The organism is Streptomyces sp. GbtcB6 (assembly GCF_019091475.1).
Classification (GTDB): domain Bacteria; phylum Actinomycetota; class Actinomycetes; order Streptomycetales; family Streptomycetaceae; genus Streptomyces; species Streptomyces hyaluromycini.
The window spans coordinates 594,795-646,272 of sequence record NZ_JAGXJL010000001.1 but is presented as its reverse complement, the minus strand read 5'-3'; the positions used below and the strand labels follow the sequence as shown (position 1 = coordinate 646,272).

At 70.2% G+C, this 51,478-nt stretch carries 49 protein-coding genes and 5 pseudogenes (1 of these 54 running past the window's edge); 27 read left to right on the top strand and 27 right to left on the bottom strand.

Annotation, left to right across the window (positions count from 1 at the left end; translation table 11 throughout):
* Positions 1-281: pseudogene (locus KVT45_RS02970) on the top strand (hypothetical protein); the annotation flags it as partial.
* A gap of 113 nt (positions 282-394) precedes the next feature.
* Positions 395-1,398 (top strand): annotated as a pseudogene (locus tag KVT45_RS02965) (IS5 family transposase).
* A 228-nt stretch (positions 1,399-1,626) separates the two neighbouring features.
* Here KVT45_RS02965 and KVT45_RS02960 read toward each other — a convergent pair.
* Both KVT45_RS02960 and pyrE read right to left on the bottom strand, forming a co-directional pair.
* Positions 1,627-2,238, bottom strand: a pseudogene (locus KVT45_RS02960) (transposase).
* 44 nt (positions 2,239-2,282) lie between these two features.
* Positions 2,283-2,813 (bottom strand): orotate phosphoribosyltransferase, encoded by a 531-nt coding sequence (gene pyrE, locus KVT45_RS02955; RefSeq protein WP_217544841.1) that lies wholly within the window; start codon positions 2,811-2,813, stop codon positions 2,283-2,285.
* Positions 2,814-2,988: 175 nt separating this feature from the next.
* On the opposite strand from pyrE, the gene KVT45_RS02950 reads away from it, so the two are divergent.
* Positions 2,989-3,702: a hypothetical protein gene (locus KVT45_RS02950; protein WP_217544840.1), complete on the top strand. Its 714-nt coding sequence runs from the start codon at positions 2,989-2,991 to the stop codon at positions 3,700-3,702.
* Between the two features lie 239 nt (positions 3,703-3,941).
* Positions 3,942-4,127: pseudogene (locus tag KVT45_RS02945) on the top strand (transposase); the annotation flags it as partial.
* On the opposite strand, the gene ligA reads toward KVT45_RS02945, so the two are convergent.
* The gene (gene ligA / locus KVT45_RS02940; RefSeq protein WP_217544839.1) at positions 4,123-6,240 is read right to left on the bottom strand and encodes an NAD-dependent DNA ligase LigA; all 2,118 of its coding nucleotides are present in this window, start codon (positions 6,238-6,240) and stop codon (positions 4,123-4,125) included. The pseudogene KVT45_RS02945 and the gene ligA overlap by 5 nt on opposite strands.
* A 400-nt stretch (positions 6,241-6,640) precedes the next feature.
* Here ligA and KVT45_RS02935 point away from each other — a divergent pair, with 400 nt between their 5' ends.
* Positions 6,641-6,967 carry a hypothetical protein gene (locus tag KVT45_RS02935; protein WP_217544838.1) on the top strand — a complete coding sequence of 109 codons (327 nt, stop codon included), beginning with the start codon at positions 6,641-6,643 and terminating at the stop codon, positions 6,965-6,967.
* A 517-nt stretch (positions 6,968-7,484) separates the two neighbouring features.
* Here KVT45_RS02935 and KVT45_RS02930 read toward each other — a convergent pair.
* On the bottom strand, positions 7,485-8,267 hold the full coding sequence (locus KVT45_RS02930) for a phosphotransferase (RefSeq protein WP_217544837.1): 783 nt from the start codon (positions 8,265-8,267) through the stop codon (positions 7,485-7,487).
* Between the two features lie 492 nt (positions 8,268-8,759).
* On the opposite strand from KVT45_RS02930, the gene KVT45_RS02925 reads away from it, so the two are divergent.
* Positions 8,760-9,704 (top strand): aldo/keto reductase, encoded by a 945-nt coding sequence (locus KVT45_RS02925; protein WP_217544836.1) that lies wholly within the window; start codon positions 8,760-8,762, stop codon positions 9,702-9,704.
* Between the two features lie 7 nt (positions 9,705-9,711).
* Here the strand turns inward: KVT45_RS02925 and KVT45_RS02920 are convergent, their stop codons facing one another.
* Together KVT45_RS02920 and KVT45_RS02915 are read right to left on the bottom strand one after the other, a co-directional pair.
* Entirely contained in the window at positions 9,712-10,440 is a 729-nt protein-coding gene (locus KVT45_RS02920) for a gamma-glutamyl-gamma-aminobutyrate hydrolase family protein (protein WP_217544835.1), read from the bottom strand.
* Between the two features lie 42 nt (positions 10,441-10,482).
* Positions 10,483-11,277, bottom strand: coding sequence for an IclR family transcriptional regulator (locus KVT45_RS02915; protein WP_217544834.1), 795 nt, complete (start codon positions 11,275-11,277; stop codon positions 10,483-10,485).
* Positions 11,278-11,454: 177 nt separating this feature from the next.
* Between KVT45_RS02915 and KVT45_RS02910 the strand changes: the two genes are divergently transcribed.
* Genes KVT45_RS02910 through KVT45_RS02890 form a run of 5 tightly spaced genes read left to right on the top strand, consistent with a single transcriptional unit; the run spans position 11,455 to position 15,342 of the window.
* Positions 11,455-12,717: an aromatic ring-hydroxylating dioxygenase subunit alpha gene (locus KVT45_RS02910; protein WP_217544833.1), complete on the top strand. Its 1,263-nt coding sequence runs from the start codon at positions 11,455-11,457 to the stop codon at positions 12,715-12,717.
* A gap of 15 nt (positions 12,718-12,732) precedes the next feature.
* On the top strand, positions 12,733-13,263 hold the full coding sequence (locus KVT45_RS02905) for a 3-phenylpropionate/cinnamic acid dioxygenase subunit beta (RefSeq protein WP_254646150.1): 531 nt from the start codon (positions 12,733-12,735) through the stop codon (positions 13,261-13,263).
* A 17-nt stretch (positions 13,264-13,280) separates the two neighbouring features.
* On the top strand, positions 13,281-14,132 hold the full coding sequence (locus KVT45_RS02900; protein WP_217544831.1) for a VOC family protein: 852 nt from the start codon (positions 13,281-13,283) through the stop codon (positions 14,130-14,132).
* On the top strand, positions 14,132-14,467 hold the full coding sequence (locus tag KVT45_RS02895; protein WP_217544830.1) for a non-heme iron oxygenase ferredoxin subunit: 336 nt from the start codon (positions 14,132-14,134) through the stop codon (positions 14,465-14,467). The genes KVT45_RS02900 and KVT45_RS02895 overlap by 1 nt, the downstream gene beginning before the upstream one ends.
* On the top strand, positions 14,464-15,342 hold the full coding sequence (locus KVT45_RS02890; protein ID WP_217544829.1) for a FadR/GntR family transcriptional regulator: 879 nt from the start codon (positions 14,464-14,466) through the stop codon (positions 15,340-15,342). Before KVT45_RS02895 ends, KVT45_RS02890 begins: the two co-directional genes overlap by 4 nt.
* A 34-nt stretch (positions 15,343-15,376) precedes the next feature.
* On the opposite strand, the gene KVT45_RS02885 is transcribed toward KVT45_RS02890, so the two are convergent.
* The gene (locus KVT45_RS02885) at positions 15,377-16,792 is read right to left on the bottom strand and encodes a glutamine synthetase family protein (RefSeq protein WP_217544828.1); all 1,416 of its coding nucleotides are present in this window, start codon (positions 16,790-16,792) and stop codon (positions 15,377-15,379) included.
* Between the two features lie 23 nt (positions 16,793-16,815).
* Complete coding sequence (locus KVT45_RS02880) at positions 16,816-17,919, bottom strand: alpha/beta fold hydrolase (RefSeq protein ID WP_217544827.1); 1,104 nt, start codon at positions 17,917-17,919, stop codon at positions 16,816-16,818.
* Between the two features lie 59 nt (positions 17,920-17,978).
* On the opposite strand from KVT45_RS02880, the gene KVT45_RS02875 reads away from it, so the two are divergent.
* Together KVT45_RS02875 and KVT45_RS02870 are read left to right on the top strand one after the other, a co-directional pair.
* The gene (locus KVT45_RS02875; RefSeq protein ID WP_217544826.1) at positions 17,979-20,681 is read left to right on the top strand and encodes an amino acid permease; all 2,703 of its coding nucleotides are present in this window, start codon (positions 17,979-17,981) and stop codon (positions 20,679-20,681) included.
* On the top strand, positions 20,678-22,120 hold the full coding sequence (locus KVT45_RS02870; protein ID WP_217544825.1) for an amidase: 1,443 nt from the start codon (positions 20,678-20,680) through the stop codon (positions 22,118-22,120). The genes KVT45_RS02875 and KVT45_RS02870 overlap by 4 nt, the downstream gene beginning before the upstream one ends.
* Before the next feature lie 44 nt (positions 22,121-22,164).
* Here the strand turns inward: KVT45_RS02870 and KVT45_RS02865 are convergent.
* Together KVT45_RS02865 and KVT45_RS02860 are read right to left on the bottom strand one after the other, a co-directional pair.
* A pseudogene (locus KVT45_RS02865) lies at positions 22,165-22,436 on the bottom strand (hypothetical protein); the annotation flags it as partial.
* Positions 22,437-22,532: 96 nt separating this feature from the next.
* The gene (locus KVT45_RS02860; RefSeq protein ID WP_217544824.1) at positions 22,533-23,033 is read right to left on the bottom strand and encodes a GNAT family N-acetyltransferase; all 501 of its coding nucleotides are present in this window, start codon (positions 23,031-23,033) and stop codon (positions 22,533-22,535) included.
* A 25-nt stretch (positions 23,034-23,058) separates the two neighbouring features.
* On the opposite strand from KVT45_RS02860, the gene KVT45_RS56080 reads away from it, so the two are divergent.
* Together KVT45_RS56080 and KVT45_RS02850 are read left to right on the top strand one after the other, a co-directional pair.
* Positions 23,059-23,274: a phosphoenolpyruvate hydrolase family protein gene (locus KVT45_RS56080; protein ID WP_254646149.1), complete on the top strand. Its 216-nt coding sequence runs from the start codon at positions 23,059-23,061 to the stop codon at positions 23,272-23,274.
* Positions 23,271-23,576: a cupin domain-containing protein gene (locus tag KVT45_RS02850; protein WP_217544823.1), complete on the top strand. Its 306-nt coding sequence runs from the start codon at positions 23,271-23,273 to the stop codon at positions 23,574-23,576. The genes KVT45_RS56080 and KVT45_RS02850 overlap by 4 nt, the downstream gene beginning before the upstream one ends.
* Here the strand turns inward: KVT45_RS02850 and KVT45_RS02845 are convergent.
* The gene (locus tag KVT45_RS02845; RefSeq protein WP_217544822.1) at positions 23,522-24,184 is read right to left on the bottom strand and encodes a TetR/AcrR family transcriptional regulator; all 663 of its coding nucleotides are present in this window, start codon (positions 24,182-24,184) and stop codon (positions 23,522-23,524) included. The genes KVT45_RS02850 and KVT45_RS02845 overlap by 55 nt on opposite strands.
* A gap of 57 nt (positions 24,185-24,241) precedes the next feature.
* Between KVT45_RS02845 and KVT45_RS02840 the strand changes: the two genes are divergently transcribed.
* The 3 genes from KVT45_RS02840 to KVT45_RS02830 all read left to right on the top strand — a co-directional run bounded on the left by KVT45_RS02840 (position 24,242) and on the right by KVT45_RS02830 (position 26,445).
* Positions 24,242-24,919: a class II aldolase/adducin family protein gene (locus KVT45_RS02840; protein ID WP_217544821.1), complete on the top strand. Its 678-nt coding sequence runs from the start codon at positions 24,242-24,244 to the stop codon at positions 24,917-24,919.
* Positions 24,916-25,845 (top strand): carbohydrate kinase family protein, encoded by a 930-nt coding sequence (locus KVT45_RS02835; RefSeq protein WP_217544820.1) that lies wholly within the window; start codon positions 24,916-24,918, stop codon positions 25,843-25,845. The genes KVT45_RS02840 and KVT45_RS02835 overlap by 4 nt, the downstream gene beginning before the upstream one ends.
* 204 nt (positions 25,846-26,049) lie before the next feature.
* Complete coding sequence (locus tag KVT45_RS02830) at positions 26,050-26,445, top strand: luciferase family protein (RefSeq protein ID WP_217544819.1); 396 nt, start codon at positions 26,050-26,052, stop codon at positions 26,443-26,445.
* A 30-nt stretch (positions 26,446-26,475) separates the two neighbouring features.
* Here KVT45_RS02830 and KVT45_RS02825 read toward each other — a convergent pair whose 3' ends face one another.
* Positions 26,476-27,255, bottom strand: coding sequence for a DeoR/GlpR family DNA-binding transcription regulator (locus tag KVT45_RS02825; RefSeq protein WP_217544818.1), 780 nt, complete (start codon positions 27,253-27,255; stop codon positions 26,476-26,478).
* Positions 27,256-27,389: 134 nt separating this feature from the next.
* Here KVT45_RS02825 and KVT45_RS02820 point away from each other — a divergent pair, with 134 nt between their 5' ends.
* Together KVT45_RS02820 and KVT45_RS02815 are read left to right on the top strand one after the other, a co-directional pair.
* A complete protein-coding gene (locus KVT45_RS02820; RefSeq protein ID WP_217544817.1) occupies positions 27,390-28,283 on the top strand; it encodes an SIS domain-containing protein in 894 nt (297 codons plus the stop codon).
* Positions 28,284-28,285: 2 nt separating this feature from the next.
* Entirely contained in the window at positions 28,286-29,152 is an 867-nt protein-coding gene (locus KVT45_RS02815) for a class II fructose-bisphosphate aldolase (protein WP_217544816.1), read from the top strand.
* On the opposite strand, the gene KVT45_RS02810 is transcribed toward KVT45_RS02815, so the two are convergent.
* Entirely contained in the window at positions 29,139-30,269 is a 1,131-nt protein-coding gene (locus tag KVT45_RS02810; protein ID WP_217544815.1) for a methyltransferase, read from the bottom strand. The genes KVT45_RS02815 and KVT45_RS02810 overlap by 14 nt on opposite strands.
* A 67-nt stretch (positions 30,270-30,336) precedes the next feature.
* On the opposite strand from KVT45_RS02810, the gene KVT45_RS02805 reads away from it, so the two are divergent.
* The gene (locus KVT45_RS02805; protein WP_217544814.1) at positions 30,337-30,987 is read left to right on the top strand and encodes an alpha-ketoglutarate-dependent dioxygenase AlkB; all 651 of its coding nucleotides are present in this window, start codon (positions 30,337-30,339) and stop codon (positions 30,985-30,987) included.
* A gap of 129 nt (positions 30,988-31,116) precedes the next feature.
* Complete coding sequence (locus tag KVT45_RS02800) at positions 31,117-32,352, top strand: ROK family protein (protein WP_217544813.1); 1,236 nt, start codon at positions 31,117-31,119, stop codon at positions 32,350-32,352.
* Between the two features lie 34 nt (positions 32,353-32,386).
* Here the strand turns inward: KVT45_RS02800 and ilvY are convergent, their stop codons facing one another.
* Positions 32,387-33,241, bottom strand: coding sequence for an HTH-type transcriptional activator IlvY (gene ilvY / locus KVT45_RS02795; RefSeq protein ID WP_217544882.1), 855 nt, complete (start codon positions 33,239-33,241; stop codon positions 32,387-32,389).
* A gap of 88 nt (positions 33,242-33,329) precedes the next feature.
* Here ilvY and KVT45_RS02790 point away from each other — a divergent pair, with 88 nt between their 5' ends.
* Positions 33,330-34,802 (top strand): ketol-acid reductoisomerase, encoded by a 1,473-nt coding sequence (locus KVT45_RS02790; RefSeq protein WP_217544812.1) that lies wholly within the window; start codon positions 33,330-33,332, stop codon positions 34,800-34,802.
* Positions 34,803-34,807: 5 nt separating this feature from the next.
* Here KVT45_RS02790 and KVT45_RS02785 read toward each other — a convergent pair whose 3' ends face one another.
* The 4 genes from KVT45_RS02785 to KVT45_RS02770 are packed head-to-tail and all read right to left on the bottom strand — an operon-like array spanning position 34,808 to position 37,289.
* Positions 34,808-35,716, bottom strand: coding sequence for a phosphotriesterase (locus KVT45_RS02785; RefSeq protein ID WP_217544811.1), 909 nt, complete (start codon positions 35,714-35,716; stop codon positions 34,808-34,810).
* 8 nt (positions 35,717-35,724) lie between these two features.
* The gene (locus tag KVT45_RS02780; RefSeq protein WP_217544810.1) at positions 35,725-36,309 is read right to left on the bottom strand and encodes a DUF4865 family protein; all 585 of its coding nucleotides are present in this window, start codon (positions 36,307-36,309) and stop codon (positions 35,725-35,727) included.
* 15 nt (positions 36,310-36,324) lie between these two features.
* On the bottom strand, positions 36,325-36,714 hold the full coding sequence (locus KVT45_RS02775) for a cupin domain-containing protein (protein WP_217544809.1): 390 nt from the start codon (positions 36,712-36,714) through the stop codon (positions 36,325-36,327).
* 5 nt (positions 36,715-36,719) lie between these two features.
* Positions 36,720-37,289, bottom strand: coding sequence for a TetR/AcrR family transcriptional regulator (locus KVT45_RS02770; protein WP_217544808.1), 570 nt, complete (start codon positions 37,287-37,289; stop codon positions 36,720-36,722).
* A gap of 160 nt (positions 37,290-37,449) precedes the next feature.
* Between KVT45_RS02770 and KVT45_RS02765 the strand changes: the two genes are divergently transcribed.
* Positions 37,450-37,740: an SHOCT domain-containing protein gene (locus KVT45_RS02765; protein ID WP_217544807.1), complete on the top strand. Its 291-nt coding sequence runs from the start codon at positions 37,450-37,452 to the stop codon at positions 37,738-37,740.
* 47 nt (positions 37,741-37,787) lie between these two features.
* Here the strand turns inward: KVT45_RS02765 and KVT45_RS02760 are convergent, their stop codons facing one another.
* Both KVT45_RS02760 and KVT45_RS02755 read right to left on the bottom strand, forming a co-directional pair.
* Positions 37,788-38,384 carry an ATP-binding protein gene (locus tag KVT45_RS02760; RefSeq protein ID WP_217544806.1) on the bottom strand — a complete coding sequence of 199 codons (597 nt, stop codon included), beginning with the start codon at positions 38,382-38,384 and terminating at the stop codon, positions 37,788-37,790.
* 214 nt (positions 38,385-38,598) lie between these two features.
* Positions 38,599-38,922 (bottom strand): hypothetical protein, encoded by a 324-nt coding sequence (locus KVT45_RS02755; RefSeq protein WP_217544805.1) that lies wholly within the window; start codon positions 38,920-38,922, stop codon positions 38,599-38,601.
* Between the two features lie 369 nt (positions 38,923-39,291).
* Between KVT45_RS02755 and KVT45_RS02750 the strand changes: the two genes are divergently transcribed.
* A complete protein-coding gene (locus KVT45_RS02750) occupies positions 39,292-40,416 on the top strand; it encodes a PLP-dependent cysteine synthase family protein (RefSeq protein ID WP_217544804.1) in 1,125 nt (374 codons plus the stop codon).
* Positions 40,417-40,420: 4 nt separating this feature from the next.
* On the opposite strand, the gene KVT45_RS02745 is transcribed toward KVT45_RS02750, so the two are convergent.
* Positions 40,421-40,891: an SRPBCC family protein gene (locus tag KVT45_RS02745; protein WP_217544803.1), complete on the bottom strand. Its 471-nt coding sequence runs from the start codon at positions 40,889-40,891 to the stop codon at positions 40,421-40,423.
* 88 nt (positions 40,892-40,979) lie between these two features.
* Positions 40,980-41,798, bottom strand: a complete 819-nt coding sequence (locus KVT45_RS02740) for a DeoR/GlpR family DNA-binding transcription regulator (RefSeq protein ID WP_217544802.1) — start codon at positions 41,796-41,798, stop codon at positions 40,980-40,982.
* 293 nt (positions 41,799-42,091) lie between these two features.
* On the opposite strand from KVT45_RS02740, the gene KVT45_RS02735 reads away from it, so the two are divergent.
* Positions 42,092-44,404 (top strand): hypothetical protein, encoded by a 2,313-nt coding sequence (locus KVT45_RS02735; RefSeq protein ID WP_217544801.1) that lies wholly within the window; start codon positions 42,092-42,094, stop codon positions 44,402-44,404.
* Here the strand turns inward: KVT45_RS02735 and KVT45_RS02730 are convergent, their stop codons facing one another.
* The 4 genes from KVT45_RS02730 to KVT45_RS02715 form a co-directional block, all read right to left on the bottom strand.
* A complete protein-coding gene (locus KVT45_RS02730) occupies positions 44,405-46,843 on the bottom strand; it encodes a right-handed parallel beta-helix repeat-containing protein (RefSeq protein WP_217544800.1) in 2,439 nt (812 codons plus the stop codon).
* 174 nt (positions 46,844-47,017) lie between these two features.
* Positions 47,018-47,623 (bottom strand): hypothetical protein, encoded by a 606-nt coding sequence (locus tag KVT45_RS02725; protein WP_217544799.1) that lies wholly within the window; start codon positions 47,621-47,623, stop codon positions 47,018-47,020.
* Between the two features lie 527 nt (positions 47,624-48,150).
* Entirely contained in the window at positions 48,151-48,975 is an 825-nt protein-coding gene (locus KVT45_RS02720) for an MOSC domain-containing protein (RefSeq protein ID WP_217544798.1), read from the bottom strand.
* A gap of 42 nt (positions 48,976-49,017) precedes the next feature.
* Positions 49,018-49,476 carry a DUF6643 family protein gene (locus KVT45_RS02715; protein ID WP_217544797.1) on the bottom strand — a complete coding sequence of 153 codons (459 nt, stop codon included), beginning with the start codon at positions 49,474-49,476 and terminating at the stop codon, positions 49,018-49,020.
* Positions 49,477-49,755: 279 nt separating this feature from the next.
* Between KVT45_RS02715 and KVT45_RS02710 the strand changes: the two genes are divergently transcribed.
* Positions 49,756-51,126 (top strand): TerD family protein, encoded by a 1,371-nt coding sequence (locus tag KVT45_RS02710; RefSeq protein ID WP_217544881.1) that lies wholly within the window; start codon positions 49,756-49,758, stop codon positions 51,124-51,126.
* Positions 51,127-51,138: 12 nt separating this feature from the next.
* Here KVT45_RS02710 and KVT45_RS02705 read toward each other — a convergent pair whose 3' ends face one another.
* On the bottom strand, positions 51,139-51,478 hold the final stretch of the coding sequence (locus tag KVT45_RS02705) for a glycosyltransferase (protein ID WP_217544796.1). It continues 854 nt past the right edge of the window; only the last 340 of its 1,194 coding nucleotides appear in the window; its start codon lies off the right edge, out of view; its stop codon occupies positions 51,139-51,141.

The following is a 51,478-nucleotide window of genomic DNA, read 5'->3' as shown; positions in this document are numbered from 1 at the left end:
CGCACACGAACATCGACCTGGCCTACGGAACCCCCAGCGCCTACGTCGCCGAACTGCACAGCTCGAACGAGCAGGCCCTACTAGTGCGCATCGAACGAGCGATCCAGGACGGGGAACTAGCCGCGGGCACCAACGCAGCGGTCCTGACCGGGCTCATCCAATCCGTCTGGCACGGATTGTCAGTGCGGTCCAACGTCGACACGGCTCGCGAGGACCTGCTCGCGACGGCACAACTTGCTCACCAGCTGATCTGCCAACAACTCACGTCACCAACGTCCTGACCCGCAACACCTAGATGATCGATTCCAAGGGGGCTGATGAGTACCGGTGGTCAAAGTTCAGTGGCAATCGAACGAGATTCGCTGTCACAGGACAGACTGGTAGATCGACTTGTATGACGAGGGCGCAACTGAGTGACAACGAATGGGAGTTCGTTGAGCCGTACTTGCCGATCGGCCAGTACGGGCCGTACCCCGAGCGGCTGCGGCAGCAGTTTGAGGGTGTGATCTGGAGGTTCAGGGTCGGCGGGCAGTGGCGTGAGATGCCGCGGGAGTTCGGTGCCTGGTCGACCGTTTCGAACCGCTTCCGGCAGTGGCGTGACGCGGGCGTCTTCGAGGCTCTGCTGGAGGGCCTGGTCGCGGAAGCTGCGAAGCGGGGCGAGGTGGACTTGTCCTTGGTCAGCGTCGACTCCACCACCGCGCGCGCTCACCACGACGCTGCCGGGATGCACCTGGGCCAGGACGTGCTCGCCGCTCTGGAGGAGGCAGCCGCTGAGGAGAAAAAGAGCAGGTCAAAGGGGGCGACCCTGAAGGACAGAACGGACTGGACGCCGAAGTGGATCCCGAGCGGGAAGAGCGGCGGCGCATCCGACGCCGGCAAAAACCCCGGCTGAAGGCCGCCCTCCTCGGACGCTCGCGTGGCGGGCAGACCAGCAAGGTCCACCTCACCGCCGACCGCAAGTGCCGCCCGCTGGCGTTCGTCCTGACCGCTGGGCAGGAAGCCGACAGCCCGCAGTTCGTCCCGGTGCTGAAGAAGATCCGGGTCCGGGGCCCCGCTGGCCGCCCCCGTACCCGCCCGCACGCAGTCGCCGGGGACAAGGCCTACTCATCCTGCGGAAACCGCGCCCACCTGCGCAAACGCCGCATCAAGGCGGTCATCCCAGGGAAGAAGGACCAGGCCGCCAACCGGAAGAAGAAGGGAAGCAAGGGCGGCCGACCCATCAGTCACGACACCGACCTCTACAAGGAGAGGAACACCGTCGAGCGCCTGATCAACAAACTCAAGGACTGGCGAGGCATCGCCACCCGGTACGACGAGACTCCGGACAGCTATCTCGCCGGCCTCCAACTGCGCGCCTCGATGATCTGGATCAAAGACCTCACCAGGGCCACCCCTTGATCACGACTCAATACGCACCCTAGTCCCCCTGAGATCACTGATAGGTGGTCATTAACTACGCCAGGTGGCCTCCTGTGCAAGTCGATACTCGGGATCAACTGTGCTGCTGTTGTGGAGAGTTGATCGCGGCCGTCCGCACCGTTCGGCCGGCGGCCGGCCGCGGCGACGATCGGGCCCAGCACGAGGGACTCGATGAGGGGGACGGGGCACTGGAGCATGTCTGGGCGATCATGAACGGAGCCAGATGACCAGGGCTGCGGCGGTGACGGTGCCGAGGAAGATGTATGCGCGTTTTCATAGCGCGTCGCAACGGCTCTGTATGCCTTGGGTTCATTGATGGCGCGTTCGACCGTGTTGCGCTTTTTGCAGCGTTCTCTGCCGAAGCCGGGTGGCCTGCCACCGTGTGAACCCCGGCGCAGGCGGGCGGCCTTGTGGTCCTTCTTCTCCGGGATGACGTGGCGGATGCCGCGTCGGCGCAGGTAGGCGCGCGAATAGTGCGGTTGCTGTGCGCCTTGTTCGCGCTGAGGCTGTCTGGACGCCGACGCGGGCGGCCGAGCCCGGCCCGGGGTACACGGATCTTGTCCATGACCGGCTCGAACTGGGTGCAGTCTGCACGCTGCCCGGGGGTGACGGTGTCGGCAGCGCCCTGGACCTGCTGGAGCAGCCGCTCCCAGGTGCCGTCGGCCGACCAGAGCCGATGGCGTTCATGCACGGTCCTCCACGGGCCGAACCGTTCACCTGACGGTGGTCCCGCCACCGCCCGCACCGGTTGTTTCTCACCGGCAGCAGCGGCTCCAGCTGCGCCCACTGTCCGTCTGAAAGATCTCCCCGCCCCGTCATGCTCCGGACAACGCTGCAGGCCGGCGGCCGGACACGGCCTGGCGTCAGGACGCGGCAGCAGCCCGCAGGTCTTCGGCCGTCAGCAATGACAACAGGGTGATGCCTTCTGCCTTGAGGGCCTCGGCACCGCCTTGCTCCCGGTCGATCACGCACAGCGCCTCATCCACCTGCGCTCCCAGGTTGCGCAGGTCTGCGGTCGACAGCACGATCTGCCCACCGCTGGTGACCACGTCCTCGATGACCAGCACCTTCCGGCCCGCAACCTCCGCACCCTCGGCCAGCCGGCACGTGCCGTACGGCTTGGCCTGCTTGCGCACGAACGCGCAAGGAAGGCCCGTGTGTCGGCCGAGTGCGGTCACTACCGGGATGCCGCCCATCTCAAGGCCGGCCAGCACTTGCGTGCCGGACGGCACCAGAGGGGCCATCCGGCGGGCGATCTCATCCAGCAGGACGGGATCCGCCTCGAACCGGTACTTGTCGAAGTACTCCGTGGCAGTACGTCCCGACCGGAGCGTGAACTGGCCGGTCAGATGAGAGGCGGCATGGATTCGGAGAGCAAGATCAGAATGAGTCACAGGCACTCACTCTCCCAGTCATTCCTCCTGACCAGCACACCGGCTCCCCCCCCACGACTCCACCGCAAGATCGGCCGGACACGGCCTGGCTTCGCCCGCCCGTTGCAGGGGGTGTCAGTGGGCGGTGCGATGCTGACGCCGACAACTTCGCTCACGGTGATCAAAGGGAGGGCCGATGCCTGGTGAACGATCAGGGCCTGACTTGTCCTCGGTCGGCTTCGACTCTGCGTGGTGTGCCACCGACCTGGGTGAATACCGACCCTGCCGCTACACCTACGAGTACTACCCGTACGAGAGTCTGCCCCCTCTCGACTCCACCCAGTTCACGGGCGTCTTTCAATGGCTCGGTGGTACCGGTGAACCTGTTCCCGAACAGGTCACGGTGCTCAATCGCTTGGCAGAGGACCTGTCGGCCAGAGGCTTGACGCTGCCGCAGGACTTCGCCACCTTCCAGGCCGACTCGAAGCTGCACTACTCGCTGGACGAGGTCTCGGTGACCTGCTGCTGGACCGATATCTCAGAGCCCCTGCCCAGTCCGGTCGAGCCTGGTGCCTTCCTCGTGCGATTCCTGCGGGATCAACAGGACTGCGTCATCTGGTACCTCTACCTCCGCTCTTCCGGTGAGACGTTCGTCGTGCACTCCTATCTCGACTACGAATACGAGTACGAGGCGCGGCGCGATGGCGAAGAGACTGAGACCAAGCTCGACGATCCGGACGAGCAGAGAGCCGCAATCCTCTGGTGTGCACCTTCGTTCGAGGAGTTCGCCCATCGGTTCTGGATGGAGAACCGTCTCTGGCATGCCCTCAATGGAAATGACCTGTCCGGACTCGAGCCTCAGGCGCGTGACTACTTGCGCCACTACGGGCCGCCCGGGATACCCGCATGACCATGCACTGAACGAGATCATGTGCGGATGGCGGAGCAGGTACGGGTACGCGTCAACGCACAAAGTCCTGGAAAACCTCCCGCGATCCCGACGACGCGGCCTAGAAGGCCCTCGTCGAGCACCTCTACGCGCGGGGTCAGGCATCAAGACGGTGGAGGACCTGTGTGAACTCGTCGTTCTCGATCAGGCCGACCAGGACCCCGATCATGCTGCTGATGCCGGCGTCGCGGACGATGAGTCAGCCCCGGCATCGGCCCAGGTGGCTGTTCGCCGACCGCGGATACGACTTCGACAAGCACCGGCGGCTCCTTCGTAGCCGAGGGATCACCCCGAAGATCACTCGCCGCGGCGCTCCGCATGGCTCCGGCCTGGACAAGACCCGTCGGGTAGTAGAGCGCACCTTCGCTTGGCTCCACCAGTTCAGGCACCGCATTCTGAGACGATCAGTTGGTTGAGGTAGTCGGCGACCAGGGCAGCGAACTCGTCCGGAGCGGCGAGGCGGATGCCGAGGGTTTCGGCCTTGGCGCGCTTGGAGCCGGCGCCGTCGCCTGCGACGACGAGGGTGGTCTTCTTGGAGACGCTGGAGGAGGAGCGGCCGCCGGCGCGTTCGATGAGCTCGTTCATCTCGTTGCGGCTGAGCTTCTCCAGGGGGCCGGTCATCGTGCCGGTGACGACGACGGTCATCCCGGCCAGCGGACCCGCCTCCGCGGCGGCCACGGGCGTCTCGCCGTCGGTGCTCGCCTCGTCGCCGGGGACGGGCGGAGTGGCGCCGGGCTCGGTCATGTTGACGCCCGCGGCGGCGAGTTTGTCGATGAGCGGGGCGAGTTCGGCCAGTTCGGCGACGATCGAGGGGGCCTTCTCCACGCCGATGCCGTCGACCTGCTGCATCGTCTCGGCGTCGGCGGCACGGATGTTGTCCATGGTGGCGAAGTAGCGGGCGATGCGCCGGGACATGGATCGGCCGGTGCCGCGCACCCCGAGTGCGCACAGCACCCGCGACAGCGGCTGCAGTTTGGCCTTGGCGATCGCGGCGAGGAGGTTGTCGGTGCTGGTGTCGCCCAGCCGGTCCAGGCCGAGCAGTTGCTCGCGGGTGAGGGTGAACAGGTCGGCGAGGTCGGTGACGAGGCCGGTGTCGACGAGCTGGACGACGCGGGTGGTGCCGAGGCCTTCGATGTCGAGCTGGTCGCGGCCGGCGGCGTAGGAGAGGGAGGCGACCAGGTGGCAGTTGCGGCCCTGCGTGCACCGCCAGCGTTCCTCGCTCCTGTCGATGTCGGATCCGCAGCGCGGGCAGACCTCGGGGAAGGCGATGGGCTGCTCGTCGCCGGTGCGCAGGTGCGCGGCGGGGGCCTGGATGCGGGGGATGACGTCGCCGGCGCGGTAGACCATGACCTGGTCGCCCAGGCGCAGGTCGCGGCGGGTGATGTCGGCCGGGTTGTGCAGCGTGGCGTAGGTGATGGTGGAGCCGTCGATGACGACCGGTTCGAGGACGCCGCGCGGGGCGATGATCCCGGTGCGGCCGACGTTCCACTCCACCGCCAGCAGCCGGGTGATCTTCTCCACGGCCGGGAGCTTGTAGGCGATCGCCCACCTGGGTGCGCGTGAGCCGGATCCTGCGGCCTCCTGGTCGGCGGCGAGGTCGGCCTTGATGACGATGCCGTCGATCCCGAACGGCAGCCCGGCACGGGCCGCGCCGATCTCCTGCACCCGGGCGAGGACCTGCTCCACGGATTCGGCGACGGTGTCCGGGACCTCGGTCCGGGCACTGGTGTGCACGCCGAGCTCGGCGGCCAGGTGCATCAGGTCGCTGTGCGCGGACGCGGTCAGCCGCTCGGCCAGTACCGGGTCGGTGCCGGGCAAGGGGAGGAGCCCGTAGCCGAAGAACGTCATCGGCACCGTGTAGAGACGCTCCCTGGCCCGCAGCGTGCCCGCCGCGGCGTTGCGCGGGTTCGCGAACGGCAGCCCGCCATGCTCGGTGCGTACCTCGTTGGCGTACTCGAACTGGGCTGTGGTCATGAGGACTTCGCCGCGCACCTCCACGGTGACCGGCTCGGCCAGCTGCTCGGGCAGCCCCTCGATGGTGCCGATCGCGTGCGAGACGTCCTCCCCGGCCGTCCCGTCCCCGCGGGTGATCAGCCGGGTGAGCCGGCCCTCGGTGTAGCGCGCGGCGATCGCGAGCCCGTCCAGCTTCGGCCCGACGTGGAAGTGGGTGACCTCGTGCCCGACACGGCGGGCCAGGGACTCGGTCCAGGCGGTGAACTCCTCCGCGGAGAACACGTTGTCCAGGCTCAGCATCGCCACCGTGTGCGGGACATCGCCCTCCACCGCGCCGCCGGCCACCTTCCCGGTGGGGGAGCCGGGCAGCACCTGCTCGGGGTGCCCGGCCTCGTACGTGGCAATCCCGCGCACCAGCCGGTCGTAGGCGTCGTCGTCCAGCGGCGACGTGCCGCCCGCGTAGTACGCGGCCGCCGCCCCGACGGCGTCCTCGACCGCCCGCGTGTAGGCGGCGGCATCCACGATCTCTGCTGCAGGTGTTGTCATGCCCCGCATCCTGCCTCCCACCACTGACAACGGTGCCTTCCCGGACTTCCCGAACCGATCGGGGGGCGCAGGTCTGGCGTCGTCCGCGGTGCCCGTCTCGCTACGGACCACCGGCTGGCTGTGTCCCCCCAGGCAGCGGGAACTCACCGTTCGGCATCGTGTTGCGCGGGTCAGGGGCTTGACCGAGTGTCAGGTCCATCATGCCTGCTCGGACGTGGTTTGCGGTAGGACGGAGCGCACGCTCGTTCAGGCTTGTCCGGGGTGGTGGCCTGCCCGCAGACTCGTCGTCATCCACTCTCCGACGTCCGTGTCGGCATCCGTTCTCGGGTGTCGACGCGTTCGTCGTGCTGTCTCGTCGTGGGACGGGTGCAGGTGGGGGTGAGGGAACGGAGGGGGATCGATGGATCAGGACATGGTCATGCGGGCGAGGGTTCAGTTGCTCAGTGCCAATCAGCGGGTAGTGCGCGGCGCCGAGGGGTTGCGGATCTACCGCCTGCTGGCGCAGGTCGAGCCGGAGGTGTACGGGTCGAAGCTGGCGTACGTTCTGGTGGAGGCCAGCGCGTCGTCGCTGGTGCGGGAGCTGCCCGAGCAGCGGCTGGCGCTGTTGGACGAGGCGGTCGCGGTGGCGTCGGCCCTGGGCGCCGAGAATCCCTACCGAACCAAGGTGCTGGCGAAGGCGTTTGCCGCCAGGCGGGAACTCGAGGGGCGGCAGACACAAGGGATGTGAGATAGGTGCCCGTGCGCCGCAGGCGCCCCTGCGGCGCACGTAAGGGCTCAGACGCCTACGGCCGGCAAGGAGGGCCGGAGTGGTGAGCGAGGCGTCCGCGATGTCGTCGGCGGCGCTCGGGCTGTACGCCTCGGAGCGCCGTCCGCAGCGCGGGCAGGTCTCCGGGAAGGCGATGGGCTGCTCGAGTCTCCGAGTCGCGGGGCAGCGTCGGGCGAGATTCAGCAGCTGTCAGGGGACTCTGCCGATGCTGAAGCATCTGGTCTTCGTCTTGTCCGTCCTGTCCGGAACACAGTGAACGCCTACGCCTCCTTCGTCTGATGCAATCTGGGTCTCCAGTCGGGAGACTTCCAGTTCGGCTTTTTGTTTTGCATTGCGGACCTTCAGCAGGAGTGCCTCCGACCGTGCCGCACAGGCCCGAACAGTGATCCTCGAGCGGGCCATCACACCTCATCCGCTGTCACGCGCCAACTCGCAAGTGTCAGCGGTTCGGCACGCGCCCGCGTCCGGCGAGGTCGCGTCAACCGTGGCCGAGGAGTTCCGCGCGTCGGGCCAGCGCCCACGCGCGCTCCTCCTCGATGTCCGGGATGAAATCCTGCCGCAGGAATGCCGCCCAGGGGTCCGCGCCGAGCGGGCCCAGGCGCGCTATCCGCTCGGTCTCGTCGTATTGCAGCCGCGCCAGCGCGTCCAGCACGTTGGCTGGGTCCGCGCCGTAGGCTTCGCAGAGCAGCCGCAGCCGTCGCGCCAACGGCGCGCCGCCCGCGCCGTAGCCGACCCTGCGCTGACGGTCAGGAAGCCGCAAAGGAACGCTGTACCAGGCCAGTTGTGCGAGGTCGTCCAATGCCTCACCGGGGATGGCCAGGTCCCAGTCAATGACGCCCACCAGCCGGTCGTCCGCCCAGACCGAGTTCCAGCTCGTGAGGTCGCCGTGGCGCATGATCAGCCCGGGACGCCAGCGGGCGTCCGGGTCGCACCAGAGGGCCTGCGACGAGGGCCGGAAGTCGCGTACGGCCTCGTGGTAGTCGCGCAGCCACCGCCCGAGCGCGGTGACGCCCTCGTCCGCGAGGAGCGCCCGTGGCCACGGGTACAGCCCGACTTCGCCGCGCAGCAGCGACACCACCTCGTGGCCGTCCACGGGACCGTCACCCAGGGCGCGCGGCACGCCGGTGAATCCCACCTGCTCCAGGTGGCGCAGTAGTTCCCGCACCGCGGGGGTCCACACGCGCCAGGGCCTGAGGATGGTCTCGCCCTCACGGCGCACCGTCGACAGGCCGCCGCGCATCGATTCACCGTCCTGGATCATGGTGGAATCCTAGTGAGCGGCTGAATTCTGGGCCTGGGCGCGGTACCACTTCCGGCAGGCTCCAGGCGAGGGAACCAGGCGTACCTGCACGCCTTCGCCAACGGCCTTGAACCCGACCGCCCGACCGCCCGGCCGTCGATGCCGGCCTCACCCTCCCGAAACAGATGCACGGCAGAGCCGGATTCGCTCTTCTCCGTTGCCGCGCAACGTCCAGCGCCGGTTCGGGCATGCCGGTCAGCTCCGGGTCCCGCAGACGGCTGTGAGGCTACGGCAGACTCGACTGCTGCCATGTCCTCCAGCGATCGCTCCGCAGCGACTTCGGTGCCACCCCGCGGAACGAGCCTGCTGTTCCCTGCGGCCAAGCCACCTAACGTTGGGTTCGTACCCATCCGCGTGCCGGCGCGCGTGAGGAAGGGGGTCCGATGAGGAAGAGGGACGGATATGGAATACGCACTGCTTGGTTCCAGCGGGCTCCGGGTCTCAAGGCTGGCATTGGGCACCGCGACATTCGGTGTCTCGCCCGCTGAGGACGACACCCGGCGGGTCGTGGACTTCGCGCTCGACCAGGGCATCAACTTCATCGACACGGCCAACTCCTATGGCAATCAGCCGCGGTTCGATCGCCGGGGAGCGCCGCCCGCCGAGGAACGGGCGTCGGCGGAGGAACTCGTGGGGCGGGCCATCGCCGGAAAGCGTGACCAGGTCGTGCTCGCGACCAAGGTCTCGGAGCCGATCGGGCCCGGTCCGAACGACGGGTCGTTCGCCGGCGGGGGCCTGAGCCGTGCGCACATCACCAGGCTTGTGGAGCGCAGTCTGCGCCGCCTGGACACCGATTACATCGACATCTACTACGCCCATCATCCGGATCCCGACACGGATGTCGCGGACACCATCGGCACTTTCGAGGACCTGATCCGGGCAGGGAAGATCTGCTACTACGCCCTGTCCACCTACTCCGGTTGGCAGTTGACGGAGGCTGTGCTCACCGCGGATCGGCTGGGGGCACGGCGGCCGGTCTGTCATCAGGTGCTGTACAGCCTCGCCAAGCGAGGGGTGGAGGCCGAAGTCATGCCCGCCGGTCGAAGTCTCGGCGTCTCCACGACTGCGTTCAGTCCTCTCGCCGGCGGTCTGCTGGCGGGCGGTGCCGGCGTTCGCGCCGTCGCGGGACAGGCACGGTGGGGAGGCCGCGGGTTCACCGCGGAGGAACTGGCGTTCGCCGCCCGTTTCGAGGAACTCGCCGAGCAGTGGGAGATCGCTCCGCCCGCGCTGGCTGTCGCCTGGCTCCTTTCACGGGACGGGCTGGCGTCCGCGATCGTCGGGCCCGAGTCGGCCGATGAGCTGGTGCCGTTGCTGGGGGCGGTCGCGGTTCGCCTCGACCCCGAGCAGCTCAAGGCCCTCGACGCACTCGTTCCGGCACCGCGTGGCCCTTGGGACTGAGGGAGCGTCATACTGTCGCGCGGGCGCGAGCCTGTGAGACGAGCCAGCCGACGACCGGGTCGGGCTCGCGGAAGAACTCGGGGTGCCACTGGACACCCAGGACCTTCTCTCCGACGACCTCGAACGCTTCGACGACTCCGTCGGTCGCGCGAGCCACCACGTGGACTCCCGCGCCGGGATCTGCGACAGCCTGGTGGTGGTAGCTGTTGACGGTCAGCTCCGTGCCCAGCAGGCGCGCGAGAAGGCTGGCCGGATCAATGGTCACGTCCTGCGTGCGCTCGTCGCCCGCGAAGTCGAAGAGGCTGTGGTGGAAGCCCAGTTGAGGATCCAGATGCTGGGTGAGTGATCCGCCGAGGGCCACGTTGATGACCTGGAGTCCACGACAGATCCCCAGCAACGGAAGCGACTGCGTGATCGCCGCCTTCACCAGGCGGATCTCGAAGTCGTCCCTGCTCGCGTCCGTGGCGAGCAGGTGCGGACTCGGCTCCTGGCCGTAGTTCGCGGGAACGACGTCCTCGCCCCCGCTCATCACGAGTCCATCCAGTTTGGGGACGATATTCGCCGGAGCCGAGTGCCGGCTCAGAATGACCGGTGTGCCACCGAATGCCGCGACCTGCCGGGCGACGTTCTCATCGACGAGTTCGACATCGAACGCCTGGATGGAAGTCGGCAGGCCGGTGACCCGCTTGCCGGAGATACGCCTGCTTGTTATGCCGATAAGGGGGGAGATGCTCATCGAACTCCTTTGTGTGATCGAACTCCTCTGCGTGGCGGTGTGCTACGTCGCTGGTGCGACCGCCGAGCCCCAACCGACCGCGGAGGTCATATCGGACTTGAGCTGTCCGAGGATCGTGGAGAAGGTGCGCTCCCGGAATCTGTTGCTGGGTGCGGAGATCGAGATGGCTGCCACGACGTCACCGCCCATGTTCCGGATCGGTATGCCCAGGCAGGTCAGACCGAGTGCCGCTTCCTGGTCCGAGACGGCGTAGCCCCGATCGACCGTCAGTTCAAGATCGTCGAGCAGGCTCTTCGGGGTGGCTGCCGAGAACTTCGTCAATCTCGGCAACGGCTGATGGGCGAGGCCGCGGAGATTCGCGGCGCCGAGTTCGGCGAGCATCGCCTTCCCGATCGCCGTGCAGTGGGCCGGCAGCCGGGCGCCGTACGAGGTCGGAAGTCTGCTCATGCTGCCGGCCGAGGGAATCCGGTCCAGGTAGAGCACCTCGCTGTGGTCGAGGATCGCGAGGTGGACCGTCTCACGGGTACGCGCGTACACCTCCGCCATGAAGGGCTTGACGGCCACCTGCAGGTCGCGCAACCTGCCGCCCCGGGCGACCGCCGCGAGGTCCAGGGTCGCGACGGACAGCTGGTAAGCACGTCCGTCCCGCTCGATGACGCCGCACTCGATCAGCTCGGCGAGCAGCCGGTGCGTCGTCGATTTCGGTGTGCCGGTCAACACGGCGATCTGCGTCAAGGACGCCGAACCGCCGGCCGTGCTGAAGGCGCGGAAGATCGCTCCGGCCTTGGCGACTGAGCTGGCCGCGTGCTCGTCGTGTGCTGGACCGCTCTGGATCACTGCGACCTCCCATTGGTATGGTTCCTGAACCATAGGTCATGGTGTGGCCCGTTACAACGGGGAAGGCATGCGGTCCGGAGATCGATCAATCGTTCGGCGGACCGGAATCTCGGCCTTGCTGGTTCCCGCGGCGGCGATGCGAGGATCGGCCGGCCGACGAAAAAGGAGGAGCGCGCCATGAACTTGACCGAGTTGGTCGATCCCGAGCGGGGTGAGATCAGTGCGTCGATCTTCACGGCCCCGGACATCTACGAACTCGAACTGGAACGTGTCTTCGGCCGTTGCTGGCTCTTCCTGACGCACGAGTCGACGATTCCGAAGCCCGGGGATTACGTCACCGCCTACATGGGCGAGGACCAAGTGGTCGTCGTTCGACAGAAGGACGGTGCGATAGCGGCGTTCCTCAACCAGTGCCGGCACCGCGGAATGCGCCTGTGCCGTGCCGACGCGGGCAATGCGCGGAGCTTCACCTGCACGTATCACGGGTGGACGTACGACACGCGGGGGAACCTCGCGTCAGTTCCTCATGAGAGGGACGGCTATCTCGATGAGCTGGACAAAAGCCAGTGGGGGGCGCGTCGTGTTCCCGGGCTGGCCAACTACCGGGGACTGCTGTTCGCCAACTGGGACCCGGACGCCGAGAGTTTCGAGTCGTATCTCGATGACATGGCGTGGTACCTGGACTCCCTGGCCGACCGATGGGAGCGCAGCGAGGTCATCGGTACGCCGACCCGCTGGACGATCCAGTGCAACTGGAAGTTCGCGAGCGAGCAGTTCGCCAGCGACACGTACCACGCGGAGAACAGTCACATCTCGGCCCTCATCGCCCAGCTTCCCGAAGGCGCCTCGATGCGGGATGTCAAGCTCAACACCGCCGCTCCCGGGGCGCAGTTCAGCGGACGGCACGGGCACGGCGCGGGATTCTACCTCGATGAGCAGCCGGATTTCGCCGAACCGGGTGAAGCGACACTGAACTACCTGGCCGAGAGCGAATCCAGGTCGATCGAGCGCATCGGTGAACTACGGACGAAGCGTGTCCGGGGCCACAACACCGTGTTCCCGAATTTCTCCTTCCTCATCGGGACGAACACCATCCGTGTCTGGCATCCGCGGGGGCCGAACGAGATCGAGGTCTGGGCCTGGACGCTGGTCGATGCCGACGCCCCGGAAGAAGCCAAGGACGGCTGGCGCGTCGGGGCGCTGCGCACCTTCAGCCCCGCCGGCATCTTCGAGCAGGACGACGGCGAGAACTGGTCGGAGATCCAACTGGTGTTGCGAGGGCACCAAGCGCGGAAGACAGCGCTCAACGTGACGATGGGAGTCGGTCATTCGTCGCGGCGTGACGATCTTCCGGGTCGCATCGCCAACGTGTTCAGCGAGGAGGCCGCACGCGGATTCTACCGGTACTGGCTCGAACTCATGACCAGCGAAAGCCGTTAGCCGATGAAGAGTCTGATGGGGCTTGCCGGTCGGCGTGTGGGCATCGACCTCTATCACGAGGTGTCCCAATTCCTGTTCGACGAGGCCGCCCTCATGGATGAGCGCCGCTTCGACGAGTGGATCACCCTCTTCGACGAAGATCTCCACTACTGGATGCCTGTGCGCACCGCGCGATTTCCCCGCGAGATGGACCGCGAGTTCGAGGGAGAAACGGGGTCCGCCTACTTCGACGAGTCGTTCGACCAGCTCCGCCAACGGGTGCGGAAACTGGCGACAGGGCGGTCATGGTCCGAGACCCCGCCGTCGCGGACCCGGCACATCATCGGGAACCTTCGTGTGTTCACGACGGAGGACGACGACGAGTGCGTCGCGCACGCGCACTTCTGGATCTACCGGACGAGGGGTGAGACCTACTCCGACACCTTCGCGGGAAGCCGGGAGGATCTCGTGCGCCGCCAGAAGGACGGAACTCTTCGGATCGCACGCCGCCACATCCTTCTCGACCAGACGGTTCTGCTCGCCAACAACCTGAGCCATTTCTTCTGATCGAAAGGCGTCATGACATGACTGTGCAAGCGCTCGGGTACGTCGGACTCGAGGTCTCGGATCCGGCTGCCTGGGAGACGTTCCTCACCGAGGGCTTCGGTGCCCTGACCGTGCGCGAGAATGAGGACGTCCTGCGCGTCCGAGTCGACAGCGCCCATACCCGATTCCTCCTCACGACAGGGCCGGCCGACGACATCTCCTTCGTCGGCTGGGAGGTCGCAGGGCCTGTCGCTCTGAAACACGCCGAGTCCCTCGTAGGGCAGGAGCGTGTGACGTGGCTGACCACCGACGAGCTCGTTGCTCGCGGTGTGGCGGCAGGGTTCTGGGTGCTCGACCCGCACGGAATTCGTACGGAGATCTTCTATGGTGCGGTGGAGGGAGAACGATTCAACTCCCCGACGGGAGCGACCTTCGAGACCGGAAACCTCGGGCTCGGGCATGCGGTCTTCTACTCGGACTCCATCGACAAGAACTTCGAGTTCTATCGCGCGCTCGGATTCGACATCAGCGACACCATGATCCTCGACGGGACGCCGGTGGTTTTCGCGCGCTGCAATCCGCGCCACCACAGTCTCGCCCTGGTCCAGGGCTCGGGGCGGCGTCGCTTGCAGCACCTGATGCTCCAGGTCTCGGACCTGGACGCGGTGGGCAGGGCGTTCGACGTGCTGCGCGCTCGCCATCAGGCCCAGAGCGGCCTTGGCCGGCACAGCAACGATCACATGTTCTCGTTCTACGCGCTGACGCCGTCGGGATTCACCTTTGAGTACGGCTACGGGGCCCGGGAGATACACCAGCCCCATCTGGAGTCGCAGTACACGAAGGAGAGCACCTGGGGTCATTACACAATCCTCTCGACGGAGGGATCCTGATGCACAGGGACGCCCCGGTCGCCTGGGTGCCGGTATGCCCTCGGTCGGCGCTCGGCGCATTGTGCGCGGTGAAGGCTGCGACAACCCCTCCGGTCGCCGTATTCGATATCGACGGTGAGCTCTACGCCGTTTCTGATACGTGTACGCACGGTGAGTCTTCCCTCTCGGAGGGATATGTCGAGCCGGACGGCCGAGTGGAGTGCGTCGCCCACATGGCAGAGTTCTCGGTGAAGACCGGAGAAGCGCTGACTCTTCCGGCGACCGATGATCTCCAGACCTACGCGGTCAAGGTCGAGGACGGTATGATCTTGGTCGCTGTTCCGCAGGAACCGTGACCCAGCAGCCGGACGGAGGTGCTCCGCTCTATGTGGCGTCAAGGCGCACGCTGCGGCAGGGGCGTTGTGCCGTACTGTCGTCCCGTGACAACTCCTCGACCGTCACCGGGGACGGGGTGACCGTGGCCGATTCGGACGAAGGCCGGTTCCCGGGGCCCGAATTCACGTCGTTCGCGAGCGGCGAGCGGTCTGTCGCATCGACCGTCGCCGCCAGAATTCGCGACCTGATCCACCGCGGTGAGCTTCACTCCGGCGACCGCATGCCGGCTGAACGGGAGCTGTGCGTATCGCTGGGCGTCGCCCGCCTGACACTGCGGCAGGCGCTGGCGCAACTACGCGACGAGGGGTACACCGAGGTCCGACGGGGAGCAGCCGGGGGCACGTTCATCTCCGGGCTGGCCGAGCCCGCGGAGCGCTGGGCGAAGCGGTTTCGGGAGAATCCCGATGAACTGGACGAGATCCTCGAACTGCGGGCGATTCTCGAAGGCGCCGCCGCGGCCCGCGCCGCAATCCGTGCCACGGCCGCGGGTAAGGCGGACCTTGTCCGACTGGCGCGTGAGACCCCTTCTCCCGATGACCAGATCGCGCATCGTCGGGCCGACATCGCGTTTCATCAGTTCATCCTGCGACTCGCCGAGAACCCGCGGCTGTTCGAGTGCGCCGAGTCGGCGAGGGCGGAGCTGTTCGTGCCGGCGTCGACGTCCTTCACCAGTCGGGCCGCGCTGGAGGCGAGCAGCGAGGACCACGTCGCCATCGCGGGGGCCATCAGCAGCGGTGATCCGGAGGCCGCCCAGGATCTCATGGAACGTCACATCGCCGAGACCGGACGGAACCTGCACCGTTTCCTCGCCATCGACCGTTCTGACAACGGCTGACACAGTCTCGACGGCGAGGCCCGGTCTTCCTGCGTCACACGCGGGTGAGATAGCGCCGAATCTCCCAGTCGGTCACTGACTGGCCGTACTGGGCGACCTCGTGACGGCGGAGAGCGCCGATGAACCGTACGACGTCTTCTCCGAATACGGCGTTGGCGGCCTCGCTCTGCTCGAACAATTCGACGGCTTCGCCGAGCGTCGCGGGGATCTGTTCGACGGTCGGATCGGTGTAGGCGTTTCCCCGGTAGGGCGGGCCCGGGTCCAACTCGTTCTCGATACCCCAGATCCCGCCGGCCAGTGTGGCCGCGAGGACGAGGTAGGGGTTGGCGTCCGCACCGGGCGCACGGTGCTCGACCCGGGTGCTGTTGGGGCTGTCCGTACAGACCCTGACCCCCACGGTCTTCGCCTGGAAGGCCCAGGTGCGGGTGGTCCCCGCCGCCGACTCGGGCAGGTAGCGCTTGTACGAGTTTATCGTCGGGGCGAACAGGGCGGCGAACTCACGTAGCGTCGCCAGTTGACCGGCGATGAAGTGCCGGCCGACGTTCGACAGCAGGTCGGGGTCGGTGGTGTCGGAGAAGGCGTTCTCGCCGTCGGCCGTCCAGAGCGACTGATGGACATGGCAGCTGCTGCCGAATCCCTCGGCGATGGGTCGGGCCATGAACGTGGCCGTGTATCCGTGGAGGTCGGCGACTTCGCGCACGGTGTGCTTGAACAGGAACGCCTGGTCCCCGGAATGAAGTCCCGGGTGCGGTGGAAGATTGAGTTCGTACTGGCCCAGCCCCGCCTCGGCGTTGGACGCCTCGATCTCGACGCCGAGCCCTTCGAGTGCCTGCCGGATCGGACCGATCACCCGCTCGTCGTCCGTCGCACGTTGTGCGCCATAGGCGATCGCGCTGGAACCGAGTGGCGTCAGATCCCGGAAATCGCTCTCCGCGAGCTCGTCGGGGCGACCGCGCAGGACCACGAACTCGAGCTCGGGGGACGTCATGGCCGTATAGCCCAGGCCGGCGAGTCTGTCGACGACGGTTCGCAGCACCGCCCGCGGTGACTCCTGCACCGCTCGTCCGTCGAGATGCTCGAAGTCGGCCAGCACGAGCGCCGTGCGTTCGAGCCACGGCACGCGGCGATACGTCGTGAGATCGGGAACGGCGTTGATGTCACCGAAACCGTCGGACCAGTTGGGGAACCAACCGGGATAGTCCGGGGGAGGCGCGATGATCGCGTCCATGTGGTCGAGTGCGAACACGAGGTCCGAGAAATGCTGAGCGTCGCTCGGGTCACGGGCGAACCGCGACACGGGAAGACGCTTGGCCCGGAACGCGCCGTTCGAGTCCGCTCCGCCCACCAGGATGGTGTCGATCTCACCGGTCTCGAGGTCCTTGCGAATCGCCTCGAGGGACTCCGCGGCTGAACGGCTGCTGAAAGACGATGCTGTGACCCGGTCGCTCATGGGTTCTCCTGAGTGAGGTTTCTTCAGCTGCCGGCGATGAAGTCGATGAGAACTTGGTCGTGCTCCTCGGGGCGCTCCCACTGAGGCCAGTGTGCGGCATCCGCCATGCAGTAATACGCGGCATCAGGGAGGAGGCTCGCGACGTATTCGCCGTAGTCCGGACCTTCGCCCGGGTTGTGCTCGGTCCAGAAGACGAGGGCTTCGGGTGTGAAATTCCGGACCTGCTCCTCTGTCCAGCGCGGTTTGGTCTCCCAGTCGGTACCGACCCGGAACACCCGCTTCATCGAATTGAACACTCCCGGGTCGGAGTAGAGCCGACGGCGAATTTCCACCATTTCGTCGGTCATGCGTTCCGGCGAGGCGACCAGCCACTCCATGCGGGCGCGAACATTCCTGAAGGTGGGTTCGAGCAGCGCGCGCCGGGACAGTTCTCCGATGACTCCTCCGTTGGGCTGTTCGGCGAAGTCGGTCTTCGTCAGCACGACATCGCCGAATCCCGTGTTCATGATGATCTTGCCGGCGCGTTCGGGATGGTTCATCCCGAACTCGAAGGCGATCGTGGCTCCCATGGACTCGCCTTCGACATGGGCGCGTTCGATCCCCAGCCCGTCGAGCAGGTCGACCACGCCTTCGGCCTGGCGTGCCGCGCGACCGTCGTCGACGTACGGCTCCCACGACGAGTAGCCATGGAAAAGCGCGTCGACGGCGAATACGTGAAAGCCGGCGCCGACGAGGTTATGGAGGTTCCGCGCGAAGGTCTCGGCATGACCGCCGATCCCATGGATCAGGACCAGCGCATCGCCGGAGGAACCCGCCTCGATCACCCGGTGACGATACTTCGGCCCCCGCACGATGCGGGTCTGTGTCCCCAAGAGCTCCACGGCCACGGACTTCCATTCCGTGATGGGCTTCGCGTCCACGGTCCTGGACAACTGCAGGTGGTGCACTGTTCGCTCCTCGGTGCGCGAGCCGATGGTGAAGAAGGCGCGCCGATGGGCGCCGCCGCAGGTGGCACGCTGCGCGAGCGGCACCGGTGGCCGCAAGGGCCGCCTTCCGTCCGTCGGAACATCGGCGATTTTCCGGTCCCCGGAACCTTCGTCTTGCGCCGCCGACAGGGCGAGGGACATCGTCCCTCCAATTCTCGACCGACGGTATCGGCGGTGTCGCCGTGAAACGAGGAGCCCTGATGAGCGAACCCGACACAGACGGCGGCGCACTCAAGAGCCAGGGTCTCGGGCTCATGGCGGTGCTCTTCCAGAGCATTGCGTTCATGGGCCCGGCCGCTGCCGTGGCATTCGCCCTGGGGATCGCCATCCCGTCGGCCGGTGCGGCACTTCCGCTCGCAGTCTGTCTCGCTGCCGTGACCTGTGTTCTCGTCGGCATCTGCATCGGACAGTTGGCGAAACACGTCACCTCGGCGGGAGGAATCTACGCGTTCGTCTCTGTCGGCATGGGCGAGCGAGTGGGCTTCGTCGCCGGCTGGCTTCTCACGATCTTCACGGCGCTGTGGGTACCAGGGGCGGCGATCCTGTTCGCCGTCGTCACCCAGAATGCCGTCGGCCACTACTTCGACGTCGACTGGGGCTGGGAGATCTGGTTCCTCATCGACCTGATGGTCCTGATCCTGATGAACCTGAAAGGCGTGAGGATCTCCACCTACGCGGGCGTCGTCCTCGGCCTTCTCGAAATGGTCATCTTCGCGGCTCTGGCAACGGTCGTCATCGTCAGATCCCATGGAGGTGCGGGACTCGGCGCCTTCACTCCCAGGAACTCGGCGGACGGAGAGATCCGCTCGCTGTTGATCGGCGTCGTCTTCGCGGTGTTCGCGTTCATCGGGTTCGAGTCGTCCGCCGCCCTCGGCGAAGAGGCGGCCGACCCGCGGCGCACCGTTGCAAAGGCCTCCTGGACGGCGGCCCTGGTGGTCGGCGGATTCTTCATGCTCTGCTCGTACGCCCTCGTCTCCGGGTTCGGTGTCCACGGATTCGTGGACAGTGTCACGGCGAGTCCGGATCCGTGGGCCGACCTCGCGCACACGGACGTCGGCAGCTTCGGAACGCTCCTGGTCTTCCTGGCGCTCCTCAATTCCACGTTGGCCGTCAGCAACGCGGCGGTGGTGGGCACCACGCGAGTCCTGTTCACCATGGCCCGGGGCCGAATGCTCCCGAAGCCCCTGGCCCGGGTGTCCGGCCGGGCGGGAACGCCCGACACGGCGATGCTCGCTTCGGTCGGCTGCGCGGCTGCGGTGGGACTCGCCGTGGGAAGGGCCTACCAGCCCCTCGTCGCATTCGCAGCCTTCGGTACCGCTCTCACCATCTCCTATGTTGTCCTGTACATCCTGGTCTGCTGCAGCGTGATCCGGTACTTCCGGTCGCGGCGTGCGGAGTTCAGCAGGGGCCTTCATCTCGTCGTCCCCGTGGTCGCGATCGTGCTGTTCGTGTTCCCGCTCTACTACCTGTACGTGCCGCTCCCGGAAGCTCCCGGGCTGTACTCGGCCATCGCGGTGCCGGCCGTGATCGTGGTGAGCGCGGTCGCTGCTCAGACGCTTCACTCCAGGCGCCCCGACCTGATCGCGCGTTCCCAGAACGTCTTTGGAGATCGAATGCCTGAACACTGGGAGGCATACCGGGCTGACGGCCTGCCCGACGCGGTCGTGGTCATCGGCGGTGGGACAGCGGGATTCACCGTCTGCGCGACCCTGCGCTCCATCGGGTTCACCGGAGCTGTGACGCTGATCGAGCGCGAACCCACCGTTCATGACCGCCCGCCGCTGACCAAGGAGTTCCTTCTCGGAAGGCTCTCCGCCCAGGATCTGACCCTGCAGTCACCGCAGTGGTTCGTCGATCACGACATCACCGTTCTGCGCTCCGCGGAAGTGGTCTCGGTCGATCCCCAGAGTGCGGCGGTGCACCTGGCCGACGGTTCCACTCTCAACGCCCCCGCGCTGGTGCTCGCCACCGGGGGCACCGCGCGCACCCTTCCTGTGCCTGGCGGCGGACACGCACGGACGGTTCGCACCCTGGCGGATGCCGAACGCATTCGTGGGCTGCTCGTTCCCGGTGCGGCCGTCGTGGTCGTGGGAGGCGGTCTGATCGGGGCCGAGCTGGCGTCTTCCGCCGAGTCGCTCGGATGCGACGTCACCCTGGTGGAACCGGTCGACGTTCCGATGGAACGCGCCTGGGGGCCGGTGGTGGCAGGACGGGCTCACGCGGAACACGGGCGTCACGGTGTCCGTGCCGTGAGAGCCGGGGTCGAGAGCATCGTCGCGCGGTCGCAGGGCTATGTCGTGCACCTCTCCGACGGGACTTCCCTGGTCGCCGACGTGGTGCTTGCCGGTGTGGGACTGGTCGTGGGCGATCAGTTGGCCCGGCGGGCCGGGATCGACGTACGGGACGGCGTATTGGTCGACGTTCGGCGGAGAACCAGCGCGGCAGGAGTCTGGGCGGTCGGCGACGTCTGCCGGGTGGCGGACGCCGACGGCCTTCCGCAGGCGTCCGCCGAGCACTGGGAAGCCGCTCAGACGGACGGGATCATCGCTGCCCACGACATCATGCGGCTCGACCTGCCGGCGTCGGTGAGCCGTGCACCGTGGTTCTGGTCGGATCGCTACGGACAGCGCGTCGAAGTTGCCGGGCGCATGGACCCGGATGCCCTGCACATCCGTCGGGGTGTGTCCGACATGTCGTTCAGCGTTTTCGCCCTGGACGGCGCCAGGTGTGTCGGTGTCGCCGCGATCAATGACCCCCGAACGGTCCGGTTCGCGCGTCGTCTGATCGATCAGCACATCCCCGTCGACCCGACCCGACTCGCCGATCCCGATGTGCCCATCGAGGATCTGGTCCGTCGGCGGGCTTCCGCAGGAAAACACCTTCGATCCAAGGAGCGACAGTGAATGTCGAAGCATCAGCTGACGGTGATTTCTGGCGATGGTCCGCGGTCGAGGTCGCCGCGGCGATCCGGAAGCGTGAGGTCTCCGCGCAGGAGGTACTGGAATCGACGATCGGCCGCGTAGAGCAGGTAAATCCTTCCGTGAACGCCCTGATCGAGACGAGTTTCGACGAGGCGCGGGACATGGCCCGTGCCTCGGACGCCCGGATCGCCAGGGGCGAGGAGATCGGGATTCTCGAAGGGGTGCCGACGTCGGTGAAGGTGAACACCGACCAGGCGGGGCATGCGACCACCGACGGAGTGGTCGCCCTCGCGCAGAACATCGCCGACGAGGACAGCCCCGGTGTGGCGCTGCTTCGGCGGGCGGGGGCGACGTTCGTGGGCCGGAGCAACTGTCCGGCGTTCTCGTTTCGCTGGTTCTCGAACAACGACCTCCACGGCAGCACGCTGAACCCGTGGAGTGCCGCGCACACGCCGGGCGGATCCAGCGGCGGCGCGGCCTCGGCCGTCGCCAGCGGCCTGGTCCAGATCGCGCTGGGCGGGGACATCGGTGGCTCGGTGCGGTATCCGGCCTTCGCGTGCGGGGTGGTCGGGCTGAGACCCACGCCGGGGGTGATTCCGCAGGCCGTCGCCGGTGCCGGACGGGAAGGGGGCAGTGGCCCGACCGTGCAGATGATGGCGGTCCAGGGGCCGCTGGCCCGGTCCGTCGACGACGTCGCTCTGGCGCTGGACGCCCTGACCGGCTTCGATCCACGCGATCCCGTGTCGCTGAGCGTGCGGCTCGCGCGCCCCGGTGAGGTGCTGCCGCGGGTCGGGATCGCCACGTCCGGGGCGCCGGGCGGTCTGTCGGCGTCGCAGGCAGGGGCGATCGCCCGGGCGGCACGGGCACTGGAGGAGGCCGGGTATGTGGTGGAGGAAGTCGATGTCCCGCAGCTGGAGGAGGCGTACCGACTGTGGTATCTCCTGGTCCTGGAGGACTTTCGGGTGCTGTGGCCGGTCGTGCAGAGTCTGGGGGACGACGGGCTGCGCGCGGCTGCGCGTCACTACTTCGAGGTCGCGAGCGAGTGGTGGGGGACGTCACCGGATCTGCCGGCCTACATCCAGGGATGGACCCGCCGAGGCGTTCTGATCGCCGAACTACAGGCGTTCCTGGAGCGTTACCCGATCCTGCTCCTTCCCTCGTCGACCGAGCCCCCGTTCGAGCAGGATGCCGACACGCACTCGGTGGACCGCATGCGCCAGCTGGTCCAGGCGCAGTACGCCCAGATGGCGGTGCCTGTCCTGGGTCTTCCCGCGGCCGCGGTCCCGACGGGCGTCGTCGACGGCCTTCCGGCCGGGGTCCAGCTCCTTGGCGGCAAGTTTCAGGAACGCGTCCTTCTCGAGGCCGCAAAGGCGATCGAGTCGGCGGTCGGGAGGTTCACTCCGATCGACCCGATACGTTGAACGTACGGCCGCCCAGCTGGTACTCCAGCCGTAGGTCGTGATCTTCATGTCTGGTTCGTGGCTTGCCGGCGGTCATGGCCGGCCTGGGCTCGGGCCTGGTGACGGCGTCGCCGGGCGGACCAGCGGAGCCGGTGGGCTGCATCGTGCTTGCGCCGGACGACCAAGGTGGTGAACAGGCGTTGGATCTCGTTGCAGGTGAGCCACCGGCCCCGGCCGACAGCTTCTGCCAGGCCTGCTTCGGCACCTTCGCGGCCGGGGCATCCGCGTGGAACTTCCCCACGCCGGTGGCGACTTCAGCCGAGCAGGCAACGGGCAGGGTCTGCGCTGTGACCCGCGGTCACCGCATGGTCTTCAGTCTCCACACACCGATGATCAGCGGTGCCCGCAGCCGGTCCACCCACAAGATCACGGTCTACGGCTGGAGCACCAGGTCGTGCTGATACCAGGTGCCCGGCTTACCGCCGAGGTCGGCCGGGTCAGCCGGGCCGACCGGGACGAACCCTGCCTTGCTCAGCACCCTCTGGGACGCGGCATTGTTACGGGAGGTGGCCGCCCGCAGTGTGCGCAGCCCGTGCCGCACCACCGCCAGCCGGCACAGCTCCCGGACGGCCGCGGTCGCCACGCCGCGGCCGGCGACGTGCCGTGCGACCCGGTAACCGAGCTCAGCAGTGCCGTCCCGGATGCGGTACAGGTTGAACCGGCCCAGAACCGAGCCATCCTCGGCAACGAGCACGTAGAAGGCGCCGGTGCCGGCCTCTTGCTCAGCCAGCAAGGCGCCGTACAGGTCGGCGAACTGGTCGAAGAACTCGTCACCGCGGTCGGAGACCGAGGCAGCGAAGTAGGCGCGGTTCGCCAGCTCGAAGGCCAGGACCGCCGGGGCATGGCCAGCATGCAGCCGCTTCAGCTCGGACACCGCCCGACTCTAGCGGGATGATGCGTTGAGGCCACGTGAGTTTCCGCCGGCGGCAGACAGCCCCCAAGACCAGCAGTGGGATGCCGCGGTCGCGGTCGACCCGGACATCCTCGTGCTGTGCCACGGCGGCCCCGTCGCGGAACCCGCGGACGCACAGTACGTCGAGGCGAGGATCCGCACCGGGCCGTCCGAACTGCCGACCGAGGTCTTCGACTGGGGAAGCATCAAGTGGGGGGAGTGAGTGCCGAGCTGTTCCCCGGGGCGCCCCACACCGCGGGCGAGGAGATCATCGATCCCGCCAAGGGGCACGACCTGCACACTCACCCGGACTCCGACGAGATGCTCTACCTCATCGACGGCGAGGGCGTCCAGACCGTCGGCGACTCGGGGGAGTTCCCGGTGGCGGCGGGGGACTTCGTCTACGTGTCCAGGGGAACGCCGCACGCCACCTTCAACTCCGGCCGGCGGCAGCTGCGCGTCATCGCGGTCTACACACCGGGCGGCGCCGAACCGGCCCTGCGGGAGGCGACCGCCGCGAGGTAGCCGCGCAGCATGACCTTCGCCTCGTCGAGGAGGGCCGTGTCGCCCTCGGCGTCGCGGCGGAAGGCCTCCTGGGCGAGCGCGTCGGCGGCGAGGACGGCGGCATGGCAGGCCCGGCCGAGCCCCTCCGTGTCGTCGGCGATGCCGAGCGCGAGCAGCACCCGGCGTACCCCGTCGGCCATCCGGCGCTTGTGCTCCCGGTCCGCCGCCCGGGTCCGGTCGGTCAGACCGCTGCCGAACCACAGGGCCCGGAAGCCCTGTTCGGAGCGGTAGAGCCCGGCGTAGGTGTCGATCAGCACGCCGACCGGGTCGGACCAGCGTTCGGTCGCCGCGCTGCGCACGAACTCCTCCATCACCGCTTCGAGCTGGGAGAAGTACGTCGCCGCCAGCGCGTCGATGATCGCGTCCCGGTCGGGCAGGTACTGGTACAGCGAGCCGACCGACACCCCGGCCTCCGCCGCGACCCTGGTGGTGGTGAGGGCCGGCACGCCCTCGGCGATCAGCACGCGCTCCGCCGCCTTCAGCACCCGCGCCAACCGGGCTTTGCTGCGGGCCTGTTGGGGAGTCCGGCGCAGCACGGCCCCGGTCTCCTCGGCGGTCGGCTCGGTCACCCGCGGCTCCTGAATCTGAACGTGACTTTGTTTCAGGTTTACGTTAGCGTCGCGGCCATGACGGACTCAAGCTCCGCGCTGGTTCAGGAACGGGCCGCGGTGGCGGACGTCTGCCGTCGGCTGGGAGCTGCGGGCCTGCTCATCGGTACGGCGGGAAACGTCAGCGTGCGGGTGGGGGACCGGGTCGCGGTCACCGCCACCGGCGCGGTGCTCGCCCAGCTCACCGCGGGACAGGTGACGGTGGTCGACCTGGACGGCAAGGTCGTCGCCGGCACCCTGCAGCCGACCTCCGAACTCGACCTGCACCTCGGGGTCTACCGGCGCTACGGTGCCGGCGCGGTCGTCCACACGCATGCCCCGATGGCCACCGCGCTCTCCTGCGTCCTCGACGAACTGCCCTGCATCCACTACCAGTTGCTCGCCCTCGGCGGCACCGTGCGGGTGGCGCCGTACGCCACCTTCGGCACCCCGGAACTCGCCGAGTCGGTGCTCGCCGCGCTCGACGGCCGCAGCGCCGCCCTGCTGGCCAACCACGGCTCGGTCACCGTCGGCCCGACCCTCGACAAGGCCGTCGAGAACGCCCTGTTGCTTGAATGGGCCTGCGGTGTCTACCAGCACGCGGCTGCCCTGGGGACGCCCCGCGTCCTGGACGAGCGGCAGCAACTCGCGGTGATCGAGGCCGCGATCGCCCGGAACTACGGCACCACCCGAACCCTGCAGGAGGGCAAGCCATGAGAGTGGTCACGATGGGCGTGCATGTGCTGGACGTGCTGGTCCGGCCGGTGGACGCGATACCCGAGGGCCAGGGCGCCACCCTGGTCGAGGACATCAGGATGACCGCGGCCGGGACCGCCGGCGGGACCGCGCTCAGCCTCGCCAAGCTCGGCGCCACCGTGCGGAGCGCCGGGGCCATCGGCGCCGACGCGACCGGTGACATGCTGGTGCAGCTGCTCGGCAAGGCCGGGATCGACACCGGCTTCCTCGTCCGTCGTGCCGACACCGCCACCTCGGCGAGCGTGCTGCCCATTCGACCCAACGGCGACCGGCCGTCCCTGCACCTGCTCGGCGCCAACATCACCTACGGCGTCGACGACGTGCCCTGGGACGCTCTCGCCGAAGCCACTCATCTCCATCTCGGCGGACCGGAGTTGATCGGAGTCGACGTCGCCGCGCGCATCCTGCACTTCGCCAAGGAGCACGGCGTGACGACCTCCGTGGACCTGCTCGCGCCCGGAGTGCTCGGCAGCTTCGAGCAGATCGCGGCGGCGCTGCCGTACGTCGACCACCTCCTCCCCAACGACGACCAGGTACTGGGCTTCTCCGGCGAGGACGACCTGGTGGCCGGCGCGAAGAAGCTGGTCGGTGCCGGCGCCGGGCTGGTCGCGGTCACCCGGGGCGGCGACGGCGCGCTGCTGGTCACCGCGGAGGGCGCCGAGCCGGTGCCCGCCTTCGAGATCGACGTCGTGGACACCACCGGCTGCGGCGACGCCTTCTCGGCCGGATTCGTCTACGGCATCGGGCTGGGCCGCACCCCGCACGACTCCGCCGTCCTCGGCAACGCCGTGGCGGCACTGGTCGCCCAGGGCCTCGGCAGCGATCACGGCGACTTCGACCTCGCCGCTGCCGACGCGTTCGCGGCGACGGCTGTCAGACGCGCGTAGGGCAGGTGCCGGACCTGCGTAGAACGTGACGTCCACCACGATCGTACCGAACACCCGAGAGGTACCTTACGTCCCTCGAATCACTGAAATCCTGCGGATATTCACTCGTCCCAGGCGTATGTGTTCGTACAGAGTCCGGCAACAGCTCGGTTAATAACTGCTCGCTGGTTGGTTACCGGAGAGTGAGCGGGCCATGATGGGCCCATGACGTTGGCCTCGCGCGCTCTGGCGCAACTGGCGACCTGGCCCGACCTGACCCAGGCCGTACCGAGCTGCGGTCTGGGCCAGGCCGTGAGTTCGGCGGAGGGCGAGGTCGCGCACTTCCACTCCGACCGCGATGTGGACCTGCGTCTGACCGCCCACGCCATCCGGCACTTCGCCAAGGACCTCAAGAGCACGGGGGCGATCCGGATCGTCCCGGGCTCGCAGTGGGTGACCATACGCCTCGACGCCGCGAGCGACGTCGACCTGCTGCTCACCCTGGTGAGCGTCGCCCTCCAGGCCCACCAGAGCTGGCCCGACCCGGCCGACCGGCCCGTGTTCGGCTGCAACGACCAGCGGGGCGCGGGATTCGTCAGCGCGGACACCAGCGGGATGTGACAAGGAGCCGAGTGACCGGGGTGCACCGCGTCACACGGTCACGACCCGGATCCCCGCCTCCTCGAACCGGCGCACCTCCTCCGGCTCCGCCGCCGTGTCCGTGACCAGCGTGTCCACCAGTTCCGCCGCGCAGATCCGGGCGAACGCCCGCCCGCCCAGCTTGCTGGAGTCGGCGGCGACGATCACGCGGGCCGCGCGCTCGCACAGCAGCCGGTTGACCGCGGCCTCGGCCTCGTCGTGGGCGGCCGCCCCGTGCGTGACGTCGAAGCCGACCACCCCGAGCACCGCCACATCAAGGGTGATCTGACTCAGCACCCCGTCCGCGAGCGGCCCGATGAGCTCGTACGACTGGGGCCGCGCGACCCCGCCCGTCACCACGATCTTGAACTGGGGCCGCACCGCGAGCTCGTTGGCGATGTTGAGCGCGTTCGTGACGATCGTCAGCGCCGGCGCACCGGTGGCCAGGTCGCCCCGCACCGCCAGGGCGCGGGCCACCTCCGTGGTGGTCGTGCCGCCCGTCAGCCCCACCGCCTCGCCCGGCGCGACCAGATCCGCCACCGCCTTGGCGATCCGCTGCTTCTCCGAGGCCTGCCGGGCCGTCTTGTAGCGCAACGGCAGCTCGTACGACACCCCGTGGACCACCGCCCCGCCCCGGGTGCGCACCAGCATCTGCTGCTCGGCGAGCTGGTCGAGGTCCCGGCGGATGGTGGCCGCCGAGACCGCCAGCTCGGCCGCCGCCTCCTCGACCTCAAGGCGGCCGCGCTCGACCAGCAGCTCGAGCAGTGCCTTCCAGCGGGCGTCGCGCGACATCCGCCGCCTCCGTTCCTCGATCTTCCGGTGACCCTAGCGCACCTGACTTTGGGTGGGGTGCTTGATTGTGATTGAAATCTGGTCCTATCTTGCAAGAACAATCACGGTGCGCATCCCAGGGGAGGGACAGTGGTATGTCACATATCACCGAAGAGCTGAGCAGCCAGCCCGACTGCTGGATACGAGCCGCCACCGAGGCCACCCGCCAAGCGCACGCGCTCCCGGCGCCGGGAGCGCGGGTGGCGATCGTCGGCTGTGGCACCTCGTACTTCATGGCCCAGGCCGCTGCCGTACTGCGCGAGTCCGCGGGGCACGGGGAGACGGACGCCTTCGCCGCCTCGGAGTTCCCGCACGGGCGGTCGTACGACCGGGTAATTGCCCTCACCCGCTCCGGCACCACCACCGAAGTGCTGGACCTGCTGGGCGAGTTGAAGGGGCGGGTGCGCACCGCAGCGGTCACCGCCGACCCCGGCACCCCGGTGTCGGAGGCCGCCGACGACCTCGTCGTCCTGGACTTCGCCGACGAACGCTCCGTCGTCCAGACCCGGTTCGCGACCAGTGCGCTCACCCTGCTCCGCGCCCACCTCGGCCTGCACACCGACGCCGTGGTCGCCGACGCCCGCACCGCACTGTCGACTCCCCTGCCACCGGGGCTGGTCGAGTGCGCCCAGTTCACCTTCCTCGGGCGCGGCTGGACCGTCGGACTCGCGAGCGAGGCCGGACTCAAGATGCGCGAGGCCTCGCTGTCCTGGACCGAGGCCTACCCGGCGATGGAGTACCGGCACGGCCCGATCAGCATCACCACCCGCGCCACGGCCACCTGGATGTTCGGCCCGGCCCCTGCCGGACTCGCCGAACAGGTCGGCGCCACCGGGGGATTGTGGATCCAGGGCACCCTCGACCCGCTCGCCGAACTCGTCCGCGCCCAGCGTCTCGCGGTCGCCGTCGCCGCCGCCCGGGGCCTCGACCCCGACCGGCCGCGCCATCTCACCCGCTCGGTGATCCTCACCCCGTCCGGCGAGGAGTGAGCGTGCCCCTCGCAGCCACCGGCGCACTGCTGACCCGGGCCGTCGAAGTCCGGTCCGCCGTCGCCGCGTTCAACGTCATCGGCCTGGAACACGTGGAGGCCGTCATCGCCGGCGCCGAGGCCGCCGGTTCGCCCGTCGTGCTCCAAGTCAGCGAGAACGCCGTCAAGTTCCGCCACGGACGGCTCCTCCCGCTGGCCCGCGCCGCCACCGTGGCCGCCAAACGCGCCCAGGTGCCCGTCGCGTTGCACCTCGACCACGTCCTGAGCGACGACCTGCTCCGGCAGGCCCCCGGCGCCGGGTTCAGCTCGGTGATGTACGACGCGTCCCGGCTGCCGTACGCCGAGAACCTTGCCACGACCGCAGCCGCCGTCGACTGGGCACACGCCCAAGGTCTCTGGATCGAGGCGGAGTTGGGTGAGGTAGGCGGCAAGGACGGCCGGCCTGCACTGGACGCGCACGCACCCGGGGCGCGTACCGACCCCGTCGAGGCGCGGGACTTCGTCGCCCGCACCGGTGTCGACGCGCTGGCCGTGGCGATCGGCAGCGCGCACGCCATGACCACCCGCACCGCCGCCCTCGACCACGACCTGCTCGAACGCCTCTCGGCCGCCGTGCCGGTCCCGCTCGTCCTGCACGGCTCCTCCGGGGTCCCCGACGAGGGCCTGGTCGCCGCGGTCGCCGGCGGCATCGCCAAGGTCAACGTCGGCACGGCGCTCAACATGGCGATGACCGCGTCCGTCCGCCGTTTCCTCGCGGACCGTCCCGAGGTCGTCGACTCCCGCACCTACCTCGGTGCCGGCCGGGAGGCGATGGCCCGGGAGGTGACCAGGATCATCGGCGTGCTGGCCGGCCGGACTACCCGCGCTTGACCGCCTTCAGCACCACGAACTTCGGGTCGCTCGCGACCAGTTGACTGTTGCCGAACAGGCGGCGCAGCGTCACGTGGTAGCCCAGGTGCCGGTTGCCGATCACCCACAGCTCGCCGCCAGGCCGCAGCGCCCGCTTCGCCCCGCTGAACATCCGCCACGCCGTCGCGTCGGTGGTCGCCTGGTGGGAGTGGAACGGCGGGTTGTTCAGCACCACGTCCACGCTCCCGGCCGCGACCCCGGCCAGCCCGTCCCCGACCCGGAACTCGGCATGCCCGGGAACCCCGTTGGCCTTGTAGGTGGCCTCCGCCGAGGCGACCGCCTGGAACGACTCGTCCACGAACAGCACCTCGGCCGTCGGATCGGCCAGCGCCACCGCGGTACCCACGACCCCGTTCCCGCACCCCAGGTCCACGATCCGCCGGCCCCCCTCGGGCAGATGCGCCAGGAAGAACCGCGTACCGATGTCGAGCCGGTCGGCGCAGAAGACCCCCGCGTGGTTGACGACCGTACGCCCGGAGACCGCGCCGATGCCGTCGGGGAGCGCGTAGCTGTACGGCCACGGATTCTCCGGGCGCGCAAGAGCCGGATCCGGCGTGCAGTGGATCAGCCGGGCCTTCTGCTCGGCCGGCGAGGTCCGGGTCGGCCCGATGATCCGCTCGAACAGCCGGAGCGTCGAGGTATGGATCTCCTTGACCATGCCGGTGCCGATCACGACCGTGCCCGCGTGCACGGCGGGCGCCAGCCGCAGCAGCTGGTCCTCAAGGAGCGCAAGGCTCTTGGGTACCCTTACCAGCAGCACGTCCACCCGCTCCGGCGGCGGATCCTGGGTGGTCAGCAACTGCACCGCGCCCGGCTCGACACCCGCGCGCGCCAGGTTCACGCGAGTCGCCTCCTGGCTCAGGTACGAGTCGGTGATCTGCACCGGCCGGTGCTCGGCCAGCGCCGTGACCAGCGCCCCCCAGCGGTCGCCGAGCACCACGACCGTGCCGGAGAGCCCGATCCGCTCCCGGTCGAGATACCGCAGCAGGTACGCGTCGGAGGCGTCCCAGGCACGCAGCCGGTCGCGCGGATCCTCCGGGAAGCGGGACAGCTCGAACTCGCCCCAGGCAGTCGTCATACGGTCGCTCATCGTGCGTCCAGGCTAGCCGAACCGCAGCTCAGGCCCGGTCGGGCAGGATGGGGGCATGGAGGATGAGCTGTTCCCGAGGGCGCGCGCCCGCATCGCGCCGGGCGCCGTGCACGTCCCCGACTGGCTGGACACGGACCGCCAGCGCGCGCTGCTCACCGCCTGCCGCGACTGGGCCCGGCCCCCGGCGGGCCTGCGCACGGTCCGCACGCCCGGGGGCGGCACGATGACCGCCCGCCAGGTCTGCCTGGGCCGGCACTGGTACCCGTACGCCTACGCCGACACGGTCGTCGACGGCGACGGCAGCCCCGTGAAGCCGTTCCCGGCGTGGCTCGGCGAACTGGGCCGCCGCGCGGTGGCCGACACACTGGGCCCGGCGGCGGCCGGCGGATTGTCGTACGACATCGCACTGATCAATTTCTACGACGCCGACGCTCGGATGGGCATGCACCGTGACGCCGACGAGAGGTCGGACGCGCCCGTGGTGTCGCTGAGCCTGGGAGACGCGTGTGTGTTCCGCTTCGGCAACACGGAGAGCAGGACCAGGCCGTACACGGACGTGGAGCTGCGGTCGGGTGACCTGTTCGTGTTCGGGGGCGAGTCGCGGCTCGCCTATCACGGGGTACCGAGGGTGCACCCGGGCACGGCGCCCCAGGAGCTGGGCCTGACCGGTCGTCTGAACGTCACGTTGAGGGTGAGCGGCTTTTGAATCGCCCGGACTGGAGCGCCCCTCCAGGGGCGCGGGGCTGTATCGACATGCGGCTACCGCCGCGTGGGCGCGACCAGCCACAACGTACCGGCACCGTTCAGGACTACGGATCATGGCAGACTCCCTCTCATGAGCGGAAAGGCGGCCCCCGGCCCGACGGGGAACGGAACCTCGAAACCCCGGTTGGACCGAGGACGCGGCGCACTCGGCCCCGCACTGGAACTCGTGCACACCGGCCGCGCCCCCACCCGCGCGGTGCTCACCGCTGAGCTCGGCGTCACCCGGGCCACGGCCGGTGCCGTCGCCGCCGAACTGGAGGCGCTCGGCCTGATCAGCGTCGATGCCCACCCGGGCGCGGCCGCCGGGTCGCAGGGCCGCCCCTCGCACCGGCTCGAGGTCGCCGGGAACGGTCCCGTCGCGCTCGCCGCGCAGGTCCACGCCGACGGGTTCCGTGCGGCGCTGGTCGGTCTGGGCGGCCGGATCGTCGCGACCGCGCCCGGCTGCGAGGCGGTCGACGCCGACCCGGCGAAGGTGCTCGGCTCGGTGGTCGAGGCCGGTGCCGACCTCCTGCGCACCACCGGCCTCCGCTGTGTCGGCGCCGGCCTCGCCGTGCCGTCCGCCGTCGCGGAACCGGAGGGCCTGGCCCTCAACCCCCTCCACCTGGCCTGGCCGGTGGGGGCGCCCGTGCGCCGGATCTTCGCGGAGTGCGTGCGGGCGGCCGGGATCACCGGCCCGGCGTTCGCGGGCAACGACGTGAACCTGGCCGCGCTGGCCGAGCACCGGCACGGCGCGGGCCGGGGCGCCCGGGACCTGCTGTGCGTGGCCACCGGGCACCGGGGCGTCGGCGGCGCGCTGGTTCTGGACGGCCGTCTGCACACCGGGAGTTCGGGCCTCGCCCTGGAGGTCGGCCACCTAGCCGTGAACCCCGAGGGCCGCCCCTGCCACTGCGGCAGCCGGGGCTGCCTGGATGTGGAGGCCGATCCGCTGGCGCTGCTGATCGAGGCGGGCCGCGAGCCCGGCCCCGAGGTGTCGCTGCTCCGGCAGGCCGAGGACCTGATCCGCGACCACTACGCCGACCCGACCGTCCGCAGGGCCACCTCGGCCCTGATCGACCGGCTCGGCCTCGGCCTGGCGGGGCTCGTCAACATCCTCAACCCCGACCGCATCATCCTCGGCGGCCTGCACCGCACCCTCCTGGACGCCGATCCGGAGCGGCTGCGTGCCGTGGTCGCCGACCGGAGTCTGTGGGGCCAGAGCGGCAGTGTGCCGATCCTGCCGTGCACGCTGAGCCACAACAGCCTGGTGGGGGCGGCAGAGTTGGCCTGGCAGCCGGTGCTGGACGACCCGCTGGCCGCGCTTCGGTAACGGCCTGTCACCGCAACGGCCCACCGCTGCCCGCCTACCACTGCGCCGTCAGGCTCCACAGCGCCGCCACCAGCGGCCGCCTGAGGTCGGACCGGCGTACGCACAGGCCGATCGGGAACGGCTCCGGCGCGGGGTCGGCCGGCAGCACCGCGATCCGGTCCCGCACCCCGCTGTGTTCCAGGACCAGCCGGGGGACCACCCCCGTGCCGCAGCCCAGGGCGACCAGGGCCAACAGGGCCTCGTGGCCGTCCGGTTCGCAGGCGACGTCCACGGGCCGCCCCCGCGCCCGCAACCAGCGGTCGGCCGCCTCGCGCACCAGACCGCGCTGGGGGAGCACGAACGGGCCGTCCAGGCCGGGGTCCGGGCGGTCGCGCGCGGTGACCAGGACCAGGTCGGTGACCGTGACGGTCCGGCCGACCAGCGGTTCCGGCAGCCGCGCCGGGATCCCGGCCACGGCCACGTCGGCCTCGCCCTCGTCGAGCCTGGCCATCGCGGCCGCCGCGTCCCCGGTGCGCAGATCCAGCCGTACCTGGGGGTGCGCCGTACGGAACGGCGCCAACAGGTCGGGCAGCAGCGCCTGGCAGGCGGTCACGGTGGCGAACACCGCAAGTTTGCCGGTGAGTTCGGCCGGGTCGGGTCGCTCGTCGCGGTAGGACTGCCACAACTCCAGTGCCTGCACGGCGTATTCACGGAAGCGCTGGCCCTCCGCCGTCAGGGACACCCCGCGCGGGCCCCGGTCGAACAGCCGGTGGCCCAGCTCCGCCTCCAGCCGCTGCACGGTCCGGGTCAGCGTCGCCGGGCTGACGTGGCAGTCCAGGCTGGTCCGCCCGAAGTTCAGGGACTGCGCGAGATGGAGGAAGAGCCGCAGCCCCCGATGATCGTCCCGCACCCGGTGACCAGTCCCTTTCATGATCCGCAACAGACCGCTGCGAAAGTTGCGCTTGCCGCAACGTCCGCCCGGAGCCTACAACTCGACCATGACCTCGACGACCACCTACACCTCCGGTGTCTTCGCACTCGAAACCATGGACGTGCCCGGCGGCACGGAGACCATCCTGCGCGGCGGACGGCACCTCTTCCCCCTGCTGCCCCAGGCGTTCGCCGGGGTCGGCCGGATCGGCGTCCTCGGCTGGGGCCCGCAGGGCCGCGCCCAGGCCCGCAACCTGCGCGACTCCCTCGCCGACACCGACATCACCGTCACCGTGGGCCTGCGCCCCGGCTCCGCCTCGGCCGCCGACGCCCGCGAGCACGGCTTCACCGAGGAGAACGGCACCCTCGGCGACTGGCTCGCCGTCGCCGCCGACAGCGACCTGCTCCTCCTGCTGATCGCCGACGCAGCCCTCGCCACCCACCACCAGAAGATCTTCGCCGCGCTCAAGCCCGGCGCGGTCATCGGCCTCTCGCACGGCTTCCTGCTGGGCCATCTGCGGGAGACCGGCGGCGACTTCCCGGCCGGCCACGGCGTGATCGCCGTCTGCCCCAAGGGCATGGGCGACTCCGTGCGCCGCCTCTACGAACAGGGCGCCGAGATCAACGGCGCCGGGATCAACAGCAGTTTCGCCGTGCACGCAGACCCGGACGGCCGGGCCACCGACCTCGCCCTCGGCTGGTCGGTCGCGCTCGGCGCGCCGTACACCTTCCGCACCACGCTCGAGAGCGAGTACCGCTCGGACATCGTCGGCGAACGCGCCATCCTGCTCGGCGCCGTGCACGGCATCGTCGAGAGCCTGTACAGCCACTACCGGCTCGCCGGGGACGACGAGGTGACGGCGTACGAGCGGTCCTGCGAGAACGTGACCGGGCCCATCGCCCGGACCATCTCCCGGGCGGGGCTGCGGGCCGTCCGCGAGGACCTCGACCCGGCCGGGCGCGAGGTCTTCGACCGGGCGTACACGGCGACGTACGGGCCGGCCCGCGAGCTCGTCGCCGAGATCTACGACGAGGTCGCCGACGGCACCGAGCTGCGCAGTGTGATCCTGGCCGAACGGCGGCTCGGGAAGCGGGAGATGAGCCGGATCGGTGGTTCGCCGATGTGGGCGGCGGGGGAGCGGGTGCGGGCCCGGCGGGCCGAACGGGAGCCGGCCGTCGAGCCGTTCACCGCCGGGGTGTTCGTGGCCACGATGATGGCGCAGGTCGACGAGTTCGCCGAGCGCGGCCACCCCTGGTCGGAGATCGTCAACGAGTCTGTCATCGAGGCGGTCGACTCGCTGCTGCCCTACATGCACGCCCGCGATGTGGCGTACATGGTCGACAACTGCTCCCGCACGGCCCGTCTCGGCACCCGCCGCTGGGGCCCGCGCTTCCTGGCGGCCTTCGAGCAGATCGCCTACCCGGCGGCGGAACTCCCCGCGGACCAGGACCTGTTGACCGCCTTCGGCACCCACCCGGCCCACGAGGCGCTGGCCGCCGCCGCGAAGCTCCGCCCGTCGGTGGACATCTCGGTGGCCTGAACGGGTCAGCGCCAGTCGACGGCGAAGGCCCGGGCCGGGTTGCCGGTGAGGATACGTTCGACGTGCTCCGCACCCAGCTCGGCCACCAGTCGCGGCCGCACCCGCCGAAGCAGGTACGGCATCCCGGGTCCGCCGTCCACTGACCGGGCCCCCGCCACCACGGTGTCCCCGCCGAGCAGCAGCCGGTCCCCGAACCCGGCCTCGGCCAGGGCCAGTACGGCCTCCGGCATCCGCCAGTCGGTGGCGTGGTTGGCCCGGGACGGTCCGTCGAAGGCCAGCCAGCAGCCGGCGGCGGCAGCCTGCCGCTGCACGACGAGGTCGGGGGAGCGGTTGAGGTGGCCGAGGATCACCCGGTCGCCGGGGACGCCCAACTCACCGCAGAGCAGGTCGAGTACGTCGAGCGCGCCGGTGCCCAGCTCCAGATGGACGGCGATCGGCGCGCCCGTCGCGTGGTGGGCCTCGGCCGCCGCGGTCATCGTCCGGCGGGCGTGTGCGTCGAGGTGGTGGAAGCCGCCCGCCACCTTGACCAGACCGGCGCGCACCCCGGACGTCCCGATGCCCTCGGTCAGTTCGGAGACGAAGACCTCGGCGAGCCGCCCGCGTAGCCCGTCGAGCAACTCCGGGGTGTAGTGCGCCGCCTGGTGCAGTCCCGTCGCGCAGACCACGTGCACACCGGCGGCCCGGGACAGCAGCGGCAGATCGGCGGCCCGCCGTCCCATCCCGTACGGCGTCCACTGCACGACGGCCGACCCGCCCGCAGCCCGGAACGCCTCCAGCTCGGCCCGTGCGGCGCTCGCGTCGTTCAGTTCCCGCCCCGGCAGCCGGGGGCTGCGGAGGAAGAGGTGGTCGTGCGCGTCGCAGACACCCAGGTCCGCGGGCCGGATGTCACCGAGGACCGTACGGACTTTGCCCACCGCTGCGCTCACCACTGCCGCCCGCGCGGCAGCGCCCCGCGCCCCGGCTCCGACAGGTGCAGTACCTGGAAGACATCGCCCTCGGCCTTGGGCGCGTCGTGCTCCCAGAGCGAGAAGTGGACCAGCTCCCAGGCGCCCGTGTCCACGGCGGACGCCGCCAGCACGGCACCGTCCGCGGCGGCCAGCCGCGCTGTCCCGTCCGCCGCGTCCGCCATGAAGGCGGCCAACTCGACACCGTCCGGCACCGGTTGCCGCCGTCGCACCGCGAACGCGGCAGGGGAGCCGGCGGCAGTGCCCTCCTCGAAGGCCAGGCCCGTCCACTGCCGTATCCGCGGCCGCCCGAAGTCGTCGACCGGCCCCTGGAAAGCGCCTCCCCAGAGGAAGCCGTTCATGCCCGCCACGGTGTTCCAGAGGTAGAACGGCCCGTACTGGTTCACCGGCGAGCCGTGAAGTCCTCGCTCGCGCATGAGGTAGGTCTTGACGCCGAGGCCGTCCCAGTCGTCCAGCAGATGCCCGACGCGGGCGACGCGGGCGCGGATGACGCCCATGTCGTAGTCCGCGGGCAGGGTGAACTCGTACTGCATGGCGTGCATGGCGCTCGTCCCTTCTCAGGCCGGGTAGTCGGTCACGTGCTCATGCCACTCGATGGTCGTGCCGTCCTCGGCGGCCTCCACGACCGCGAGATGCGTCATGAAGCTGCGCGGCGCGGCACCGTGCCAGTGCCACTCACCCGGCTCGATCCACACCGTGTCGCCCGCGCGGATCGTCTCGGCCTCGCCACCCCTGCGCTGCACCAGCCCCTCACCCTCAAGGACGTGCAGCACCTGGCCGTGCGGATGCCGGTGCCAGGCGGTGTGGGCGCCGGGCGCGAAATGGACGTTGAACATGCGCAGCCGGGACGGTGCGACGGGCGCGGCGATCTCGTCCAGCCACACCGTGCCGGTGAAGTTCTCCGCCGGGCCCTGCAGGGTGTCCGGGCGCTTCCTGGTGATGTGCACGTATGTCAGCTCCTCAGCAGGGACAGCAGTCCGCGAACGCCGGCGTCGAACGCGGCGGGGGAACCGGACGCCCGGGCGAGCACATAGCCGCCCTGCACGGTCGCGAGCACGGTCGCGGCGATCTCCTCGCCGTCCACCCGGGGCCCGAACTGCCCTAGCTCCTTGCCCTCTTCGACGATCCCGGCGATCAGCTCCTGGATCCGGTCGAGCGTCTCGTCGACCGGCGCGCGCAATGCGTCGCTCGCGATGATGTCCGGGTCCATCGTCAGCCGCCCGACCGGGCAGCCGCGCAGCACGTCGCGCTCGCGCCGCAGATACGCCTCGATCCGCTCGTACGGCGTGCCCGGCCCGGTGAGCACGGCCTCGGCGGTGGCCAGCAGCTCCTCGGCGGTCCGCCGGATCGCGGCCAGCGCCAGGTCCGGCTTGCCCTTGAAGTGGTGGTACATGCTGCCCTGGCCGGCGCCCGCGCGCTCCAGGATGGCCTTGGGGCTGGTGCCGACGTAACCGCGCTCCCACATCAGCTCACGGGTGGACTCGATCAACCGCTCCGACGTGCTCATGCAGCGACTGTACATACTAGTAGTTACAGAATGCCAGTCCTTTCGGGAGCAGGACTCCAACCGTCCTGTACTCCCCGGGAGGTACGGCCACTGCCGTCGGCCGCACGACGACCCGGACCCCTCCCGGCGGTCAGTCTCGGTGCATCACAACGAGACCCTGGGGAGTTGAACCGATATGCAGACCCTGGCGAACTGGGACGGCGGGCCCGGCCCGTGGATCCTGTTCTTCCCGCTGATCTGGGCGGCCGTCGTGCTCGGCGTCGGCACGTTCCTGCGCCGCACCGCATGGCGCGGCCGCGGCGGACCCTGGCGTCCGACGGACGCGGGGCGTCCGTCCGGCGACTCGCCGCTCGCGGTCCTCGGCCGCCGCTTCGCCTCCGGCGAGATCGACGAGGACGAGTACTGGCGCAGGCTGTCCGTCCTGGAGGAGCAGTTCGGCCGTATCGGCAAGGGCGGTGCGGCATGAGGCGCCAGTGCCGGAGCTGAGACTCGGCGAGGAGACTCACCGCCCGCTCAACTGGCGACAGCCGAGCGGGCGGGAGCGTGTGCGGCACCGGGGACAGCGGCGGTCGCGTGTGCGGTGGCCGGGACGCCGGCGGTCGCATGCGCGGGCGTGGGCGCCCCGGCGGTCGCGGGTTCCGGTTCGGCGATCCGGCGGGGTGCCGGTTCGTCGGCGCGGCGCTGCGGGCGAGCCGTCTTCGGTGTGGCCGCCGGCGCGGGCAGGGTGAACCACACGACCTTGCCGTCGTCGTGCGGCCGTACTCCCCAGCTCTCGCTGACCGCGGCCACCATCGCGAGCCCCCGGCCGCAGGTGGCCATCGGCGCGATCTCCGTGCCGTCCTCGACCACCGGCAGGCGCGGATCGTGGTCACGGACCGACACCGTGAGGCGGTCGAGCTGGAGCTCGATCTCCACGGTGCAGTTCTTGTCGGGCTGGGCATGCCGGTGGACGTTGGTCAGCAACTCCGTCACACCGAGCGCGGCCCGGTCGATCAACGGGTCGAGATGCCAGTAGCGCAACTGCGCAGATACGATTCTGCGGACCTGGCCGATCCGCGAGGGCAATGCTTGGAGCTCCACCGAGCAGTGTCTGCTTGGGTGTTTGATCACGGCTGCGACTCCCCGACGTGAGGTCCGGAAGAACACGGAGAACGGATCCAGCAGGGCGCCGCCGTCCACGGGGCCGCCTGCTGTCGTGGCCGGCGGGCTGGTTCGCAGCGTTATCGCCGGTAAACCCAGAGTGACGTGAGACAAGCGTGGCCCACTGTGTACGGTCCCGCAACTCGCCGTGGCCCGGCGGTCACGCCCCGCAGGCCCGTGCGCCTCAGCGGTCCCGCCCGGCGGCCCGCCGTACCGCCTCGATGAAGCGACGCGCCGCCGGCGGACCGGGCTCGCCCGGTGCCGGATCGTGGTCACCCAGAGTGAGTGAGTAGCGCTGGCCGTTGAGGTCGGCCAGGGCCCGGTCCTCCGACGCGAACCACGGCTTCGAGGCCCGTACCGCCTGTACGGGCGCGCTGTCGATCTCGCTGCCGTAGCTCGTCAGCAGCTGCAGCCTGCCGTCCCTTATCCGGACCTGCCCGGCCCGGGTGAGCGAACGCAGCCGCTTGTCGATCCGCACGCCCTTCGCCGTGAACTCCGGCTCCGCCATTCTGCCCCGCCCCTTTTCGAGTACCTCGGGCACCGGTCCGGAAGCTTGTGGCCCCGGCCGGCGCGCTCCGGCTCGTGTCGTGATCCAGTGTGCGCCCCCGTTCGAGACGTTCGTCCCGTCCGGTGGCAGTCTGCCCGCCCTCGGCGCGGAGCACCAGTACGCACGGAGCGCCGGTCGGGGGGCGCTCGGAGCACTCGCGGCAATGCGCCCCCCGAAGGGTTCTCGCCACTGTTCGCCACTGTTCCCCAGGGGTGCCTTTGAGACGCCCAAAGATGCGTTTATGCAGGTGAGAAGCGTGCGGAAGGTGTTTATGATCGGTGCGTCGGCCGCGTTCGGACGCCGTCGGCGCGAAGCGTAAGGAGTCCCGCCGTGAGCACCACCCCGCAGATCCGGACCGGCGCCACCCTCGACGTCGACCGCAGCGACGCCGCCGGTCGCGACTGGCTCAAAGAAGCAGTCCGCAAGGTCCAGGCGGACGCGAACCGTTCGGCGGACACGCACCTGCTGCGCTTCCCGCTGCCCGAGGCCTGGGGCATCGACCTGTACCTCAAGGACGAGTCGACGCATCCGACCGGAAGCCTCAAGCACCGGCTGGCCCGCTCGCTTTTCCTCTACGGCCTGTGCAATGGCTGGATCCGGCCGGGCCGCCCGGTGATCGAGGCGTCCAGCGGCTCGACGGCCGTCTCCGAGGCGTACTTCGCCAAGCTGATCGGCGTGCCGTTCATCGCCGTCATGCCGCGCACCACCAGCGCCGAGAAGTGCCGGCTCATCGAATTCCACGGCGGGCAGTGCCACTTCGTGGACGACTCCCGGAAAATGTACGAGGAGTCCGCGCGCCTCGCGGTGGAGACCGGCGGCCACTATATGGACCAGTTCACCTACGCCGAACGGGCCACGGACTGGCGCGGCAACAACAACATCGCCGAATCCATCTTCCGCCAGCTGGAGTTGGAGCGGTTCCCGGAGCCGGCCTGGATCGTCGCCACCGCGGGGACCGGCGGTACTTCCGCGACGCTCGCGCGCTATGTCCACTACACCCAGCGCGATACCCGGATCTGTGTCGCCGACCCCGAGAACTCCTGTTTCTTCGAGGGCTGGACCACCGGCGATCCGGACGTCACGTGCGACTGCGGGTCCCGGATCGAGGGCATCGGGCGGCCGCGGATGGAGCCGAGCTTCGTGCCCGGGGCCATCGACCGCATGATGAAGGTGCCCGACGCGGCCAGCGTGGCCGCGGTGCGGGCGCTGGAGCGGGCGATCGGGCGGAAGGCGGGGGGTTCCACCGGGACCGGGCTGTGGAGCGCCCTGAAGATCGTCTCAGAGATGGTGGCCGAGCGGCGGCAGGGGAGCGTGGTGGCACTGCTGTGCGACCCGGGCGACCGCTACCTCGACAAGTACTACTCGGACAGCTGGCTCGCCGAGCAGGGCCTGGACATCGCGCCGTACACGGCGGCGATCGAGTCGCTGCTGGAGACGGGAGTGTGGCGCGGCTGAGCCGCTATCGCGAAAGGCGCCGGTCCAGTTCGCTGACCGCGCCCCGGAAGGCCCGGCCCAGCCCTGCGCGTGCCGCCCTGACCACGAGGCGGAACGGCGCCGTGCCGTCCACGGCGAAGGTCCACTGGACGCGGGTGCCGCTGCCGGACGGGACGAGCCGCCACTCCTCGGCGATGGCGTGCGCGCCGGGCGCGTTGGTCAGGTCAACCCGGTAGGCGTACACCTCGGCCTCCTTGGCCGCGATGACGGTCTCGCGGAAATGCCCGCCGCCCTTGAGCCGGATGTCACGCCCGGCACCGTCGTCGACGGACTCGGCGTGGGTCACCGCGGCGAACCACTCCGCCCAGCCGGGCACGTCGTCGTTGAGCGCGTGGAAGACCCGCTCGGGTGGCGCGGACATCTCCTGCGCGAAGACCAGACGTACGGGTGCGGTCTCGACGAAGTCGAGCCCCACGGGGCGCAGACGACGCGGCATGGACGAGAACCCCCTTGGCCGATAAGGCGGTTGACCGGCCTCGCCACGATAACTGGCGGCCTGTCAGATGTCTGCACCGCCGTCGCGATCAGGCCTCCGTCTCGCCCGCCACCACCAGCCGGCGCAGATGCTCCGAGATCTCCGCACGCGCCGAGGCCGGCAGGCCCGCATCGGTGACCAGCGTGTCGACCTGCTCCAGCTTGGCGAACGAACTCAGGCCCACCGTGCCCCACTTGGTGTGGTCGGCGACCACCACGACCCGCCGGGCCGACTGCACCAGGCGGCGGTTGGTCTCCGCCTCCGCGAGGTTCGGTGTGGACAGGCCGGCCTCGACCGATATGCCGTGCACGCCGAGGAAGAGCAGGTCGAAGTGGAGCGCCGCGATCGCCTGGTCGGCCACCGGGCCCACGAGGGAGTCGGACGGGGTGCGCACCCCGCCGGTCAGCACCACCGTCGCCGCGCCCTGGCGCTGCCCGGAGACGCGCTGCGCCGCGTGGAAGACGTCCGCGACCCGCACCGAGTTCGTCACCACGGTCAGGTCGGGGACCTCCAGGAGATGATGGGCCAGCGCGTACGTCGTCGTACCGCCGGACAGCGCGATCGCCGTGCCCGGTACGACAAGTTCGGCGGCGGCCTGTGCGATGTCCTCCTTGGCGGTCAGCTCCAGCCCCGACTTGGCCTCGAACCCCGGCTCGTGGGTGCTCGCCTCGACCACCGGCACCGCGCCGCCGTGCACCTTCTCCAGCACACCCTGCCGGGCCAGCGCGTCCAGGTCCCGGCGTACGGTCATGTCCGACACGCCGAGCTTGCGCGTCAGCTCGTTGACCCGTACGCCGCCCCGGCGGCGGACCTCGTCCAGAATCAGGGCGCGGCGCTGCTCCGCGAGGAGGTTCTGGTTCTCGCTCACGTACGCTCCGGTCCTCTCGCCTCAAGCCGTCCGACACGCCCTGCGTACCAGCCCCGACCAGGACATTCCATCCGGCTTCGGTGCGCGGGCGCCCCATCCTTTCACGGGACCACACAGGTTGCGCCACTCCCTGTGTCGGTCCACACACGTCATTTGGTCACCACGTGTTGCACTGGGTTTCACACACAACGGGGAGATTCGGTGGCGAGTGGTGTGCGTCACACCGGAATCGGCGATCCTGAAACCCGCACGGACACAGACCATCGGCGCGTCACGGGGGATGTGCGAGAAGAGTGGAACGCGCGCAGGAACGCACCGCCGGCGGCCCCGCCGAGCGGCCCGCCGCACCGGAGATCGACCTGGAGCTTCTGGTCCACGGCGTCGGCGGCACCACGCCCGGGAAGATGCTCGACGATCCGCGCACGGTGCGGATCACCGGCGACGACACCGCGGCCGTCTTCCGCCGTGCCGAGGACGTCGACGCCGAGTCCCGGCCCGGCGACTACCGCGACCGGCCGGTGCCCGAGGCGTACGTCTGGTGCAACCTCACCTCCGGAAACGCCTCCCGCGCGCTGTGGCTGCTGCTCCTGCCGTTCATGGTGGTCAACCTCGCCCACTGGATGCGCCCCGCCGCCCAGGACCGGCCGCGCACCGTGCGCTTCTACGGCCTGCTGGTCCGGCTCGCCGGGCTCAGCCTCACGGTGCTGCTGGTCGCCGCCGCCTGCGAGGTCGCCCTGGACCTCGCCGCCTGGCAGTGCGCGGGCGTCACCGCCTGCGCCGGCCGGCACTCCTGGCTCGGCTTCCTGTCACCCGCCGGCTCCGCGGGCGGCTGGTGGAGCGCACCCGGACGCCGGCTCGCGCTGGCCGCCCTGGTGCCCGCCGCGCTGACCGGCCTGCTCTGGTACCTCTCGCACCGCACCTGGAGCGCCTACGAGTCCACCCGGCCGCCGGCCCACGACCCCGAGCCCGGCCACACCGCCCTCGGCAGCCCCGGCTTCTGGTACGGGCGCCGGCTGGTCGCCCGGCTGCGCGCCGCCCACACCGCGGCGGGGCTGCTCACCGTCGCGGCCGCGCTCCTCGCACCGGCGGCCTCCTTCGACCGCAGGCGGGGCGGAACCGCCGTACTGGACACGATCGGGTGGCTGCTGACCGGTGCGCTGACCGCCGGGGCCCTCGCCGCGGTGTGGGTGGTCTGCCGCCGCGGCCGCAGCGAGAACCGCCTCGACCAGGAACTCGACCGGCGTCTCGTACGACGCCTGCCGCTCGGCGCCCTGGCCCTGCTGCTGCTGCTCGTGGTGGTGTACGCCTGCTGGTCCCGACCGGGGTGGCACTCCGTGGGCCGGCTCGCCGGGGACACCACCTTCGGCGGTCTGGCGCTGGCCCAGGGCGTGCTGGTGATCGTGCTCGCGGTCGTCGCCCACGACCTGCACCGCCGGCTGCCCGATCCGCGCGCCGCGATCCGCGGCCTCGGCGGGCCCGCGGTCGCGCTGCTCGCCTGCGCGCTGGGCGGAGTGATCTCGGGCGGGGTCGCCCAGCGGGTATCCGACTGGCTGGACGGCACCGGCACCTCCATCGCCGGACCTCCGGTACTGCTGACCTGGCAGGCGTCGGTGATCCCGCCGGTTCTCGGCGTGCTGCTCGCCGCGGTCGCCTGGCTGTCCTGGCGCACCTCGCGGCTCAGCCGCGTGGAACGCACCGCCGTCGACCTCGGCCACCCCGGGGAGCCGGAGGACGCGGCCCGCAGCCGCCGTATCGCCAGGGTCCGTGCCATGGCCGTCCTCACCGACCGGACGCCGCTGGTCGTCACCGTGTTGTGCGCCGCCACGCTGGTGCTGGGCGCCGGGGCGCTGGTGGGCGCGCTGGCCACCGGGGAGACACCGAACGCGGCGGCCGGCCGGACCCACACCCTGGTGCACGGTGCGGCCGAGGCCTCCCAGGCGCTCGGCTCCTGGCTGGTCGGGCTCGGCTTCATACTCTTCGTCACCTGGGGCCGGCGCGCCTACAAGGACGCCTCCGCGCGCCGCACCATCGGCATCCTCTGGGACGTCGGCACCTTCTGGCCGCGCGCCGCCCACCCCTTCGCCCCGCCCTGCTACGCCGAGCGCGCGGTCCCCGACCTGACCTGGCGGATGGACACCTGGACCCGCCGCACCGGCGGCCGGCTGGTCCTCTCCGGCCACTCCCAGGGCAGCGTCCTCGCGGCCGCGGCGGCCTGGCAGCTGACCCCGGCGGTCCGCAGACGGGTCGCCCTGCTGACGTACGGCTCCCCGCTGGAACGGCTGTACGGCCGTTGGTTCCCGGCCCACTTCGGTCCCGCCGAACTCGGCTCCCTGCACCGCGAGGTCGCCTGCTGGCGCAACCTCTACCGCCTCACCGACCCCATCGGCGGCCCCGTGCGGATCCCCGACGGCGACGGCCCGCAGGTCGACCACACGCCGCTGAAGGACCCGCTCGCCTACGGGCGCACCCCGGGCCACCCGCTCCCCGCACCCATCCTGGGCCACTCCGACTACCAGGCGGACCCGGTCTTCGCCGAGGAACGCAAGCGACTGCTGGCCCGGCTGCGCCCGGAGCTGCCCGGACAGCGGCCGCAACAGGCCGGCTGATCAGGCGACTTCGGGGAGGTCCCGCGCGTACAGCAGGGTGAGGTCGTCGGTGGTCGGGTCGGCGAGCTGGGCGACCCGGCTCGCGTGCCGCTCCACCATCGCCTCGAAAGTCTGGCGGGCGGTGCGGCCGTTGCCGAACGCGGGGCCCTTCGGGAGCACCGTGAAGTACGTCAGCAGCGCCTCGGACGCGCCCGGCGCCAGCCGGTACTCGTGCTCGTCGGCCTGCTGCTCCACGATCCGCAGCAGTTCCTCCGGGCCGTAGTCGCTGAAGGTGATGGTCCGCGAGAAACGCGACGCCACACCAGGGTTGACCGAAAGGAAGCGCTCCATCTCCTCCGTGTAGCCCGCGACGATCACCACCACGGCGTCCCGGTGGTCCTCCATCAGCTTCACCAGCGTGTCGATGGCCTCCTTGCCGAAGTCCCGCCCGGCGTCCTCCGGCGACAGCGCGTACGCCTCGTCGATGAACAGCACCCCGCCGTGCGCCCGCTGGAAGGCCTCCTGGGTGCGGATCGCCGTGGAACCGATGTGCTCGCCGACCAGGTCGACCCGGGACACCTCGACCAGATGGCCCTTCTCCAGCACCCCGAGGGAGGCGAGGATCTCGCCGTAGAGCCGGGCGACGGTCGTCTTGCCGGTGCCGGGGGAGCCGGTGAACACCAGGTGCCGCTTGACCGAGGCGGCCTTCAGACCGGCCCGCTGACGGCGCCGGCCGACCTCGATCATGTCGGTCAGCGCACGGACCTCGCGCTTGACGCTGTCCAGGCCGACCAGCGCGTCGAGCTCACCGAGCACGGCCTTGGAGGTCCGGGCCGGCTCCTCGGGCGCGACGGGGGCGAGGAGAGGCTCCTGTTCGGTGCTGCGCTGGCCGGGGATCGCGCCCAGCAGGCCTGGGGACTGGTACGAGGTCTGTACGGCCGTCTCGCGCGCCTCGGGCGGCCGCAGGCTGCCGCTCTCGTCGCTGGTGCAGTCCTCCACCACCGGGCCGGTGCCCGAGCCCGCGTCCGGGCCGCCGTCCGCGAACTCGTAACCCCCGCGCGCGCACCGCTCCGTGCGGCACTTGCGCAGCGTCGTACGGCAGCCGTCGATCACGTGGAAGCCGTAGCCGCCGCTGCCGGTGACCCGGCAGTTCTGGAAGGTGCCGCGGCCGCCCGCCGACACGTAGAAGCCCGCCTCGGCCGGGGAGTCCACGGTGCAGCGCTCGATGGTGGGGTCGGCGCCCTTGGTGACGATCACACCGGTCTGGGTGCCGTCCACCGTGCAGTTGTTGAGGGTGCCGCCGCTGCCGTGGTCGCGGAACCAGGCGCCGGTGGCCGCGTCCCGGATCCGGCAGTCGTCGAGCTGCGCGGTGGCGCCGTCGCTCACCGACACCGCCGTGTTGCGCACCTGGGAGAGGTCGCTGTCGACGACGTCCGCGCGGGAGCCGCGGTCCAGCACGAACAGGGCGTCCGGCACGTCGTGCACCCGGCAGGAGTCCAGGACCACGGTGGCGCCGTCGCTGACCCACACCGCCGGATAGTCGCCCGTGCTGTCGAAGATCTCGCACTGGTTGGCGTCCACCCGGGTGCCCGGGTCCCACACCGACAGCCCGTTGCGCCCGAACTGACGCACGGTCGTCCGTGTCAGCGTCAGCACCGAACGCGAGCGCAGGTCGACCGCGTTCTCCGGGATGTCGTGGATACGGCAGTCCGCGAGGGTCAGCACCGCGTCGGTGTCCAGCGTGACCCCGTCGGCGGTGGTGCGGTGCACATCGCAGTCGGTGAGGTGCGCCGTCGCCCGCGCGGTGACCTGCACACCGGAGCCGCGCACCTCGTAGATCTCGCAACCCACCGCTTCCAGCGCGGAGTTCTCCCCGGTCGCCGTCATGCCCGTGCCCGAGGCGTGGTGCACCCGGCAGCGCTCGAGCCGGGGGTGACCGCCGCCGCGCACCGCCACGCCCGCCTGACCGGCCGCCACGACCTCGCACTCCTCGAACACCCCGCCGCCGCCGTCGAGTACGGCGATGCCGATGCCGGCCGGGTTGTCCACGGTGCACCGCCGCACGGTGGGCCGGGCTCCGCCGCGCACCTCGATCCCGGCGGCGGACCGGGTGACGATCCGCACGTCCAGCAGCTCGGGAGTGCCCTCCTCGACCAGCAGCGCGGGCGCGGCCGCGTCCTGGCCCTCGACATGCAGGTCCTGCACGACCGCCGAGGCCCGCACGGTCAGCGGGACCCCGTCCACGGGGGCGATGCGCACCGAGCCGGGCGAGCCCTCCGGGCCGCGCAGCGTGACTGCGCGCTGGACGACGAGGTTCTCCCGGTAGGTGCCGGGCGCGACCGTGAGGACGTCGCCGTCGGCGGCGGCCTCCAGGGCGGCGGCGAGCGAGGCGTACTCACCTGTGCGGCGCCGCCACCTCGATGTGCCGGTGTGCGTCACCTGGACCGTGCCCTGTGCCATGGCGTTGCCGTGCCCCCACCTCGTCGTACAGATCGCTCGCTCGCCTTCGGGGCGCCACCGCGGACGGTGCCCGGCCCCTGTGGTTCGCTCGCGCGCGGGTCGATGCCGAATGCGCTTCGGCCGGTCCACCGTAGCGTGCGCCGAGGTGGTGGGTTGACCAGAGACGGAAGGCCGTCAGCTGCCCGTGCCGGCCTTGCCCCAGTCCGGGCCCGCCCGGTCCCAGGCCTGGTCCCAACGTGCGTACCTGCGACGGACCATACGCCAGACGATCATGCGCCTGGCGCTGTCGACCAGTCCCGCGGTGAGCAGGGCCGCGCCGAACCCGGCCAGCACCGCGTGGGTCGTCGCCGTCACGGTGTCCAGCGGGCGGGCCGTTATGACGCCGTGCCGGTCCGTCCAGACGTCGAAGTGGTCGCCCTTGTGCGGGGATTTGAGAGTCGTCAGGACCGGGCCGTGCTGCCGGGTGCCGTCCGGCGCGGTCCAGTCGGCGAGGACGCGGCTGCGGTTGTCGTGGGCGCTGGTGGCGTCGGGGTCGGGCTCCACCGGGGCGCCGCCCAGCTTGCGCACCACCGTGGCCATGACGAGATGCCGGTCGTGCTGCTGCTGCCGGACCGAGCGCTGCAGGGTGCTCTGGGCGGCGGCGCCGACGAACGAGCCGAGCACCGGCGCGGCCACCACGATCAGCACCAGCGCCACCAGGGCCACCCAGGCCTCCACCAGGTCGGTCGCGCGGCGCAGCGGATTGCGCCGCCACCGCCACAGGCCGCGGATCGCTCGCACCGACCACCACCCCCTTCCCGCTCCGTGATAACCCCCGCCCGGTCCGTTCACCCGGGACCCGGGCCGAAGAGAGAGCGAAATCACCCCCGGCCGGGACTCTCATGACCTTCTCACGACCCCAACGACCGGGCCGCGGGCTTGGGTTCCCGCCGGGCGGTGGAGATCGGTCGATACCCGGGATGCGGACGAGGCCCGGACAAGGACGGGTGGGGCGAACCGCTTTGGGCGGCCGGGAGGGGATCTGGTGGTGGCGGCCCGGGAGGAGGCGGTCGGGGGAGTGGGGGACCGGACGAAGACGGTCTGGTGACTGTTCCGGCGGCGAAGCTCGGGTGGCGAAGGCTCGGGTGGCGAAGGCTCGGGTGGCGACGGTTCGGGTTTGGGGCGGATCGCATGGTGGCGGCTCGACGGCAGGGGCCCTGGGCGGCGTTGGCCGGAGCGTGGGTGGCTCGGGCCGGGGACGCCGGGCCGGCGCTACCGTTCGGCCGCCGGGACCGCGAGGGCACCGGCACCGTTCGGCCCCCGGAATCTCAGTCGAGGACCCGGACCGGGTCCCCCACCCGGATCGTGCCGGGGGAGCGCGGTACCAGGTTCTGGCCGAAGACCAGCTGGTTGCCGAACCTGCGGTGCCGTGCCAGCGTCCGCAGCGGCTCCCTGCCGCGCTCGGCGGTGATCTGGTCGGTCGTGGTCACAACGCACCGCCCGCACATCTTCGCGACCCGGAACTCGACCTCGCCGATGGCGATCCGTCTCCAGTCGTCCTCGGCCCAGGCCCGCGTGCCGCGCACGACCACGTTCGGCCGGAACCGGTTCATGGGCAGCGGGCCCTCGGCGGCATGCTCGCCCTGCGCGATCAGGGAGTTGAGGACGTCCAGCGAGGCCTCTGTGGTGACCAGCAGGGGATAGCCGTCGGCGAAGCTCACGGTCTCGCCCGGCAGCGCGTGGTCCGGGTCGATCGGGCGGCGGGTCGCGGGGGCGTCCATGTGGGCGAGGCGGACGTCGGCCTCCAGATACGCGCCGCACCACGCATGGGCCGCCTCCGCGGCGAGGACCGCCTCCACCTTCGTGCCGAAGATGTCCACGGGCACCGTGACCCCCGGATCCGGGACCGGCACCGTCAGGGGCGTGCGCCCGGGCGCGCACAGACGTACGCCGCCACCGGGCAGCAGCTCGGCAGCGGCCAGCGCGAGGCGTGGTTCTGAACGCTGGGTGACGACCTTTCCCCCGTCGTCGATCAGAACCCAGCGTCGGTCACCGGCCAGCCCCCAGGGCTCCACGACGGCCTCCCGGGGCGAGAAGCCCCGGAGCGCCTTGACCGGGTGAACGTGGATCGACTGCAGTTCGGCCATCCCCATGACGCCATCGTGCCAGGCCGCACGGACATCGGGGGGTGCCGATCAGTAGCCGCGGTACTGCTGCTGTTGCTGGTTGTTGTACGGGTCCTGGTACGGAGCCGTCGGCGCGGGGCGCGGAGCCGCCGGGCGCATCGCCTCGTAACCCGTGCCGCCCATCATCGGACGGGGCGGCTGCGGCTGCTGCGCGGGGTAGGCGCGCGGTCCCGTCGCCTGCTGGGGGATGTACGCCGTGGGCGCCTGCTGCAGCGGCGCGGGCTGCTGCATCTGCTGCGGGTAGCCGTAGCCCGGGGCCGGCTGGGAGGGACCCGCCGGGAGGGCGGGCAGTGCCGCCGGCAGCGCGGGCAGGTTGCTGAAGCTGCTGCCCGTGTCGTAGGCGGGAGGGACCCGGATCGGGGCGATCTGCGGGGTGCCCCGCTCGGCCACGAGCGAGTCGTAGATCGGAGTGTCCGGGAAGGAGGCGGAGTAGTAGCCGCCGCCATAGGTGGAGCGGGGGGAGGTCATGGCACATAAGTTAAGCCCACGATGTGCTGGTTGGGGAGACCGATAAGAGGGTTGTTTTCCGTGTCGGCAGTGACGCCGGATCCCCAATCCGAGCGAACTCGGCAAAAAAGGACGGCAATCAGCGTTCTGATCGTGTAAAGGCCGAGTTCCGAGCCGGTTACCTGCGGTTGGCCAGGGATCTTCCTGTGCCGCTCATGGGAGATCCCTGTCCCCGGGAATAGGTTGTGAGGGTAGGGATGACCTGGGACCGCCGGGGCGCGCCCGGCATGCCGACACATGATGGGGGCGGACATGTCAATGCCGAAAGGATCGAATACGCCGGTGCCGACCACGGCACTGCGGGTCGAATTGGGCTGGCGCCCCGGTCCGGGTGCCCCCGACGCGGACGCCTCGGCGCTGCTGCTGGTCGCCGGGAAAGTGCGCTCCGACGGCGACTTCGTCTTCTACAACCAGCCGGCGCACACCTCGGGCGCGGTCCGGCACGAGGGCAAGCGGCGCTCCGGTGACCTGGTCACCGACACTCTTTTCGTCGACCTCGCGCGCGTGGAAGCCCCGATCGAGCGGATCGTCCTCGCGGCCTCGGCCGACGGCGGAACGTTTGGGCAGGTCCCCGGCCTCTACGCCGAGGTCCGGAACGCGGCGGACGAAACCGTGGTCGCCCGGTTCGACAGCACGGGCGCCACGGTGGAAACCGCTTTCGTGCTCGGTGAGTTGTACCGCCGCCAGGGCGGCTGGAAGTTCCGTGCGGTGGGGCAGGGGTACAGCAGCGGGCTGGAAGGGCTCGCCACCGATTTCGGCATCACGGTGGACGAGCCGCAGCACCCGGCGCAGCCGCCCGGGCCGCAGGTCACCCCGCCCGTCGCCGGTCCGCTCACGCGGCCGGCCCCGGCTCCGGTCTCCCCGCCGGTCCCCGCTCCCGTCTCCCCGCCGCGGCCCGGCGGCCCGCCCTTCCCGCAGTACCCGGCGCCGACCTCCGCCGGTCTGCCCGTCCCGCCGCCCCCGCCGACGGCGCCGTCCGCCCCCGTAAGGCTGTCCAAGGTGACGCTCACCAAGGCGGCCCCCTCCGTCTCCCTGGCCAAACAGGGCGGCACCTCGGGCGAGCTGCGGGTCAACCTCAACTGGCAGGTCCGCAAACAGCTCCCCGGCTGGGGCGGCCGGCGCGGCGGAGCGGGCGCCCTCGACCTCGACCTGTGCGCCCTGTACGAGCTCGCCGACGGCCGCAAGGGCGTCGTCCAGGCGCTGGGCAACGCCTTCGGCTCTCTCAAGCGGCCGCCGTACATCCACCTCGACGGCGACGACCGCACCGGCGCCGTGTCGAGCGGGGAGAACCTCACCGTCAACCTCGATCACAAGCAGGACTTCCGGCGCATCCTGATCTTCGTGACGATCTATCAGGGCGCCACGTCCTTCGCCGACCTGCACGCCACGGTCACGCTCCAGCCCCAGCACGGCGCCCCGGTCGACTTCTCCCTGGACGAGTGCACGGTTCCCTCGACGGTGTGCGCGCTCGCCCTGCTCACCAACACCGGTGGTGACCTGGTCGTGCAGCGCGAGGCGCGCTACCTGGTCCCGGAACGGGGGGTGAGCCCGCAGCGGACCGTCGACCGCGCCTACGGCTGGGGCATGAACTGGACGCCCGGCCGCAAGTGACGCGAAGGACGGTCAGCCTTCGTCGGCGACCGTGTCGGGACGCGCGTACGTACGGCCCTTCCAGGCCGCCCCGCGCCCCCGGTAGTGCTGTACCGCCGAGTCGACCGTCATGAGGAGGTAGAGGAACGCGGTGAACGGCAGCAGCGGGGCGAGCCACAGCGGCTGCCGGTAGTAGCGGAGCATCGGTACGTACGTCGCGGTCATCACCAGCCAGGCCGCGGCGCCGAGGAGCAGCGCCGCCGCGCTGCCGGTGACCGCCCCCGCCAGCACTGCCGCCGGCGGCACCAGGTACACCAGCGCGAGACCGGCGACCGTACCGAGGAGCAGCAGCGGGTTGTGCCGCAGCTGCGCG

Bases quoted from the DNA above. Each gene is read 5' to 3' on its own strand.
- KVT45_RS02840 (WP_217544821.1), top strand. From the start codon at position 24,242: ATGACGGACTCAAGCTCCGCGCTGGTTCAGGAACGGGCCGCGGTGGCG.
- KVT45_RS02820 (WP_217544817.1), top strand. From the start codon at position 27,390: ATGTCACATATCACCGAAGAGCTGAGCAGCCAGCCCGACTGCTGGATA.
- KVT45_RS02895 (WP_217544830.1), top strand. From the start codon at position 14,132: ATGCACAGGGACGCCCCGGTCGCCTGGGTGCCGGTATGCCCTCGGTCG.
- KVT45_RS02885 (WP_217544828.1), bottom strand. From the start codon at position 16,792: ATGAGCGACCGGGTCACAGCATCGTCTTTCAGCAGCCGTTCAGCCGCG.
- KVT45_RS02930 (WP_217544837.1), bottom strand. From the start codon at position 8,267: ATGATCCAGGACGGTGAATCGATGCGCGGCGGCCTGTCGACGGTGCGC.
- KVT45_RS02935 (WP_217544838.1), top strand. From the start codon at position 6,641: ATGGATCAGGACATGGTCATGCGGGCGAGGGTTCAGTTGCTCAGTGCC.
- KVT45_RS02790 (WP_217544812.1), top strand. From the start codon at position 33,330: ATGACCTCGACGACCACCTACACCTCCGGTGTCTTCGCACTCGAAACC.
- KVT45_RS02770 (WP_217544808.1), bottom strand. From the start codon at position 37,289: ATGTACAGTCGCTGCATGAGCACGTCGGAGCGGTTGATCGAGTCCACC.
- KVT45_RS02755 (WP_217544805.1), bottom strand. From the start codon at position 38,922: ATGGCGGAGCCGGAGTTCACGGCGAAGGGCGTGCGGATCGACAAGCGG.
- KVT45_RS02920 (WP_217544835.1), bottom strand. From the start codon at position 10,440: ATGAGCATCTCCCCCCTTATCGGCATAACAAGCAGGCGTATCTCCGGC.
- KVT45_RS02905 (WP_254646150.1), top strand. From the start codon at position 12,733: ATGGGGCTTGCCGGTCGGCGTGTGGGCATCGACCTCTATCACGAGGTG.
- KVT45_RS02825 (WP_217544818.1), bottom strand. From the start codon at position 27,255: ATGTCGCGCGACGCCCGCTGGAAGGCACTGCTCGAGCTGCTGGTCGAG.
- KVT45_RS02730 (WP_217544800.1), bottom strand. From the start codon at position 46,843: ATGGCACAGGGCACGGTCCAGGTGACGCACACCGGCACATCGAGGTGG.
- KVT45_RS02780 (WP_217544810.1), bottom strand. From the start codon at position 36,309: ATGCACGCCATGCAGTACGAGTTCACCCTGCCCGCGGACTACGACATG.
- KVT45_RS02715 (WP_217544797.1), bottom strand. From the start codon at position 49,476: ATGACCTCCCCCCGCTCCACCTATGGCGGCGGCTACTACTCCGCCTCC.
- KVT45_RS02810 (WP_217544815.1), bottom strand. From the start codon at position 30,269: ATGACGACTGCCTGGGGCGAGTTCGAGCTGTCCCGCTTCCCGGAGGAT.
- ligA (WP_217544839.1), bottom strand. From the start codon at position 6,240: ATGACAACACCTGCAGCAGAGATCGTGGATGCCGCCGCCTACACGCGG.
- KVT45_RS02710 (WP_217544881.1), top strand. From the start codon at position 49,756: ATGGGGGCGGACATGTCAATGCCGAAAGGATCGAATACGCCGGTGCCG.
- KVT45_RS02765 (WP_217544807.1), top strand. From the start codon at position 37,450: ATGCAGACCCTGGCGAACTGGGACGGCGGGCCCGGCCCGTGGATCCTG.
- KVT45_RS02835 (WP_217544820.1), top strand. From the start codon at position 24,916: ATGAGAGTGGTCACGATGGGCGTGCATGTGCTGGACGTGCTGGTCCGG.
- KVT45_RS02720 (WP_217544798.1), bottom strand. From the start codon at position 48,975: ATGGGGATGGCCGAACTGCAGTCGATCCACGTTCACCCGGTCAAGGCG.
- KVT45_RS02745 (WP_217544803.1), bottom strand. From the start codon at position 40,891: ATGCCGCGTCGTCTGCGCCCCGTGGGGCTCGACTTCGTCGAGACCGCA.
- KVT45_RS02900 (WP_217544831.1), top strand. From the start codon at position 13,281: ATGACTGTGCAAGCGCTCGGGTACGTCGGACTCGAGGTCTCGGATCCG.
- KVT45_RS02875 (WP_217544826.1), top strand. From the start codon at position 17,979: ATGAGCGAACCCGACACAGACGGCGGCGCACTCAAGAGCCAGGGTCTC.
- KVT45_RS02880 (WP_217544827.1), bottom strand. From the start codon at position 17,919: ATGTCCCTCGCCCTGTCGGCGGCGCAAGACGAAGGTTCCGGGGACCGG.
- KVT45_RS02950 (WP_217544840.1), top strand. From the start codon at position 2,989: ATGCCTGGTGAACGATCAGGGCCTGACTTGTCCTCGGTCGGCTTCGAC.
- KVT45_RS02800 (WP_217544813.1), top strand. From the start codon at position 31,117: ATGAGCGGAAAGGCGGCCCCCGGCCCGACGGGGAACGGAACCTCGAAA.
- KVT45_RS02805 (WP_217544814.1), top strand. From the start codon at position 30,337: ATGGAGGATGAGCTGTTCCCGAGGGCGCGCGCCCGCATCGCGCCGGGC.
- KVT45_RS02910 (WP_217544833.1), top strand. From the start codon at position 11,455: ATGAACTTGACCGAGTTGGTCGATCCCGAGCGGGGTGAGATCAGTGCG.
- KVT45_RS02830 (WP_217544819.1), top strand. From the start codon at position 26,050: ATGACGTTGGCCTCGCGCGCTCTGGCGCAACTGGCGACCTGGCCCGAC.